27 protein-coding genes and 5 pseudogenes (2 of these 32 only partly in view) are annotated in these 57,671 nt (G+C 58.9%); 18 read left to right on the forward strand and 14 right to left on the reverse strand.

Annotation, left to right across the window (positions count from 1 at the left end; genetic code table 11):
• From PI739_RS19140 to PI739_RS19160, 6 genes and pseudogenes are all read left to right on the forward strand, one after another.
• Positions 1 to 245 carry the final stretch of an IucA/IucC family C-terminal-domain containing protein gene (locus tag PI739_RS19140; RefSeq protein ID WP_054081414.1) on the forward strand. 535 nt of this gene lie to the left of the window's left edge, so only the last 245 of its 780 coding nucleotides appear in the window; its start codon lies beyond the left edge, outside the window; it ends in the stop codon at positions 243 to 245.
• A complete protein-coding gene (locus tag PI739_RS19145; protein ID WP_003433962.1) occupies positions 236 to 886 on the forward strand; it encodes an RraA family protein in 651 nt (216 codons plus the stop codon). Before PI739_RS19140 ends, PI739_RS19145 begins: the two co-directional genes overlap by 10 nt.
• A 196-nt stretch (positions 887 to 1,082) precedes the next feature.
• Positions 1,083 to 1,805, forward strand: a pseudogene (locus PI739_RS24945) (PAS domain-containing protein); the annotation flags it as partial.
• 111 nt (positions 1,806 to 1,916) lie between these two features.
• Positions 1,917 to 2,345 (forward strand): annotated as a pseudogene (locus PI739_RS24950) (methyl-accepting chemotaxis protein); the annotation flags it as partial.
• A gap of 273 nt (positions 2,346 to 2,618) precedes the next feature.
• The gene (locus tag PI739_RS19155) at positions 2,619 to 4,223 is read left to right on the forward strand and encodes a putative bifunctional diguanylate cyclase/phosphodiesterase (RefSeq protein ID WP_271352101.1); all 1,605 of its coding nucleotides are present in this window, start codon (positions 2,619 to 2,621) and stop codon (positions 4,221 to 4,223) included.
• Positions 4,224 to 4,529: 306 nt separating this feature from the next.
• On the forward strand, positions 4,530 to 9,731 hold the full coding sequence (locus tag PI739_RS19160) for an anti-phage protein ProA (RefSeq protein WP_271352102.1): 5,202 nt from the start codon (positions 4,530 to 4,532) through the stop codon (positions 9,729 to 9,731).
• 7 nt (positions 9,732 to 9,738) lie between these two features.
• Here the strand turns inward: PI739_RS19160 and PI739_RS19165 are convergent, their stop codons facing one another.
• The 3 genes and pseudogenes from PI739_RS19165 to PI739_RS19175 all read right to left on the reverse strand — a co-directional run bounded on the left by PI739_RS19165 (position 9,739) and on the right by PI739_RS19175 (position 12,382).
• A complete protein-coding gene (locus PI739_RS19165; RefSeq protein WP_003372883.1) occupies positions 9,739 to 10,857 on the reverse strand; it encodes a metallophosphoesterase in 1,119 nt (372 codons plus the stop codon).
• Positions 10,858 to 11,126: 269 nt separating this feature from the next.
• Positions 11,127 to 11,342 (reverse strand): annotated as a pseudogene (locus PI739_RS19170) (helix-turn-helix domain-containing protein); the annotation flags it as partial.
• Between the two features lie 50 nt (positions 11,343 to 11,392).
• Positions 11,393 to 12,382 (reverse strand): annotated as a pseudogene (locus tag PI739_RS19175) (SphA family protein).
• A gap of 256 nt (positions 12,383 to 12,638) precedes the next feature.
• On the opposite strand from PI739_RS19175, the gene PI739_RS19180 reads away from it, so the two are divergent.
• The 4 genes from PI739_RS19180 to PI739_RS19195 are packed head-to-tail and all read left to right on the forward strand — an operon-like array spanning position 12,639 to position 16,665.
• Positions 12,639 to 13,631: a TRAP transporter substrate-binding protein gene (locus tag PI739_RS19180; protein WP_103736297.1), complete on the forward strand. Its 993-nt coding sequence runs from the start codon at positions 12,639 to 12,641 to the stop codon at positions 13,629 to 13,631.
• Positions 13,632 to 13,635: 4 nt separating this feature from the next.
• Positions 13,636 to 14,130 (forward strand): TRAP transporter small permease, encoded by a 495-nt coding sequence (locus tag PI739_RS19185; protein WP_096136384.1) that lies wholly within the window; start codon positions 13,636 to 13,638, stop codon positions 14,128 to 14,130.
• Positions 14,127 to 15,413: a TRAP transporter large permease gene (locus PI739_RS19190; protein WP_003433946.1), complete on the forward strand. Its 1,287-nt coding sequence runs from the start codon at positions 14,127 to 14,129 to the stop codon at positions 15,411 to 15,413. Before PI739_RS19185 ends, PI739_RS19190 begins: the two co-directional genes overlap by 4 nt.
• 25 nt (positions 15,414 to 15,438) lie before the next feature.
• Complete coding sequence (locus PI739_RS19195) at positions 15,439 to 16,665, forward strand: aminotransferase class III-fold pyridoxal phosphate-dependent enzyme (protein ID WP_161428915.1); 1,227 nt, start codon at positions 15,439 to 15,441, stop codon at positions 16,663 to 16,665.
• On the opposite strand, the gene PI739_RS19200 is transcribed toward PI739_RS19195, so the two are convergent.
• The 3 genes from PI739_RS19200 to PI739_RS19210 all read right to left on the reverse strand — a co-directional run bounded on the left by PI739_RS19200 (position 16,638) and on the right by PI739_RS19210 (position 19,909).
• Positions 16,638 to 17,555, reverse strand: a complete 918-nt coding sequence (locus PI739_RS19200; protein WP_042931183.1) for a LysR substrate-binding domain-containing protein — start codon at positions 17,553 to 17,555, stop codon at positions 16,638 to 16,640. The genes PI739_RS19195 and PI739_RS19200 overlap by 28 nt on opposite strands.
• A 72-nt stretch (positions 17,556 to 17,627) precedes the next feature.
• Positions 17,628 to 18,695 carry an NAD-dependent epimerase/dehydratase family protein gene (locus PI739_RS19205; protein WP_248670635.1) on the reverse strand — a complete coding sequence of 356 codons (1,068 nt, stop codon included), beginning with the start codon at positions 18,693 to 18,695 and terminating at the stop codon, positions 17,628 to 17,630.
• Between the two features lie 146 nt (positions 18,696 to 18,841).
• The gene (locus PI739_RS19210) at positions 18,842 to 19,909 is read right to left on the reverse strand and encodes an AraC family transcriptional regulator (protein WP_003372903.1); all 1,068 of its coding nucleotides are present in this window, start codon (positions 19,907 to 19,909) and stop codon (positions 18,842 to 18,844) included.
• Positions 19,910 to 20,129: 220 nt separating this feature from the next.
• Here PI739_RS19210 and PI739_RS19215 point away from each other — a divergent pair, with 220 nt between their 5' ends.
• The 3 genes from PI739_RS19215 (at position 20,130) to PI739_RS19225 (ending at position 23,271) form a co-directional block, all read left to right on the forward strand.
• On the forward strand, positions 20,130 to 21,542 hold the full coding sequence (locus PI739_RS19215) for a flavin-containing monooxygenase (protein ID WP_058417187.1): 1,413 nt from the start codon (positions 20,130 to 20,132) through the stop codon (positions 21,540 to 21,542).
• Positions 21,539 to 22,390, forward strand: coding sequence for an SDR family oxidoreductase (locus PI739_RS19220; protein WP_054081402.1), 852 nt, complete (start codon positions 21,539 to 21,541; stop codon positions 22,388 to 22,390). Before PI739_RS19215 ends, PI739_RS19220 begins: the two co-directional genes overlap by 4 nt.
• Positions 22,391 to 22,530: 140 nt before the next feature.
• Entirely contained in the window at positions 22,531 to 23,271 is a 741-nt protein-coding gene (locus tag PI739_RS19225; RefSeq protein WP_042931175.1) for an IclR family transcriptional regulator, read from the forward strand.
• Between the two features lie 82 nt (positions 23,272 to 23,353).
• Here PI739_RS19225 and PI739_RS19230 read toward each other — a convergent pair whose 3' ends face one another.
• Positions 23,354 to 24,688, reverse strand: coding sequence for an MFS transporter (locus PI739_RS19230; protein WP_096120592.1), 1,335 nt, complete (start codon positions 24,686 to 24,688; stop codon positions 23,354 to 23,356).
• A gap of 78 nt (positions 24,689 to 24,766) precedes the next feature.
• Complete coding sequence (locus PI739_RS19235) at positions 24,767 to 25,744, reverse strand: hydroxyacid dehydrogenase (protein WP_003372913.1); 978 nt, start codon at positions 25,742 to 25,744, stop codon at positions 24,767 to 24,769.
• 237 nt (positions 25,745 to 25,981) lie between these two features.
• Between PI739_RS19235 and PI739_RS19240 the strand changes: the two genes are divergently transcribed.
• Both PI739_RS19240 and PI739_RS19245 read left to right on the forward strand, forming a co-directional pair.
• Positions 25,982 to 26,659 carry an RraA family protein gene (locus PI739_RS19240; protein WP_096105827.1) on the forward strand — a complete coding sequence of 226 codons (678 nt, stop codon included), beginning with the start codon at positions 25,982 to 25,984 and terminating at the stop codon, positions 26,657 to 26,659.
• A gap of 239 nt (positions 26,660 to 26,898) precedes the next feature.
• On the forward strand, positions 26,899 to 27,921 hold the full coding sequence (locus PI739_RS19245; RefSeq protein WP_044308095.1) for a zinc-dependent alcohol dehydrogenase family protein: 1,023 nt from the start codon (positions 26,899 to 26,901) through the stop codon (positions 27,919 to 27,921).
• Between the two features lie 431 nt (positions 27,922 to 28,352).
• Here PI739_RS19245 and PI739_RS19250 read toward each other — a convergent pair whose 3' ends face one another.
• Entirely contained in the window at positions 28,353 to 29,207 is an 855-nt protein-coding gene (locus PI739_RS19250; RefSeq protein WP_003372919.1) for a helix-turn-helix transcriptional regulator, read from the reverse strand.
• Positions 29,208 to 30,248: 1,041 nt separating this feature from the next.
• Positions 30,249 to 31,022: a helix-turn-helix transcriptional regulator gene (locus PI739_RS19255; protein ID WP_003433924.1), complete on the reverse strand. Its 774-nt coding sequence runs from the start codon at positions 31,020 to 31,022 to the stop codon at positions 30,249 to 30,251.
• Positions 31,023 to 31,703: 681 nt separating this feature from the next.
• Between PI739_RS19255 and PI739_RS19260 the strand changes: the two genes are divergently transcribed.
• The 3 genes and pseudogenes from PI739_RS19260 to PI739_RS19270 form a co-directional block, all read left to right on the forward strand.
• Positions 31,704 to 32,879, forward strand: a complete 1,176-nt coding sequence (locus tag PI739_RS19260; RefSeq protein WP_161428917.1) for an efflux RND transporter periplasmic adaptor subunit — start codon at positions 31,704 to 31,706, stop codon at positions 32,877 to 32,879.
• Positions 32,880 to 33,135: 256 nt separating this feature from the next.
• Positions 33,136 to 33,741 carry a LysE family translocator gene (locus tag PI739_RS19265; protein ID WP_003372924.1) on the forward strand — a complete coding sequence of 202 codons (606 nt, stop codon included), beginning with the start codon at positions 33,136 to 33,138 and terminating at the stop codon, positions 33,739 to 33,741.
• A 98-nt stretch (positions 33,742 to 33,839) separates the two neighbouring features.
• Positions 33,840 to 34,458: pseudogene (locus PI739_RS19270) on the forward strand (helix-turn-helix domain-containing protein); the annotation flags it as partial.
• A gap of 114 nt (positions 34,459 to 34,572) precedes the next feature.
• Here the strand turns inward: PI739_RS19270 and PI739_RS19275 are convergent.
• The 4 genes from PI739_RS19275 to syrE all read right to left on the reverse strand — a co-directional run.
• Positions 34,573 to 34,779 (reverse strand): hypothetical protein, encoded by a 207-nt coding sequence (locus PI739_RS19275; RefSeq protein ID WP_003372929.1) that lies wholly within the window; start codon positions 34,777 to 34,779, stop codon positions 34,573 to 34,575.
• Positions 34,780 to 34,792: 13 nt separating this feature from the next.
• On the reverse strand, positions 34,793 to 36,211 hold the full coding sequence (gene adeC, locus PI739_RS19280; protein ID WP_146050555.1) for an AdeC/AdeK/OprM family multidrug efflux complex outer membrane factor: 1,419 nt from the start codon (positions 36,209 to 36,211) through the stop codon (positions 34,793 to 34,795).
• Complete coding sequence (locus PI739_RS19285) at positions 36,208 to 37,038, reverse strand: helix-turn-helix transcriptional regulator (protein ID WP_103736353.1); 831 nt, start codon at positions 37,036 to 37,038, stop codon at positions 36,208 to 36,210. Before PI739_RS19285 ends, adeC begins: the two co-directional genes overlap by 4 nt.
• 224 nt (positions 37,039 to 37,262) lie before the next feature.
• Positions 37,263 to 57,671, reverse strand: the 3' portion of a protein-coding gene (gene syrE, locus PI739_RS19290; protein WP_271352103.1) for a syringomycin E biosynthesis non-ribosomal peptide synthetase SyrE. It continues 7,962 nt past the right edge of the window; 20,409 of the gene's 28,371 nt are visible here — the last part of the coding sequence; the start codon falls outside the window, past its right edge; its stop codon occupies positions 37,263 to 37,265.

Below are 57,671 nucleotides of genomic sequence, written 5' to 3' on the forward strand. Positions count from 1 at the left end.
TTGAAGACCTAGTGATCCGGCAGCGCTGTGAAGCCGATTTCGACTGGCTGCTGCATCAGGCCGATCCGGCGCTGTTCGGCCTGACCTACAACCCGCTCAAACACTTCCGCCGTCCACCGATTGTGCTCGAAGGCGAAGGCAAAAGCGTCCGTTTTCGGCGTACCTGCTGCTTCTATTATGACGCCAGCAACCCTGTCGAGTATTGCTCGACCTGCCCGTTACTGAGGCCCAAAAAATGTCGATGAACAAGCAGATCGCCCACCGCCAGCAACAGCTCAGCGACGCGGTCATAGAGCAATACCGTGATGTTGCCGCGTCAACCATTGGCCATCTGACCGACGTGGGTTACCTGCGTGGGATCAGGCCGCTGTTCGAGGGTGCCAGACTGGTCGGCAATGTTGTCACGGTCAAACTGCAGCTGCCGGACGGCAGCATCCTGCGCGACGCTTTGCTGAACAGCCTGCCCGGGGATGTGCTGGTGATTGAATGCGTCGGCGACGAGCATTGTGCCTGCTGGGGCGAACTGCGCACCCTGGCCGCGCTCATCAAGGGGCTTGCCGGCGTCATCATCTCGGGTACGGTTACCGACGTCGCCGCCTTGCGCGAACATCGTCTGCCCGTGTTCAGCCGGGGAGTCAGCGCAATGACGACGCGCAGTCTCGGGGAAAGCGGCGAGCTCAATGGGCTGATCAATGTAGGCGGCGTGGATGTAAAGCCGGGGGATATCGCAGTCGGGGATGATGACGGGGTGTTTATCCTGAGTCCGCAACAGGCGAACGAACTGTTACCCGAGTTGCTTGGCAAGGAGAGTGCGGACAGAAAAAGACGGGCGGAATTGCTCGACAGACTTAAGGGGCAGCAGCCGGAAATCAGAAGTCGGCAATGACAATATGTTTAATATTTGGATCCTAATATCAACAATCAGACAATAGGCAGGCCATTTACGTATTAAGTTCGCCGGCACTGCTCAAGATTGCGGTTCGATGACCGATGCAGATTGCAAACCCAAACTGTCCCGGATAGCCGCAATGTTCAATTCGCATTTGAAAAATACCAATAAGGCATTGGAGCGCCGCCTCGCCATGCTTGAGCAAGCAGGGCAAATCCTCAATCTGGAGACAGTCGCCGTCGTTCTGGATGGCACGGGCAAGGTACAGACCGTCAATGCGTTGTTCGAGACGGAGATGAGCTACGCCCAAGCAGAGCTTGTCGGACGCAACCTGTCTGAACTGAGCCCGCCGGAACTGAGCGGTGACGTTCACCAGAAACGCGCGTTGACCGCGATTCGCGACGGCAAGCATTTCAGCGGCACGTTGCGCCTGGTCAGCAAGGCCGGATCGAGGGTGTGGCTGAGAACCATTGTCGTTCCTTATAAAAATGAAACCGGCGGCGTCGAGCAGATCACCCTGTACTCGAGTGTTCTGACGCGAACCATTGAAGCCTCGCGTGAGAACGAGGCCCTGGTCAACGCACTGCAGCGCTCCACCGCCGTTATCGATTTCACCCTCGATGGCATTGTCATAGGCGCCAATGACAATTTTCTGAAGGCGATGGGTTACGAACTCAATCAGATAAAGGGCAAACATCACAAGATTTTCTGCCTGCCTGAAGAATCCGCTTCTGACGCGTATACCCAGTTCTGGGAAAGACTGCGCCGAGGTGAGTTTATCGTCGATCGTTTTCGTCGAGTTGACAAAGGTGGTCGTGATGTATGGCTGGAGGCGTCTTACAACCCGATTACCGACGCCAACGGCAAACTCTATAAAATTGCCAAGTTCGCGACGGTCATCACTGAACAGGTCGAGCGCGAGAAGGCCGTCGCCGAAGCATCGGAAATGGCTTATCAAACATCTATCGATACTGACAGCAGCGCGCAGCAAGGCCGAAAAGTCATCAAGGACACGCTGCATATGCTCGGCCAGCTGACCATTTCGATGGCAGAGGCTACACGAGGTATCGAAGCACTGGATTCGCAAAGTCAGGTGATTGGGACAATCATTAAAACCATCAGCGGCATTGCCGAACAAACCAACTTGCTCGCGCTGAACGCAGCGATTGAAGCCGCCAGGGCTGGCGAACAGGGCAGGGGGTTTGCCGTAGTAGCCGATGAGGTGCGCCAGCTGGCCTCCCGCACGACAAAAGCCGCGGAAGAAATCGTAAACGTCGTGAAGACCAACCAAAGCCTGGCTTCAGACGCGGTAGGCGTCATTGTGCGCAGCACCGAACAGGCTTCCGAGGCGCTGGTATTGGCCAACGACGCAGACCGTGTGATCCAGGAAATCCAGCAAGGCGCCAACACGGTAGTGCGGGCAGTCAGCCGGTTTGTGGACCAGCGCTCCAGTTAAGTGTGAACAGTCGGGTCGACTCAGGGGACACTAAAGGTGTGCTGCCCTGAGTCACTCACTGCGCAGTTAAACAGGAAAGGAAGTGTACTGATCTGTGCAGAGCCACCTGCGTATAAAAGTTTTAAATGAGTGTGTTTTATTAAATCGATGGGACAGCACTCGCGCAAGGCGCCCACTATCGGAATCACTGTGCTACTGCCTCAAGACTGATAGCCGGCTACCGATACCCTGCTTATAACCGTTGCACCCGCCGTCATTTCGAGCATCGTTACTATGACTTTCCTGCGCAGCCCACACATGGTTCGTAAGTACCTTTACACCTTGTTGTGGTTTTACGTGTTCTCTATTTTTCTGTTGGCCATCGCGTGGGAATTCGAACTTGAATCCGTCGCCATGGTCGCAATGGGCTTACCCTACGACCAGGACTTCGAAAACGCCGAGCGTTGGCGTTTTGTATTGACCTCGACAGGCTTTGCAGTGTTATCGATGGTTATACCGTTCATTCTTCTGAAACGCCTGATGCAACGGCTCCATAGCAGCTACAACGATTTGCTCGAGTCACAGGCGCTCAGCGAATCTCTGGCCCGCCACGATCCTTTGTCCGGCTTGCTCAATCGGCGTGTGTTTCACGAGCAACTGGTTGCACGCTTACGGCAGCCAGCGACACAAACTGCGGTTTTTCTGATCGACCTGGATAAATTCAAGCTCATCAACGATACCCACGGGCATGCGGCGGGAGACGCGGCGATCTGCGCCGTTGCCGAAAGCCTGCGCGACGCCACTGTCGGGTGGCAGGCTTCCGTTGCGCGACTGGGTGGCGACGAGTTTGGCCTGGCGGTCAGCGGTGACTTCAGCCATGCCGAACTGGGGCCGCTCGCTGAAAACATTCTGGCCAAAATCGCGGCATCCAGCGTTGGCCTGCCGCGTGTGGTCCTGAGTGCAACCCTCGGCATTGCCATTGCGCCAATGGACGGCTCAGACGCCGACCTCTTGCTGCAACGTGCTGACAGCGCCATGTACCGCGGCAAGACCGGTGGCCGAGCCACATTTCATTTCTATGAAGTCAGCTTCGAGCGCGAGCAGCGCCTGCAGGAGCAGTTCGCGCGGGAACTCACCCTGGCTATCGAAGAGAAGGATATTCAACCGTTCTATCAGCCCATTGTCAGCCTTCCCGAGCAGCGCCTGTCCGGGTTCGAACTGTTGGCGCGATGGCTGCATCCGGAGCGCGGAATCATTCTGCCGCTTGACTTCATACCCGTAGCAGAACAGTTGGGGCTGATCAAGCCACTCACCGCGACCCTTTTGCTTCAGGCCTTCGATCAGGCACGCGCTTGGCCAAGCGACTTCACGCTGGCAATCAATGTCACCTCACTGATGATCGAAAGTCCCGACTTTCCGGACTGGCTGGAACAGTTGGCCAGCGAAGGAAAATTCCCGCTGAGTCGGCTGGAAGTGGAAGTGACGGAAAACGCTCTCGTCGCCAATGTCGACAGTGCCCGCCTGAATCTCGAACGTCTGCGCGCGATGGGCGTGAGCGTCGCCCTGGACGATTTCGGGACCGGCTATTCAGGGCTTTACCACCTGACCAAACTTGCCATCGACAAGATCAAGATCGACAGATCGTTCTTCGACACGACGCTCGAGAACCAGAACGAGATGGTCAAGGCCATCCTCGCTCTGGGGAAAAGCCTGCGGATGAAAATCACCGCCGAGGGTGTTGAGCACGAGCGACTGGCTGACTGGCTGGCCACTCATGAGTGCGACTTTGCCCAAGGTTACCTGTTCGGACGGCCCTTACCGTTGGCTCAGGTAACAGAGCTGCTGACAATGAGTGAGACTAAAGGGCCGGTCAGGGCGTTGGCGGTTCCTGGAAAATAAGGGGGATGTGCTTCAAGTCAGGCGCTTTCGAACTTCAATGCGGAACTTTGGATTCACCAGAGACGATGAGAGTTCTCTAGTGCTTGGCGCTCAATAAACCCTGCGGCTTTCTGCCAGTACAGCGAGCTGCGGCACCCTCTTGGAACTGTGATCGGGATTGGCGCCGATCGCGTCAACGTGAGGTGCTGCTGCGAATAAGGCGTTCCATTCACATATAAGCATTCCTTATTGTCGATGACTCATGGAGTATATGCGCATTTTGGCTGCCTCTATGAGGCAAGCGCTCGCAGCTTCAGGAGCCCGTGAATGAACATCGAGATTGAGGCGCTGATCGCCCGGAAGATCGGTTTCGCCTCTCACCAGAACGCCGTACCGCTGGTACGTGAACTAAGTATCTGGAACCAGGACGAAACCGGTTTTGAAAACCTGACCCTGAGTTTAAGCACCGACCCCGATTTCGTAGAAAGCCGGACTTGGCATATAGACCGCATCCATGCAGGTGATCGCCTCAACATCTCCGAGCGCGATATCAAGCTTAATGCGGGTTATTTGGCCGGGCTGACTGAAAGCCTCAGCGCAGACGTGGTGATGCGCTTGTCCCAGGGCGACAACGTGCTCGTCGAGCAGCGCTTCCCTATAGAACTCCTGGCGCGAACAGAATGGGGCGGCTTGAGCGCAATGCCGGAGTTGCTTGCAGCTTTCTGCATGCCCAATGATCCCGCGGTAGATCGCGTACTCAAGGCCGCTTCACAGGTATTACGGCGCGCAGGCAAGAAAGATGGCATTGACGGCTATGAAAGCAAGTCGCGTACGCGAACCTGGGAGCTTGCCTCTGCCATTTGGTCAGGAGTGTGCAGCTTTCAGTTGAGCTATGCATTACCCCCGGCCAGTTTTGAGCAGCAGGGCCAAAAAGTCAGGCCTCCGAGTGTGGTTCTGGAAAACGGCGTGGCGACCTGTCTGGACACTGCATTGCTGTTTGCTGCGGCGTTGGAGCAGGCGGGCTTGAATGCTCTGCTGATCATGACCAAGGGACATGCATTTGCAGGCGTATGGTTGCAGCCTCAAGAGTTTTCCCAATTGTTGACCGATGAGGCGTCGGCAGTACGCAAACGCCTGGATCTGAAGGAAATGGTGGTCTTCGAAACCACCCTTTCTACCCAGACACCTGCGCCGGGGTTCTCCCAGGCCATTGCAGCTGCCGAGCGGCAACTCGATGATGAGCAGTTCATCATGGCCATCGATTTGCACCGTGCCCGGATGCAGAAGATTCGTCCGATGGCGCTCATATCAGTAACAGAAGGATCTGATGCGACAGCCGATGCTCCGCCCACTATTGAAGGACTGGAGGAGGCGCCGGCACTCCCGGGGTTCGATGTCGAAATAAATACCGACAGCGAAGGTCCTGCCGGCAAACTGACGCTGTGGCAACGCAAACTCCTCGATCTGACGACCCGCAACCGTCTCCTGCATCTCCCGGACAGCGCAAAAGGCGTACGCCTGTTGTGCCCCGATCCGGCAGCGCTTGAAGACCTTCTCTCCAGTGGTCAGCGAATTCGCGTGCTGCCGGTGCCTGACCTGAAAAGCAGTGGCCGGGATGTGGCGCTGTACGAACAGCAGAATAATGAAAACCTGGTCGACGAAGTTGCTCGTCAGGCTCTTGCTCGTGGTGAAGTGCTCGCCGGGCTGGAAAACGTCAAACTTGAAGCCACCCTGATTGATCTGTTCCGAAAGGCGCGTAGCGATCTGGAAGAGGGCGGTGCAAACACACTGTTTCTGGCCATCGGCTTTCTCAAATGGAAGAAGAGTGCCGACGACCCGAAAACTTACTCCGCGCCCCTGATCTTGCTGCCAGTAAAACTTGAACGTAAAAGTGCCTTGTCCGGGGTAACGCTAAGCCTTCTTGATGAGGAACCACGTTTCAATCTGACGCTGCTTGAACTGCTGCGCCATGACTTCGAGTTGGTAATTCCCGGACTGGACGGCGAACTGCCCAGCGATGAAAGTGGCATTGATGTGACGGGTATCTGGAACATGGTGCGGCGAGCAGTGCGTGACGTGCCGGGTTTCGAGGTGAGTACCGAACTTGTGTTGGGAACCTTCTCATTTGCCAAATACCTGATGTGGAAAGACCTGAATGCCAACGCAGCACAGCTGCTGCAAAGCCCTTTGGTCAAACATTTGCTGGACCCCGCTGAGGGAGATGAGGGCTTCTCCGGTTCAGACGAGTTTCCCAGACCAGAGCATCTGGACTCGTCAGTAACGCCCGCCACGCTTTTCGCCCCGTTGCCGGCCGACTCTTCACAGTTATCTGCCGTGGTGGCATCTGCCGGTACTCATAGTTTCGTCATGGATGGGCCTCCGGGAACCGGCAAGTCGCAAACCATTGCCAACATGATTGCCCACAATCTGGCCTTGGGCCGCCGCGTACTGTTCGTGGCAGAGAAGCGCGCGGCACTGGACGTGGTTTACCGTCGCCTAGCAGAACAGGGGCTGGGCGAGTTTTGCCTGGAACTGCATTCAAGCAAGACCTCTAAAGTTGAAGTACTCAAACAACTGGACCGCGCCTGGGACGTCAGCGACGCATTGAGCGCCGACGAATGGGAGCGTGAAGCCACTCGTTTGCAGGCACTGCGTTCGCGACTCAACGATCTGGTCGCGGTACTGCACCGACGCTGGAGCAACGGGCTCTCCCTGCATCAGGCGATTGGTCGTGTGGTTCGTGATCATGGCCCTCAAACACCCAGGCTGACCTGGCCATCAGACACGCAGCATGATGCTGCCGAGTACAGCCAGTTGCTGGATCTGTCGCGCCGGTTAGGCCTGAACGGTGATGCCGCACGTAATTTGTCAGGCAAATTCGGCGCTCTGGCGCAGACTCAGTGGTCGAACGCCTGGCAGGCACACATTGCAAATGCCGCACGTGAGCTGCCGCAGGCCCTTGACGCGTTGAATACCGCGAGTGAACGGCTTCTTGGCCTGACGCACCTTGACTTGCCTGTAGCCGAAGCGGCGCAGGTTCAGCACCTTGGCGAACTGGCGACTCTGGTCGTGGAGTCCTATGGACTGAACCTCTCATTCGCTTTTGCACCCGACGCCGTCGCGCGTATTGAAGCCGCCCGGCACGCGTGCCAGTTAATCGAAAGCTATCGAGAGCTTGAGGAAGGTCTGTCGCTGGATTATGCGGACGAAGCCTGCCGTCGCATTCCCGTTGAGGCGATGCGCAGCGAATGGCGAGATGCCGAAGGAAAGTTCTGGTTCCTGGCGACTTTCGCCAAGAAAAAGGTCGCGAAGAAACTGGCCTCTTCAGGTGGCGCAGCAGGCCTGCCGGACACGCTTGGCGACCTGGCGATTTTCGAGCGCCTGCACGCGCAACTGAACGAACTGGATACATTGGCCGGCAGCCTGCAATCGATCCCGGGCTGGCAGGGCCTGACCAGTGACGTGTCACAGATATTTCGTGCAGCCTCAATGGCTGAACGTCTACGCGGGCTGATAAGCGGTCTGGCCCAATCACCGGACCACATCGTTTCGCTACGCGGTGCCGTCGCGCGGCTGGTCGTTGAGGCGAACGAAATGTTGGCGCCGGGCGGGCAAATCGGCGTAGCGTTATCAGCCTTGCAACAGGCGTTGTCTCGCTATGAAGACGCCGCTCGACTGTTTGCCGAATTATCTGCAGCCGGTACAGATACACAACCGAGCGTTGGCGTGTTGAGGGCTACTTCGCTCTCAATCCAGCAACAAGAAGAGCAGCTCAAGGCATGGTGCGATTGGTGCCGGGTTCGCGAGCAGGCTGGTGAGGCTGGGTTAGCCAGTCTGGCGCGTGCGCTCGAGGCAGGGAGTCTGTCACCTGCAGCAAGCGAGGAAACCTTCATCACGGCCTATGCCCATTGGTTCGCTACGCAGGGTATAGACGGCGAACCTCTGTTGCGGAATTTTGTGGCTGCCGAGCACATGAGTGATATTGCGGCTTTCGTTCGTCTGGACGACGAAATGGCGAAACTGACGGTGCGTTACATCCGGGCCAAACTGTGTGGCTTGATCCCCTCCAAAAATGACATACCCAAGAGCAGCGGCTTTGCCATTCTCAAACATGAATTGCAGAAGTCTCGCCGGCACAAACCTGTCAGGCAACTGGCTGTCGAAATGGGCGACGCGCTGAATCGCCTGGCGCCTTGCATGCTGATGAGCCCGCTGTCGATTGCGCAATTCCTGCCCGCCGATCAACCGCCTTTCGATCTGGTCATTTTCGACGAGGCTTCGCAGATTGCTCCATGGGACGCAATCGGTTCGATAGCTCGCGGCAGGCAAGTGGTTATCGCGGGTGACCCGCGTCAAATGCCGCCGACGAACTTTTTCAACCGTGGCCCGAATGCCAGCGACGACGATACCGCGGAAGACATGGAAAGCATTCTGGACGAATGCCTGGGAGCAGGGGTGCCGAGCCACAGTCTGAGCTGGCACTACCGGAGTCGCCATGAAAGCCTGATTGCCTTCTCCAATCATCGTTACTACGACAGTAATCTCATTACCTTTCCGGCAGCAGAGACTCGCGCGAGTGCCGTCGAGTGGCGCAGGGTTGACGGTGTTTATGCAAAAGGCAAAGGGCGCTACAACCAGGCTGAAGCCGAAGCCATTGTCAGCGAGACAGTCAAGCGCCTTACCGATCCCGCGTTCGTGGCTGCTGGCCATTCGATCGGTATTATCACGCTCAACTCCGATCAGCAAAAACTGATCAATGATCTGTTGGACAATGCCCGCAAGCAGTACCCGCAGATCGAGCCGTTTTTTCAGGACACACAGACCGAGCCGGTTGTCGTCAAGAATCTGGAGACAGTCCAGGGCGATGAGCGCGACCTGATTATGCTCGGGATAGGCTACGGTCCTACCGAGCCCGGCGCGCAGGTCATGTCCATGAACTTCGGTCCCCTCAACAAGGACGGCGGCTGGCGCAGGCTTAACGTGGCGATCACCCGGTCTCGCCCACAAATGTTGGTGTTCTCATCCTTTGATCCTTCAATGATTGACCTGAACCGCACCAATGCCCGCGCAGTCCGTGATTTGAAGCATTTCATCGAGTTTGCCCAGCGCGGACCAAAAGCTTTGGCCGAGGCGGTACAAGGCTCGGTCGGTGGTTACGACTCGCCGTTCGAGGAGGCAGTCGCTCAGGGCCTGAGGCGTCTTGGGTGGCAAGTGATTCCGCAGATCGGAGTCTCTCGTTTCCGCATTGATCTGGGAATTGTTCATCCCGATCGTCCGGGTGACTATCTGGCTGGCGTCGAATGCGATGGCGCTACCTATCACAGCGCTGCCACTGCTCGGGATCGGGACAAGGTCCGCGGAGCAATTCTCAGCGGTCTGGGCTGGAATCTGGTGCGGCTATGGTCCACGGAATGGTGGGTAGACAAAGAGGGAGCATTGCAGAGGCTGAACGCAGCGTTGAACGATCTTTTGGCTCAATCCCGGGAGGGGACAGCAGACCCACTAAACGAACAGCCTACGCCCCACTGATGGGGCGCTAGAGCGCCCGCCGAAGCGTAATCCGGGTCAATTCCGAAGGTTTGCCAAGACGAATGGCAAACCCGGGCCAGAGTGCGGTGCCGTTGTTGACGTACAGTTGCATCCCGCCCACATCATAAAGCCCGGATACGAATCCGCCGTTGGCCAGGGCCAGCAGCCGGTGTAGACCGAAAATCATGCCGCCATGGGTATGCCCGGAGAGTTGCAGCGCTATGCCGTGAGTCGCTGTTTCCTCGGCGTTTCTGGGTTGGTGGTCGAGCAGGATGATCGGTGTGTCTTTCGCGATGCCTGCTATGGCTTTCTGCAGGTCTGGCGCAGGGAAGCCGGTTTTCGGCGCCGTGACATCGGTGACGCCGGCCAGAGCGATGCGTGCACCGTCGTGCTCGATCAGCGTGTGGCTGTTGGCGAGAGGGATCATGCCCAGCGAGACGAAGTGCTGCATCCACGCCTGGTTATCGAAAAAGTACTCATGGTTGCCGGGGATGACGTACACGCCATCCGGCGCACGCAAATCGCGCAGCGCCTCGATATCCTGCTTCCGGTCGTTGAGCGAGCCGTCGATGAGATCGCCGGTGATGACGATCAGGTCAACCCCCAGCGCATTGGACTGCTGCACCACAGCCCGGGTCCAGGGCGCATCGAACAGGCGGCTGATGTGCATGTCCGTCAGTTGCAATACCTTGTAGCCCTCGAATTGCGGAGGCAGGTTTTTAATCGCGATCTGGATGTCTTTCACTGGCGGCACGCGCACGGCCTGCTGGACGCCGATTGCCGCCAGCACCAGGGCCGCCATACCTATGAAATAACGCAGATTGGCCGGAATGCTCAGCGTCTGCCGGCGCACCAGCATCGTCAGCAATGTGCCGATGTCGACGATGATTTGCAGTACCGCAAGCAACAGGATCGCGCCGAACGCCCAGTTGAACAGCATCACGATGTAGCGTGGAAATTCCGGCGAGAACACGCTGCCGGAGGAAAACCGGCAATACAGATGATATTGCGAGGCAAGGACAAGCAGCACCGCAACGGCGATTTTCGCCGATAACGCCCAGGGCATCGGCCATAGGAATCGGGCGATGACGTACAGGCAGGGCATGCTGAACATGACATGAAACATTAACGTGCTCCGTTGGCGATATCGATGAAGTGGATAACTGCGTCAACGGCACGGGCAGTAATGAGGTCGATCTGGTCCTGCCGAACGCCGCCCGTTGCAGCGTATTGGGGAGCAGGGATGCTGGAGGTCATGGTGCCGAGGCGGAATGCCGATACGAGCAGACCGTGCTGCCAAGTTTCTTGCAACGCGTGCCGATTGTCGAGCTGACGTGCTTTTGCCGGCACTGCACGGCTCGAAACCGGTCTGAAACCGTCGCTTGATTGCAGCTGTCAGGCCGCACTCGACGGCTTATCCCTGCCGCGAGCCATCTCTCGAAACAGCCGGGGCGACATACCGAATGTCGATTTGAACTGCCTGCTGAAATGCGAACTGCTGCCATAGCCCCAGGCATAGGCGATATCGGTCAGTGAACGATGGGCATGCTCATTGCTGCGCAACTCTTCGGCGCAACGCGACAGGCGTCGTTGCCAGATATATTCACTCATTACCTCTACAAAGGGGCCGCCCACCGTGCACGGGCGGACACAGACATCGGTCAGAACGTGTGAACGTAACGAACCTGCACCATGTAATCCGCGCGTGAGCGGTTCTCGACGCCGGTTTCTTTGTAGGTGTTCAGTCAGAACGCCTGCGGTTCGCTTATTTTCCAGAACAGGCCAGGTCCGATGCCGAGTACTTTTTCCCGGGAGTCACTCAAGCGGCTGCCATTGACCTGATCATCCGATATCTGCCTGAAGTAGTAGCCGTTGATGCCGACGGAAACCTTGGGGAACACTTCATACGATGCGGTGAAGTTGGCCCACGCCGACTGGCCGGATTGGGTGTTGCGCACTGACTGTCCGTCGAAAAACTGTTGCGAACTGCTCGCCGGGTCGTCGTTCTTGAAGTTGTACAGGTAGTTGAGGCGCCAACTCATTTCCCAGCGCGGCGCAGGCATCCAGGTGGCCGCCCAGTAGGGGTTCAGCGAGAAATGATTAGAGCCAGGGTTCAGGTCTTTGTGCTTGTCGTATTTGCCCGTGGGCACGATGGTATCGAAAGCCACACGCTGGACGAAAACCGGCCTTCCCTGGGCGTTGATTATTGGGTCGAACTGCGCCTGAGGCCCGACCGTAACGTCGCCCAGCCCAGCGCCGTTGTCTTTGAGTGTGGCACCGTTGTCACCGAAGTCACCGTCCAGAGAGACCACCGGCACCAGCAGACTCCAGCCCAGGTGCGCACCACCAATGCTCTCTGGCGAGTAATAGCTCAACTGATTGATCATCGTGACAACATTGATCTTCGGGTCGTCGAAGGCGCTGTTGTCTTTGCCGCCGTTGGTTCTGATGCTGCTTGCCGTGCTGAACTTCAGATAGGTCTGATGCGTCAGGCCAGGCGGTCCGGCAAAACCGTCGTAAAAGCTCGTGCCGCCCAGATTGATACCACTGGGCTGGCTGACCGAGGGCGGAGGAGGGCCATCTGCTGCGTGGGCAACGAACGGCATGAAGCTAAGCACCAGGCAGGCTGGCAAGGATATTTTCAGTGTCATCGGCGCGGCTCTATTTTTGGAATTGTGAGCAGAAGGCTTCGCTTGGCACCTCGACTGTAATCACCGGGTTATCGCAATACTTGAGTGGGGCGGCCAGAGTTGACTGAGAGCGCCAGGATGGCGGAGAGGGTGCCCATGAATAAATATATGTATGGATGTATTACGCATCTTAATCGCAAAAAGCCATCTCTCAATTGACGCTGCAGCAGCGGCTCATGGTTAATAGCTTCAACGCTATCAACGAGAGTTCGCCGCCATGCTCAGATCCCTGTCTCGTAAAACCGTAGTACTTCAGGCCATCGCCGGTCTGGCGTTTCTCGTGGGTACCAACCTGGCAACGGCCGGGCAGACCTTGCGTCTGGCCCATGCCTCCAGCTCCGACAGTCTGATCAACCAGGCGATGACGCGTTTTGCCGCCGAGGTCAGCGCCGAGACGAAAGGTGAATTGAACGTACAGGTCTATCCGGACGGCCAACTGGGCGACGAAGCGCCTATCGTCGACTCGGTCGGCGCCGGTGCCATCGACATTGGCCTGGGCGGCTCGACCGACGGCATCGATCCACGCCTGAATGCATTGTCACTGCCATTTCTGTTCGAAGATTCTGTCGCCGTGCATGCCTACCTCGATAGCGAAGCCGGCAAGAAATTTCTGAGCATGGGCCAGGACCATGGCTTCGTCATGCTCTCGGCACTGGACTCGGGTTTTCGTCAGTTCGCCAACAGCAAACACCCGATATTGCAACCAGCGGACCTCAGCGGCCTGAAAATACGCACGCCGCCCAACCCGGTCATTCTGGCAACCATCAAGCAATTGGGCGGGCTGGGGCAGTCGATTCCGTTTGGCGAGGTCTATACCTCGCTACAATCGGGTGTAGTGGACGGGGTAGAGCCTGAACTGCGCGATTTTCATGATCAGAAGTGGTACGAGGTCGCCAAGTATGTCTCGCTCTCGAACTACGTGTGGTCGGCAAACTTCTGGTTCATCAACAAGGACAAGTATGAAAGCCTGAGCACAACGGAGCGGGCGGCTCTCGACAAGGCGGTGGTAGACACCACCGCCTGGTATCGCTCACAGCTGGAAGCGGTGTACAGCAAAATCCAGCAGGAAATGCAGAGCAAGGGCGTGAAGTTCAACGACGTCAACCCTCGGCCGTTTCGCGAGCTGAGCAATCCGGTCTATACGCAGTTCGGCAAGGTCTGGGGCGAAGATTTCGTCAGCCAGCTGCGACACGACGCGCAAGGCGAGTGACGCCATGTCTATCAGCCCGCATCCCGACCAACCACCCAGCAGCCTGGCTGAACGCTGCCTTGCTGTATTCGGCGCGTTGATGTTCGCCGTCACCTTTCTGTCCATTCTGGCGGGCGTCTTCTCCCGCTACCTGAACCTGCATGGCTTCGAATGGTCGTTCGAGATCGCCACCATCGGGTTTATCTGGGTGACGTTTACTGGCGCGGTGATCGCTGAAATGAGGCAGGAGAACGTGCGATTCCAAGGCTTGGCAGGCATGCTGCCGGCCGCTCTGCAAAAGGCCCTGGATGCCTTTGCGAGCGTGGCTTTGCTGGGAATCAGCGCGTGGCTGCTGAGCAGCGGTGTGGCGTTTATTTCACGCACAGGCTGGATGCCGACCCCGGTGCTGCGCTGGCCGGCAGGACTGAGTTCACTGGCGCTGCTCAGCGCTGCCGCAATGCTCGCGATACTGGCCGTTGTGCGCCTGGCACGCCTGATTCGCAACGGAGTACGCCCATGACCGTGCTGATTCTCTTTCTGGCGTTTTTCTGTTTGTTGATGGCTGGCCTGCCCGTCGTCTGGGCGATGGCCGGTGGCAGTATCGCGGCTTTGCTATGGGGCGATCTGCACATGCCGCTGGCCTGGCTCGCCCAGCAGACACTGCGCGGTGCGGACTCATCCACCCTGGCCTCGATTCCGTTGTTTCTGCTGGCCGGAGAGTTGATGAACCGTGGTGGCCTCACGCTGCGCATTATGCGTGTGGCAGAGCACTGTTTTGGACGTCTGCGTGGCGGACTCGGGCTGGTGAACGTGGCCACTGCGTTCGTTTATGGCGGCCTGACCGGCTCGGCCACGGCCGATACCGGCACCGTTGCCAAGGTCATGATTCCGGTGATGGAAGCGCGAGGCTACCCTCGTGCCTTCGCCGCGGCAGTCACCGCTGCTTCCGGAACGCTGGGTATTATCGTGCCACCGAGTGTCATCCTGATCATGTTCGGCGTGCTGACCAATACGTCTATCGGCGGTCTGTTCATGGCCGGCGTGATCCCCGGCCTGATGCTCGCCGCAGTCTTCATGCTGACCGCTTATATAGTAGGGGTTCGCGAGGGCTTTCCAAAAGCCGAAGGCAAGATGGACTGGGGCCTGTTCCTGCGTGATACCGCCGGCGCGCTACCAGCATTGCTGATGCCGTTCATGGTGTTGGGAACGATAGTGACCGGCTTTGCCACGGCCACTGAAGCAGCCTCTTTGTCGGTTCTTTACGCGCTGTTCGTCGGCACCATCGTCTACCGCCAATTGCGCTGGCGTGACCTGTTCCCGGCCGTGACCGAAGCGGTCACCACAACTGGCTCGGTAATGATCATCATGGCCGTGGCGATGCCGTTCGGCTGGATTCTGACCTTCGAACTGGTACCGCATACCGTGGCGACCTGGATCGTCGGCCTGCATACCGGCCCGCTGATCACCATATTGCTGGTAATTCTGGTGCTCAAGGTCGTTGGCTTCTGGCTGGACCTGGGCCCGGCGATGATCATCCTGGCCCCCATTCTGGTTCCGGTTGCCAAGGCGGCAGGTTTCGAGCCCTACCAGATCGGTCTGATCTTCACCATGACCCTGGGCTGGGGGCTGTTCACTCCGCCTATCGGAACCAACATCTTTGTGGTGTGCAATGTCGGGCGTATTGATATCGGCTCCGTCTCACGACGATTGATACCGTTCTGGATCGCTACGGCATTTGCCATCGCCTTGCTCGTGTTATTCCCGAATCTGACCCAATGGTTGCCCCGCGTCATGGGCTATTGATCCCTCCCATTTCCTGAGAAAAAAGATGAAACATTTGATCGGTGGAATTTCCAGCGGCGGCCGCGCTTTGCCTGAAATCGATGGCCAGGTCTTCAATGTCACGCGTTCCAGTGGCCCATGGCTGTGGGACAGCGAGGGGATTCGCTACGTGGACACGGCAATGGGCTTCGGTGCAACCATGCTCGGTCATGCCCAGACGCAGGTCATGGCTGCAGCCAGTGCTGCGATGATCAATGGCCCGATGCCGTCCTTCGCCCACGCAGACGAGGAGGCTGCGGCGGCGGCGTTGGCAGCGTTCACCGGCGATCTCAGCCAGGTGATATTCGTCAATACCGGAAGCGAAGCGGTGCACCTGGCCTGCCGGACTGCCCGCGTCGCGACGGGCCGCCAGCGTATCGTCAAGTTCGCTGCCGGCTATGACGGCTGGTACGACTCGGTCGCCTTTGGCAACGCCGGACAGGCATCGGCCCTGATGGCCGATACGCAGCGTCCGGAAAGGGACGGTGTACTGCTGCTGCGCTACAACGATTTTGCCGACGCCGAGCAGTTGTTTCGCGACTACCACGACATTGCCGCTCTGGTGCTGGAACCGGTGCTGGCCAATGCGGGTTGCATCGAACCTGCAGCCGGGTACTTGAAGTACCTCAGCGATCTGGCCCACCGCAACGGGGCGCTCATTATTCTGGATGAAGTGCTGATGGGGCTGCGCCTGTGCCCGGGGCTGACCGGCACGTTGCTGGGTGCCGAGGCCGACCTCGCCACGGTCGGCAAGGCCATCGGCAGTGGTATTCCAGTCGCTGCACTGGTCGGAAAGCCCGAATACATGGGTTTGTTCGAACAGGGGAAAATCGTCCGTGCCGGTACTTACAGCGGAGCGCCGCCGGCCTGCGCCGCAGTACTGGCAACCCTCAAGCAGCTGGCCACTGCGGACTATCCCGCACTGCTGAGACGCGGCGATCAGTTGCGCGCGCAACTGGTGGCAGCCTTTGCCGACAAGGGCATGGCGGTAAGCAGCACGGGTTACGGGTCGGTGTTCACCTTATGGCCGTCGGCAGTCCCGCCCAAAGACTACGCTGATGCAGCGCAAATGGCTGACAGTCGCTGGACGCTGGCATTGCACAAGGCGCTGCGTCGGCAAAGGGTCATGAGCATGCCGTTTGCTTTCGGCCGCACCTACCTGACCTTTGCCCATCAGGAGCAGGCATTACAGGCCTTGCTGGAAGGCTACAAGGCGGCCATCGCCTCGCTTTGAATCGTGCCTTTAGAAGTGACTTGTGAGCTGTTTTCCGAGAGGCTTTCGGCCTTGAAGCAGTCGCGAACGAAATGTGCCAGGCGGCGCGTGTTCAGCAGGGCATGTTCGGGCACTACAAGCTCCAGCTCGATGCTCGGCAGCTCGGGCAATTGCTCGCAGTGCAGAATGCGCCAGCCGGACGGCACGACCGAAGCGGGTAATACCGTCACCGAGGTGCCCAATCGAACCGAATGCATGACGCCCGGGAGATGGGATGACGAACTGACCACTCGCCAGGGCGTGCCTAGCAGATCCAGCGCCTCGATGATCTGCGGACGCGCCCGGCAGCTGTCGGTAAACAATGACAGCGGCACAACCTTCTGTTGCTCGGGAAAATGCCCCGGCGCTGCGCACCACAACATCGGCTCGCACCGGAGTAACTCACCCTGTACCTTGGTGTTGGCGCGGGTGATGATCGCCAGGTCGATGCTACCTTCCGTAATCATCGCCTCGAGGCGAGAAGAAAAATCACAGATGATTTCCACCTGCAGATGCGGGTGGCGCAGGGCGAACGCCTGCATCAGCTCGCACCCCAGTGACTCCAGGTAGTCATCCGGCATGCCGATACGGACGCGGGCAGCCTCCTGCCCGCAATCCAGTGCGGCAAGCGCTTCATCCTCAAGCATCTGGATGCGCCGGGCATAGCCGATCAGCCTTTCGCCATGCTCCGTCAACGTGACGCCACGGCGAGAGCGCTCCAGCAGCTTGCGCCCGACCCTGGCTTCCAGTCGTCCCAGCATCAGACTTACCGCTGCCTGGGTCTTGCCGATACGCTCACCGGCGTTGGTAAACCCGCCGCAGTCGATGACAGCAACAAAAGCGGCAAGGCAATCGGTATCGAGATGGCGCATGGGAAGACCTCGGGTGAAACGTGATGGCAGATAACCATGCATGTTCCATTCCGTTTACACAGACGGGGCAACCTAACGGTTTCGGGCCGCCTGACCTTTCAGCTGGCGCTGCGCTTCCCAGCACTGATAGTGGTCGGTCAGCGTTTCGGTGATCGAGCGATACCTGACTCCCAGATCATTCACGCTGCGCTGGTTATCCACGCTGAAACGGATGCCCAGATGCTTGCTCAGGTAAGCCTGAGTGAGCCCGAACATCGGACCGATCAAGCGCACGAGCACATTGGGGATCTGATAGCGGGGCAGCAGCCAGGGACGTCGATGCAGACTTCGCACAATGCCGGCGATCTCCACGAAAGAGATCATTCGTTGTTCGGCAAGGATGTAACGTCCATGAGCGTCAGCCTTGTTGGCCGCGGTGATATGGGCTGTCGCCACATCCCGGACGTCGACCGTCGTCAGGCTCAGGTCGGGCATCCCGTAAAAGAAGTAGCCACGGAACATCTCATCCAGCAGGAAGAGGCTTCCGGACTCCGAGGCGGGTGTCAGAGACGGGCCCAGAATCATGCCGGGATTGATCGTCACCAGGCTCCAGCGGCTCTGCGCTTCGCAGATTCGCCACGCCTCTTTCTCGGCTTCGACCTTGGCGTAATGGTAGGGATTGGTCTCGAGTGTGCTGCTGGTATTGAAATACTCCTCGGTGAGGGTCTTGTTGCTCATCTGCAGCACATCGATGTAGTCACCAAAGATTGCTCCGACCGTGGAGGTCATGACCACGCGCATCACGCTGGGGGTTTTATCGACACTCTGCAGAACATTCCGGGTGCCCTGCAGTGCGGGCTCAAGCATCTCCCGGCGACCGTCTTTTATTTTCTCGGGCAACAGAAAAGGTGACGCCACATGATGGACCACGTTGCAGTCGCGCATGGGCGCATCAAATGCGCCTTCTGCCAGAAGGTCCGCCTCGAACAGATAAAGCCTGCCCGGATACTGCTTTTGCAGCGTCCGCAAAGGCAGCACTTTTGCCTCGTTGGCGAGATTGCGCACGGTGGTATTGACGGTAATACCGCTGGCGAGCAATTGCTGAATAAGGTGGCAGGCAACGAACCCGCCACCTCCGGTAACAAGAACTCGATCGGTCATGGCAGCCCATCTCTTGTTTGATTGGTTATGCAGAGCAGGGCTACGTTAAACAATCGTTTACAGAACGATCAGGGCTGAACCGGACGCGAAAGGGGGCGGCGATGGACTTCCGTCAATACGCTGTAGACTGCGGATCACGCGAAACATCAGGGCGATGTCGGGCGCTGGATATCTTTGCGGAACTGCTGCATCTCGTGCCTGGCCTCTCGCGGCGTTACCCCGGTCCAGCGCTTGAATGCCCGGCGAAAATCACGAATATCACTGAAGCCGGTTTCGCTGGCCACGTCGATCAGCTTCGTTTCGCGGTGACTCAGCAGTGACAGTGCCTTTGCCCGGCGCAGTGAATCGATGACGCCCTGATAAGACTGTCCGGCTTCATCCAGACGCCGCCTCAAGGTGCGCTCGCCTATATTGAGTTGCTGCGCGAGTTCATTGAGTGACGGCGGCGCGCAGAGCCGCTTGCGTATTTCCCGTTGCACGGTTTCGACAAGATCAGACGTGCCTTTATCTTCCCAGTTTGCGCTGTCCAACAACTCGGCCACTTCGGCCGCGACGAAATCGTCACGCGTGACTAATGGCGTTTCCAGCCAACGGGCGTCGAACTCGATCAGATTATGCGTACCGGCGAATACCACCGGGCAGCGGAACACTTCCTTGTACCGATGCGCGTGCTCGGGCTCCGGGTATTCAAGTTCCACACGACTGGGAACCAGATCATGACGGCCACTCAGGTGCCGAACGATCGCCATCGCGCTGGCGAACGCCTCTTCCAGATAGAAACCGATTACATCGGGGTCGAAGAACTGCGGCACGATATACGTCAGGCAACGCCCCTCGTGAAACTCCATACGGTGGGAGAGCAGGGCGCCGGCGTGTTTCTGATAGCGGATGGCCAGATTGAGCGCATCGCCCAGCGTCGGGCTGGCCTGCATGCCCAATCCGACGATACCCCAGGACACGGCCGTCTGGCGCTGGCCGACCGACAACCCCAAGCCATCATCGCCCAACTCCGAAAGGGTCCGGCGCACCAGCAGGTTGCTTTGCCGGTGCGACAGTAAATAACCCGATTTCTTCAGGTCATCAGGAGCGAAACCCAGGCCACGGCACAGCCACTGGGTATTGACGCCACGATCGGTCGCGTACTGCAGAAGCATGCGCGATACCTGTGGCGGGGCAGAGGCTTCGGAGAACAGTGGGTCGGCAATGAGCTTCATATTGATCCAGACCTTTCACGTGCAGGTATTTTTGTCCCATCGAATCACAGCATGCCTGAAAAAACAGCTGAAACATCCGTGTAAACGTTCATTTTTATCGGCTTGAAGTGCCTGTCGGACAAGTCCGTTACCACCCCCTTTAACGTCCATAACCCCCCTGCTAGCGCTACGGCTCCTTGGCTAACTTAGGGTTCTCGCTGTAGAACCCGAGGAATACAAAGTGAGCAACGACAACAAGATTCACGATTGCGCCGACGCGGTATGCATTATCGGAAGCGGGCCTGGCGGGCTTTGCATGGCCAGGGCGCTGAAGCGCCAGGGACTCGATTACGAACAATTCGAGCGACACAGTGAAGTGGGTGGTGTCTGGGATATCAATAACCCCGGAACGCCGATGTACCATTCGGCGCACTTTATCTCTTCGCGCGATCAGTCTGGCTTCATTGATTACCCGATGCCCGCGCACTTTCCCGACTACCCGAGCAATCGGCAGATTTTCGAGTACGTTCGCTCCTTTGCAATGGCGTTCGACCTGTACGGCAAAATCCGCTTCAACACCGCCGTCGACAATGTCGAAAAGGAAGAAAACGGCCGCTGGCTGGTGACACTGGCCAACGGTGAACGACGCCGCTATCGCGCGGTTGTGTGCGCCACAGGGTGCAACTGGGACCCGAACATGCCCGAGGTGAAAGGTCAGTTCGAAGGCACCATCAGGCATTCGGTAACCTACAAGCATGCCGACGAATTCAAGGGCAAACGGGTAATGGTCATCGGTGCGGGCAACTCCGGTGCAGATATTGCCTGTGACGCCGCCAGGCATGCGGATAAAGCCTTTATCAGCATGCGCCGCGGCTATCACTTCATCCCCAAGCATCTGTTCGGAATGCCGGTTGATGAGTTCGGCGAAAAGGGGCCGCAACTGCCAATATGGCTGGCGCGGCCGATATTTCAGGCGATTCTGCGCGTGATCAATGGCGACACGCGCCGTTTTGGCTTGCCCAGACCTGACCACAAGCTGTTTGAAAGCCACCCGTTGCTCAATACCCAGTTGCTGCACTGTTTGCAGCACGGTGATATTCAGGTCAAAGCGGATGTCTCGCACTATGAGGGGCAGTACGTGGTGTTCAAGGATGGCACACGCGAGGCGCTGGATCTGGTGCTTTACGCCACCGGTTATAAATGGAGCTGCAAATACGCCGCAAACTATTTCGAGTGGAAGGGCGGTCGGCCCCGGTTATACCTGTCGATTTTCAGCCGGGAGCACCACAACCTGTTTGGCATCGGTTACGTTGAAACCAACTCCAGCGCCTACAAGCTGTTCGACAGCGAGGCCCACGCGGTGGCCTGTTACTTGCGCGACCAATTGCAGCAAAAAGCCAGAGCTCGTCAATTTGATCGGTTGATTGCGTCTGACGATCCGGATCTTTCCGGGGGGATCACGTTCGTCAAATCCCAACGCCATGAGGTGTACCTGGAGGCTCATACGCTCAAGAAATACCTGCGCAAGTTGTCTCATGGGCTGGGCTGGCCAATGGTCGAGGAAGGCTACTACAAGAACCTGCGCAGAGGTGCCGGCTATGTGGCTGCGCCGCTGCTCCAGGAAACAGCCGCCATTCAGGAGACGTGCTCATGAAAACGGTGGTCCTGATTACCGGTGCGGCCGGTGGCATAGGCCAGGCCATCTGTGCCCAGCTGATCCGTCGGGGGATGCAACTGGTCCTGGCTGATATCGACGAAAAACAATTGTGTTCGCTGGCAGAAAAACTGGGGGAAGGCGCTTATCCCTATGTGATTGATCTGACCGATCAGCAAGCCCTGGCTGATTTGATGGCCTATATAGAAGCAGAGTTTGGCCGACTGGACGTGCTGATCAATAATGCCGCCATCGCGGTGGTCGAGGCGTTCGATACACGCTCGGTGGACAGCATCAGCCGAGAGCTCAATATCAATCTCGTTGCACCCCTGATTCTTACGCGCCTCGCCATCCCATTGCTCAAGCGCTCGGCTGACGCCCGGATCATCTCCACGGTTTCGCTGGGCGGTGTATTTCCCACGCCGGAATCACCCATCTATTGCGCCAGCAAGTTCGGCCTGCGTGGCGCCATGCTGTCGATCGGGCTGGATCTGGCAGAGAAGGGCATCAAGGTCGGCTCGATCCTGCCCACTGCGACAGACACACAAATGTTGCGCAAGGAAGCGATTGAGGGCGGCAACGCCTTGCAGTTCATCGCGCCGCCGCAATCGCCGGATGACGTCGCACATCAGGTAATGCTCATGCTCGACAAGCCCTGCCTGGAGCGATCACCGAAACCGAGTGAATCCTGGGCGTCCAGTCTGGCCATGTTGTTCCCCAATCTATTGCCGCGTGCCATCCGCCTGCTACAAAAACGTGGCGAAAAGGGCATGCAGAAATATATCGAATCATTGGGCGAGCGAGGTCTGGCGCACCAGGTGGAAGGTGTCTGGCGTTTGAAGCAGTAAGCCCGACATTGGGCTGGCGGCGTTTTTTTGACCTTTGCAGCGCGGCTGATACCAAGGGTTTCATGGCTATCCGTTTTCAGCTAACGGATAATGCTGCGAGTTCGAGGTTCATGCTGCAATCTGCCGCACAGGAGATAATGATGGTCAAAACGCGTCCACGTCCCGCCGTGAATGGAGTCGCATCAGCGGATAGAGTGCTCACCGTTCTGTCTTCGTTTCAGATCGGAGACTCGGCCTTGAGCCTTGTGGAACTGGTCGAGCGCACCGGACTGATCAAAAGCACGATCATGCGTTTGATGGTTTCCCTGGAAACCTATGGCTTCGTCAATCGCCTTGCAGACGGTCGCTATATGCTCGCGAGCGAGGTCATGCGCCTCAATGCGGTGTACCAGGATGCTCTGGATCTTGAGCGGCATGTGTTGCCAAGACTGCACAAGTTGACCGGTGAAACCGGCGAGACGGCCTCTTTTTATGTGAAACACGGCGCCTATCGGTTGTGCCAGTACCGGGTCAACTCTCCTCACCGGCTGCGATTGCATATGCAGCCTGGAGACATGCGCCCCATGGACGGTGCGGCGAGTGCCGAAGCATTGCGTACCCCGTATGCCCGTGCGAAGGATGGACTGGAGCCTTTTTACTCCAGCGGTGCGACTGACCCGCATGCTGCCTCGATGGCTTTGCCCATTTTTGGCCCGCTGCATGAAAACATCGGAGCACTGGTACTTTCGGGCCCGTCCATGCGACTGACCGCTGACTACGCAAAAGCGATCCGGTCGATCTTCATCGAGGTGGCTGACGACCTGACGCGCAGCCTCGGAGGGAAAAGCTTCGGCGAGGAGAAGGTCACACACCGCGCGACGGCGGTAGACGAAGCGGTCTGACGCCGGCGTCAGTAGCCACTTCCATAAACAGCCGACTTGAAGCGCTGCGTCAGGCAGCGTTTCAAATCGTTATTGCCGCGCCTCAACTGACCTCTACGGATTTGGCATCCTCAAGCGCTTCACGCTTGCGGCTTCTGCCCATCACAAGCACGGCGATTGCACCGGCTGTGCACAGCGCGGCCAGAGGCAACAGAGCGATCGCATAACTTCCCGTGGCCTGATGGATAGCGCCATAAGCGTTGACCATGATCCCGCCTCCGATCAGATTCGCCAGAGCGCCGATGGCCGCCAGTCCGGCAGCTGCCGTGCTGCTCGAAAGCCAGTTGGACACCAGTGCCCAGAACGGACCTTTCATCGAGTAGGCGCCGATGAGCACCATGGTCAGCATCATCACAGTGGCGGGTAGAGAGGATGTGACCAGCGCCAGCAGCAGACCTGCCGTGATCAAAAACAACGTGGCGGAGGTGTGCCAGCGACGTTCATTGCTGCGGTCCGAGCTGCGCCCCCAGACGATCATGGCAACCGATGCAATACCGTAGGGAATGGCATTGACTAAGCCGATCTCCAGATTGCTCAGGCCAAAGCTTTTCAACAGTTGCGGTGCCCATACGCTCATGGTGCTGCCTGCTGCAGACGCGCCTGAATAGATAAGCGCCATGACCCATATGTCCTTGTGCTTGAGCAGCTTCCACAGCGAGATATGGCCGATATTGGTCTTGAGCTTGCGCTCTTCGTCCAGCTTGTTGACCAGCCAGGTGCGCTGCGCGTCATTCAGCCAGCGAGCCTGAGCGGGACGATCCGTGAGAATGAAAAGGCAGGCAATTCCCAGCAGTACCGCGGGGATCCCCTCAAGAATGAACAGCCAGTGCCAGCCCCTCATGCCCATCCAGCCGTCCAGTGTCAGCAGGTAGCCCGAAAGCGGCGAGCCCAGAAAGTTTGCACCTGGAATAGCGACCATGAAGATCGCCACCATGCGTGCTCGATAGGCTGACGGCAACCAGTAAGTCATGTACAGCAGCACCCCCGGGAAAAAACCTGCCTCGGCAGCGCCCAGCAGAAAGCGCATGACGTATAGCGAGTTGGCGCCCTGTACAAAAGCCGTACCTGCGGAAATCAGCCCCCAGGTGATCATGATGCGTGCAATCCAGATGCGCGCGCCGAATTTCTGCAGTGCCAGGTTGCTCGGCACCTCGACCAGAAAGTAGGAGACAAAGAACAGGCTGCTCGCGAAACCGAAGATCGCCGGGCTGAGGCCCAGGTCATGATTCATCTGCAGCGATGCCATGCCGATGTTGCCGCGGTCGATGATCGCAATCAGGTAACAGAGGATAAGGAATGGAAGCAGTCGCCATGCAACTTTGCGCATGGTAGTGCGCTCGAGTTCGGTGACCGGTTGAGTCGCTTGGGGGCGGGCCATGGTGCTCTCCTGTGTTTATTTTTGTGGAGAAACGGTAGATGTTCGCCCCGCCGGCCAGGCAGCGGGGCGCAAGCCGGATCAGCTATCGAGCAATTGGCGATTCACGACGCAGCGAGGATCAAGCGCGTCGCCTTCCCACACTTTCACGATCTGTTGAACGGCCAGCAGTCCCACGCGATCAAGGGATTCGGTGGTATTGGCACCCGTATGCGGTGTGGCAACGAGATTTGGCAGCTGCCACAGCGCGCTGTCGGCAGACGGTGGCTCCGGATTGAACGTATCCAGCCCCGCACCTGCGATTCTGTTGGCTTGCAGCGCCTGGATAAGCGCCTGGGTGTCGACCAGTTCACCACGGGCAGTATTGATCAGGATGCAGTTGGAGCGCATGCGGTTCAGTTGCGCGGTACTGATCAGGTTGCGATTTTCGTCAGTCAGCGGGCAATGCAGGCTGATGATATCGCTGGATTCGATCAGGCGGTCAAAGTCGGTTTCACGCTCGACGTTTGAACGTTCGGGTAGCGTTTTGAGGTAAGGGTCGAACACCTTGACCTTCATCTGCAAGGGCGCAACCAGATCCATCAGGATGCTGCCGATCGCCCCAAGGCCAACCAACCCCAATGTCTTGCCGGACAACTCGATGCCGTTGGCGGTGGCCTTATCCCAATGCCCCTGACGTGTACGGGCATCCAGCCAGGCAATTTGCCGAGCCACGCTGAACATGAGCGCAAAGGCATGTTCGGCCACGGATTGCGCGTTCGCCCCGAGGGCGATCATGACAGGGACACCTTTCTCTGCCGCCGCCTGAATATCGATGGTGTCGTAGCCGACCCCATGCTTGGCGACCGCCTTGAGCCTGGGGGACGCTTCGATCATTTCTCGCGTGAGCTTGCCTTGCCTGACGATGATCGCGTCGGGCTGCACGTCGCGGATGAGCGAAGTGAGCTCTTCAGCCGGCAGATAGGGGGTGGTGGGGAAAATCTGAATGCCCAGATCATTCGCATAGCTCATCGCGTTGTGTGCCAGGGCGGGGCCCGTCAGCAAAATCTTGCGGGTCATGGATGCGTACCTTGTTCTTGTTTGCGTCGCGTTTGGTGTGCGACCGGGCAGCGACTTCAACCCGATATCCAAACCCTACCATAATGAAATGACATTTCACTATCCTGATTTTTATCAGACTAAAAAAGTTTATTAATTATTTTTTACCGCTTGATTGATTCAAAATGAAATGTGATTCTGAAAATTCTTCTCCCAGCCTTTCGGCGGCAACCCATAATTTCAAGAGAGCCATGCCCCATGACGATTGGATTCCGAGTCCTCGAAGCAGCCCGCAAAGTCAGCGCCGAGTGGGTATCACGTTATCGCGACGTACCCGTCGCAAATGTCAGCGATTCGATGAATAGAATGACCGCAGGCGGCGCTCGCCTGCGTCCGATGCACCGCGAAGGCGTGCTGGCCGGACCTGCTCTGACCGTGAAAGCCCGGCCCGGTGACAACCTCATGTTGCATTACGCCATTGATATCGCCGAACCGGGCGATGTGATCGTGGTGGATGCGGGGGGAGACCTGAGCAACGCGCTCATCGGCGAGATGATGGTGGCCTATGCGGTGAAGCGTGGCGTGGCGGGCATCGTCATCAACGGCGCGATTCGGGACGCAGGGAGCATTGCTGCAGGGACATTCCCGATGTTTGCAGCAGGCATTTCCCACCGGGGCCCCTACAAGGACGGACCGGGTGAGATCAACGTGGCCATTGCGATCGACGGTATGGTGATCGAACCGGGTGATCTGGTCATAGGCGATGAGGATGGCTTGCTGTGCGTACCGTACGAGCATGTCGCCGACGTCTATGATCGAGCCGCGGCCAAGCACCATGCCGAACAAAAGCAACTGGAACAGATCGCCAGGGGAGAAAACGATCGCTCCTGGGTCCTGGAATCCTTGAAGAAAAAGGGCTGCCAGCTACCACAATAACTCGGCACATCAGGCGTAAGCACGGCCGTGGCGCAACGCTGCGCCGTGCCGTGCCGTTACGCCACGCCAGGCAGCAGACCAAGGCGGCCGGGATGCGAGTGCCGGACTTGATGCTCAGCGCTGAGCAGGTATCGTGTAGGCGACACGTTGAAAAAACCGCGGCCCTGAACCGGGCGACACGATATTTTCAAGGCGCGATGCAGAGACCTCATGGCGCTGACGGCACAAGGATTATGTTCATGAAAGCTTTTCAGATCGGATCTCAACAAGGCCTGGACGCGCTGACCGCGACCACTCGGCCCGAGCCGATCGCCGGGCCGGGGCAGGCCATCGTGGCGCCTCGCCTGGTGAGCCTTATCAGCCGGGATGTTCAAATCCTGCGTGGTACATACGGCCCCCGACAATTACCAGAGCGCATTCCCATGTCCGAAGGCGTGGGTGAAGTCATCGCCGTAGGCGAGGGCGTCAGCCAGGTCAAACCGGGCGACCGGGTCATCTGCGGTCACTTTCCCGGCTGGCTGCAGGGCGAATTTCGCACCAGCGTGTTCGCCCACGATGTCGGTGTAACCCATGACGGCTGGCTGGCTGAAAAAGTCGTATTGCCCGCCGCTGCCTTGATTCACGTACCGGACGCGTTGGCTGACAAGGACGTTGCCGCACTGGCATCTGCCGGTCTGACCGCCTGGAACGCGCTGATGGAGGTCTGCAAGGTCAAACCGGGTGAACTCGTCCTGTGTCTGGGGACCGGCGGAGTGGCGCTGGCCGCGTTGAAACTGGCCAGGCTTCACGGCGCACGCGTGGCGATCACCTCATCGAGTGACGAGAAGCTGGACATCGCGCGTCAGCTTGGCGCCGACATCACGATCAATTACCGCACGCACCCGGACTGGGCGGCTCAAGTCATGGCGCTCAGTGATAACGCCGGTGCCGACATCATTATCGAGACAGGAGGGCAGGACACCTTGGGACAATCGATCGCGGCGGCTGCCGTCAACGGCCGTATTGCCGTGATAGGCGTGACGCCAGGTCAGCACTCGCCGATTCCCGACTACCTGTCGCTGATCCTCAAAAACGTCACAATCAGAGGCATCGCCAACGGCAGCCGCGAGATGTTTGTCGACCTTATTCGAGCCATCGAGGCCAATGGAATTGAAACGGTAGTCGCCAGGACATTCAAATTCGCCGATGCCCCCGAAGCCTACGCATATTTCGCCGCCGCGCGGCACATTGGCAAGGTACTGATCGAGTTTGAACAGGGCTGAGGTTACCGCGCCTTAGCTGAACATATAGCGAAAGGCTTACACACGCCGAGGTGAATCAGCCCTGTACGACATGTTCGCGAAGTAGCAATCTATACCCATCAACCGTTGCGCAGGAGGCGCTTCGGAGGTCAGGGATGATCACCATTGCCGGGATGGCTACTGACAGGATGTTGGAATGGTATTGATAGAAAAACGACCCGCTTCGGCGGGTTTTTTTATGGGCGCAAGAAATGGCGCAATGCGCACATCGTCTGAACCGGTTGGTCGTTTACCCTCGACGTTGATCAGTCGAGCGCCGCGCTGGGGATGTACGACGTATGCCGGATGGCGCGGCGGTAGCGGTCTGGACGGACATCAACCGATCCACAGACCGCACCGCTGCATGGCGGGAAAATCCCTGAATATGGAACAACAATGAAACTGCCCTCGGCTCAGACTGCCGCCTGAAACATTTCTACAGGGGTGGGGTGCTGCACGCTATGCTCGGCATGCAACCAGCGAAGTAGCGCACTGCGACCCGCGATGCCCATTTTTACTGCCGCGCGCTTGAAGTAGCTTTCCACCGTGCTGACTTTCAGATCAAGCCTGTCCGCCAGTTGAGGCACAGTGAGACCGGCCAGCAGCCCGACGCACACTTCGGTCTCGCGCGAAGACAGGCTCAGTGCCGAGGCTTCCAGGCGACCCAGGAAACGCTGGCGCAGGCCTTCCATGGCATCTTTGTTTTTAAGGCTTTTTGTGACAGGCGAGGGGATTGTAGAAACAAGGGTAGGCGTCACAGTCGCAATATGCTGCTTTACGATGGGCAACACCACCCAGGACAGATCCTTGAGCCGGGCGCGCTCCTGACTGGTGAATGCCTTGGCAGAAGGGGATCGATAAACCGACAGCACATACTCCCCCTTGCCTGGGTAAGCGAGGTGTACCTGGGGGAAAGACGCGTGAGGAAGCAGATGACCTGGCTTTTCCTGTGCGTTGTAGGAGGGCGACTCAAACCTGATGGATCTGTCGACGCGAGTGTCTGCCAGTTCTGTCGGGCTCAACAGAACAGGCTCCAGACGTCTGCTGTCGATCCCCGGGTTGAGCACCTGGTGCAGATGTCCACCAAAGGCACCAACGGCGTGAGTGCCGGTTACTTCATTCGTGGATCGACTGAGTCCCTGAATGACATGAGTCGCATCCACGGGCAGCGAAGCGGTGATCATCTCGTGGAGCAAGCGGGCGAACTGGCGGCTTCCGATACCGGAGATCACTTTGCCGAGATGCGGAAAGAGCTGTTGCATGTTCATCGGGGTTCCTTTTTCCGTTTATAGAGAGACACGCCAAGGCGCAGCCTTGATTCAGCAATTAAGTAAGTCTTCTGTTTCTTCGATTCCTGCGGTCAGACAGGTTATATGTAGACCGCAATACAACATTCAAGCGGGCTGAACAGGAGTTTGAAAGTTAGGCGACAACGACGCCCGAGAGCTTGCAGTAGTAAAAAGTCAATCGTGTTACGAGAAGCGAGAACGCTAACCCTAAGCAAGGCACTCTTTAATAGCAGCAACTTTTTTATCGATGTTTATTGAGTCTGACGCTCCCTGTGGGACAGGGGGTAAATGCGAATCACTCTGAATACTTGAAAGGCCGGCAGACGATCGTCTTACCACAGCGCAGCAGCGCCTGGCCTGTGTTGAAAGTGCAGAGGTATCCAGTAACGTTGGCATGACGTTCAACTCCTGTCCCTATCCATGTTGTTAACGCATACGCACAGGGCGTGGCGATACGGGTCGTGCAGCACTGGCGTGTTTATATTAAGGTGATCATATACATTGCAAAGAGCTTTAATAAACTCCAACTGACCGGTGTGACCGAAAACTAACCATATAGTTCATGTTTCACGCTCCAATTGCAATAAAAAAAGTTTAATCAACACGCGATAGATTTCACACTATGCACAGCGACATCGCTGGGACGGGGGCATTCGACGCAGTATTACCGGATACGCTGCGCAGCGGGAAGAAGCGCATGACGCTTCGGCCAGCCGCTTTACTATTTATCGGGCTTGATAGCAAGTGAAGGAGTACTCATCGGTACGTTAGTGCACAGCAAATGCGCCTAACAACACCCCTCATCAGGGCACGCTTATTTTTATTTTACGTTCTGCTGGTTGCTCGACAGGCATTTTATAATTCTATTCGCCGCACAACAGTAGGTTCGCTCGGTTTAGCCGATGGATGGCTGGTTGACCGTGCAGCACGGACAGCCTCGTCGAGCGCATGATGCCGGTTAGCTTCGGCCGCCCGCCGGGTGAGACGAGCAAACAGGTAACCTTCTGCAGCACAGGGTGGTCACCCTGTCTGGGATACGCCCGTCATCCACTTGACCAGACCGTGTCGCCCCTTCACGCCAAGCTTCGCTCCGGCCCGCTTCAGATAGGTCTCGATGGAGCTGTTCTTGACGTGAAGCTTGTCGGCCAGCTCTGGAACCGTCGCGCCAGCCAATATGCCAAGGCATATTTCTTTTTCCCGCAACGACAGCCGGACCTCGGATCGACTCAGCTTCTCGTTGAATTCACGTTGAAGCTGGTGGCCGCCCTGTGTAACGGCTTCGTTGTCAGCATGCGCAGTGCACAAGGTACGGGTCGTCTGGGCATGTCGCTCCAGCAGGGGCAACAGGGCCTCTGAAAAGTTTTTCAAGAACGATAATTCGTGAAGTGAAAAGTCACGTTGGTGATGATCGCGGTGCAAGGAAATGACGCAGCGCCTGTTCGACTTGCGCGACACGAGATTGCAGTGATAGGTCCCGGAAGAACCCATGCTGCAGGGTGGCTTGAGATGAACGAGCAGAAAATCGTCCACATTGAGCATTCGAGCGAGCAGCATCTCCTGGTTCTGCGAGACACTCAGACTGAACGGCTTCTGGTCCGCATTCTCTTGCCCGAGGGGCTGAATGCTGATCACGTTTCCTTCGTTCTCGTCGATCGTCCATTCACTCAGGTCAAGTAAATCGATGGGGACGGTGGCCGCGATGATCTGGTACATATTCGCGGCAAATCCTGTATCACCCACGCTTGCGATTAACTTTCCCAATTCCAGAAAATACGCTGACTGATTTCCCGTCATTTGTAGATTGGCTTCCATTACACATTTGCCCCCATGGCGTTAGTCTCCAGCCCAACCAAAAGCAACCTCGCATACAGGGCAGCCCTCTCGATGCCTAGTAATGAGCATAATGTCTGATTGTAGGACAATATTACTGGCGCATTAAAGAATGTACACATAGGGGCTATTCCCAGTCTGTCGGGGAAAAGGGGGACAAACGTCTCGCTACACGCCAGTGCACCAGGGCTGACAGTGTCCGATAGCACCGGATAATCCTATAAGGGCCAACCCAGTGTGATGTCTCGGAATAAAGGATCCTTTAGCGGCTCACCGTTTCGGAAAATCGCCGTGTTGTAACTAACCAGGAATAAGGCTTATAGCGAAAACCGGCTGGCCAGTTGTCTCGAAAATAAGGTTCTTCATACCGCCGAGTGCATGGCCTGACGCCGTCGCTTTAGGGTGCTCAAACTATATTTCCGTTTTGCGCTCCAGACGCGGTGAGGTCTCCGCGAAAATGTCCCTGAATGCGGGGACAGACGCACACGGGTCCTGATGTTTCCATTACTACATGGCTGCAGGATGAATACCTGCCTCGCAGGATCGTCGTCGTGGAGAAGTAGAGATTCTCATGCACGCCCTTTATTTCAGTGTTGAGCCGCTGATTCATCCGAGATCCGTGACGCCCATTGAGCGGGGAATACAGTGAGCATTGTCGGCTTTTTCCGGAAATTGAATATCCGCAAAATCCTGTTGAGGATCGTATTGATCGATCTGGCGGTGTCGCTGGCTGGCTATGCCTTGTATAGGGGCGCCAGCGGGGAAGAAGAGACGGTCTTTCTCTCAGCCGCAGCAGAAGTGACGGACATTGAGTACGCCGTATCGGCACAGGGCGTGCTTCAGGGCCGCAATCAAGTGGACGTGGGAGCCCAGGTTTCCGGGCAATTGCAGTCCCTGAAAGTCAAACCAGGTGACAAGGTCAAAAGAAACCAGCTATTGGCAGAGATCGATCCACTGCCCGCCAAAAACGCTTTGCGCCAGGCGGTTGTCAAAGTCGAACAACTCAATGCGGAGCGAGACGCGACGCTGCATAAATTGAAACTTGCCGAGTCGAATGATCGCAGATATCAGGAGCTTGGCTCCACGGAGGCGGTTTCCAAAGCGGATCAGGACAAGGCCCGGTTCGAACTGGAGACCCAACGCGCCAACCTGGTATCGCTTACCGCACAATTACACACGGCCCATGTGAAGGAAGAAGCTGCGCGCATCAAGCTCGATTACACACGAATCTTCGCACCAATGGACGGTCAGGTCCTCGCCATCGTTACTCAGGAGGGCCAGACGGTCATCGCAGACCAAATGGCACCTGTCATTCTGAAGATGGCACAACTCGACACCATGATCGTGAAAGCACAGATTTCCGAAGCCGATGTGCTCAAGATCCAATCCGGTCTTCCGGTTTACTTCACTATCCCGGGCGAGCCTGACAGGCACCATGACGCCACCCTCAAGGCGATCGAGCCGGGCCCTGTGGACGCCGCAAGCCCGTCTGGCACCACAGGCGAAAACAGCAAAGCCGTCTTCTACAACGCTCTTTTCGATGTCCCCAACCTTGAAAACCGCTTCTACATCAACATGACCGCTAACGTGCGAATTGTGCTCGAGGCAAAGAAAGGCGTGTTGACGATTCCTGTTGCCGCACTGGGTGATCGGCGGGAAGACGGCACCTACAGCGTAAGAGTGCTGGGCGAAGGTACCGAGGTCAGAACAGCGTACGTAGAGCCGGGTATCAATAATAAAGTCAGGGTCGAAATACGTTCGGGGCTTCAAGCAGGCGACAGGGTTGTCATCGGAGAGCGGGGCGGTGTGGAAGGTGTTTGAGCGTATGACCAGGAGGTGCTGGATAATAAGAACATCCAGCACAGTTGTAAGCCGACGTTAAATCGATAACGGGCACGTTGCAGGCGTCTGATTGATGAATTGGGCGTGTGTTTCAAAAGTCAGGTCAACAGTGGATTAACAGGCGACGCCGGCGTCAGGACTTTCCTGACGCCGTCAGCGTTTGCTCATTCGCCAGTCGTTTTCATTCCTGGAAACCAGGCGGGCTTGAAAATAAACCTATTCTGGAGTGTTAGGTATGGCCATGTATTACGTTGCAATTGCAATGCTCACCGTGCTGCTGGTGCCAGGGCCGACCAATTCGCTGTTGCTACAGTCAGGGATCAGTCGCGGGCTGAGCCTGTATTCGCTGAAGCTGGTCGCGGCCGAATGGGCGGCTTATGTGATTCAGATCAGCGCGTGGGGCTTATCCATTGATGCGCTGATCGAACACTATGGTTGGGTGGTGGTGACGACCAAGGTTCTGGCCGTGATGTTCCTGTTTTACATTTCTCTGAAACTGTGGTTTTCGATTCACCAGGACCCCGACGGAAAGCCATCGCCGATTTCGGTCTCCGCGTTGTTTTTGGCAACACTCAATAATCCGAAAGGGCTGTTTTTCGCCACACTCGTAGCCCCCGCCGGGACGTTTTTGCACGTGGAAAGCTATCTTTCATTCATGACGGTTTTTTCCCTGGTCGTTCTTCCTGTCGGTATGACATGGGTTGCGCTGGGTGCCGTATTTGGTCGAAAACTACCGTCGATAATATCGGGCAATCGAGTCAACCGATTAGTGTCATTGGTGATAGGACTGTTCGCGATTATTGCGTTGTATAACGTCGCTGCTACAACGATGTTCACCTGAACTTCCCACCCCGGTGGTGCTCCGTCACTGCGCCATCTCTTAACGATGTATCTAACGTTGATTGTGCTTATGTGCTTAGTAAATGTTGGAGTAGTCAGGTGAGCTATCGAGACATCGTGCTCAGCGACGAGGAAGAAATCGAGTTGAGGCAACGTGTGAGTTCAGCGACGATCAGCCCTCGCGAAAGCCGCCGGGCGCAGGTGATTTTGCTCGCTGCACAAGGCTGTTCTCGTAACGAGATTGCCAGGTTGACCGGGCTATCGGTTGTTTCAGTCACACGCTGGTGCAAGCGTTTTCGAGAACTGCGTCTGCCAGGCCTGGTGGATCTTCCTGGACGAGGTCGCAAGGCATCCCTGCCAGCCGAGGCGTTGAAACAAATCCTTGATCAAGTCACCCAGCCATGTATCGGCCACGCCCGATGGAGCTGTCGAAGCATGGCGAAACTCGTCGGTATATCGCCGGCCAGCGTCCAGCGCATCTGGGCCGCCCATGACATAAAGCCGCACCTGACACACGCGTCAAAACTATCCAGCGATTCGGGTATTGAAGATGAATCCGGGGAGACTGGCGGAGGTATATCCGAAACGTCCGAATAAGGCGTTGGTGTTCCGTTGTGATGAGCAACGCCAGGTACAGGCTTTGGAGCACACCCGACCAGGGCTCTCGAGGGAGCACCTGTCCGATCCGGTACCGCATGGCAAACTGAATTACCTGCAGGACGCTGGATCAGATCAAGTGAAAGCCGGTATCCGCCTTGGCTGAAATGCCTGAACTGAATACCGGCGCGCACAGGATTACTGATGAGACGCAGCCCGCTGCGCCGGGTTGCTTTCAGCCATGATTGGCCATTGGCTCGCGGCGCGCATGTATCAGATCACGCGGCGAATAAAAACCCTGCACCAGGCGATTCTTTGACCGGTACTCGCACATCACAAGCAGAGTGTCCGGGAGAGGGATAATCGCGGGTTCATGCTTGACCACCATGATTTTGCCGCCCGAGCGAAGGCGTACATGTGCTCCAGGTTCGAATGTGCCCATCTTCAGTTCCTCCTCACAAGGGTTTTGATGTCCGCTCCGTCCAGCCGCCGCCCAACGCCTTGTAGAGATTGACTTCGGCGGTCAGTTGCGACAATCGGTCGGTGATCAGGTTTTGTTGAGCGCTGAATAAAGAGCGTTGGGCGTCGAGAAATGTCAGGCTGTTGTCGACGCCGATACGGTAACGACGTTCGGCAAGGCGGTAGTACTCCTGGTTTGCCTGTACAAGGTCGCTCTGCGCCTTCAACTGACGCTTGTAGGTCTGACGCGCAGCCAGGCCATCGGAGACCTCCTGAAAGGCGGTCTGTATCGATTTTTCGTACTTTGAAACGCTTATATCCTTCTGGATCTTCGAGTAATCCAGGCTTGCCCGCAGACTGCCGGCGTTGAAAATCGGGATATCGATCTGCGGCGAAAACACCCAGCCTCCAGAGCCGGCTTTAAACAGGCCGGACAGCTCGGTGCTGGATGTACCGGCGTTTGCCGTCAGGGTAATGCTCGGGAAGAATGCCGCTCGCGCAGCACCGATGCTGGCGTTGGCCGACTGCAACTGGTATTCGGCCTCGAGAATGTCAGGGCGTCGTTGCAGCAGGTCAGAAGGCAGCCCCGCAGGCACTTCGGCGAGCCATTCCGAAGACAGCGGTCGGTCGGGCGCGCTGTCCGCAACCGTGGTGCCCACCAGCAAGGTCAGGTTGTTGAGATCCTGCGCGACCTGGCGCTGGAACGTCGCCAGACTTGCCCGTGCGCTCTCCACCGACGTGCGCGACTGGGCCAGGTCCAGTGACGAAGAAGCGCCCACTTGCTGGCTGCGAGTGGTCAGCTTCAGGCTCTTTTCGTAGGACATCAGCGTGTCCTGAGTCAAGGCCAACAGTTCCTGGTCGGCACGCCAGGTCAGGTAGGCAGTTGCGACACTCGCCACCAGGCTCAGTTGAGTGCTGCGCCGGGCCTCTTCGCTGGACAAATAGGTGAGCGAGGCCTGATCGCTGAGGCTGCGTATGCGTCCGAACAAATCCAGCTCGTAGGAGCTGATACCCAACGTCGCCGAATAACTACCACTGGTCACCGGGGCGCCGGTCTGCGTGATACTGGCCGGCTGGCGCTGCCGGGTACCGCTGCCCGTGGCGCTGATCGCGGGGAACAAATCGGCGCGCTGAATGCGATATTGCGCCTGATAGGCCTCGACGTTGAGCGCTGCCACACGCAAGTCACGATTGTTGAGCAGGGCGCTTTCGATAAGCTGTTGCAGCGTCGGGTCGCGGAACAGGTCACGCCATCCCATATCCGCCGCCAGCGGTCCTGAGAGTGCTGGCGCGTAGCTGGAAGATTGTGGGTAGTGTGCGGGAACCGGTGCTGCCGGGCGCTGATAATCAGGAATCAACGAGCAGCCGCTCAGGGACAGCGCAGCAAACAGCCAGGGGCCAAGAAATCTGTTCATTCTGCGCCTACCATCCACTTGGCCAACCCATGTCGACCGCTGATACCCAGCTTGGCGGCGGAACGTTTGAGGTAGGTTTCGACAGAACTGCTCTTGACGCAAAGTTTCTCTGCGATCTCGGGAACTGTGCCGCCCGCGAGGAACTCCAGGCAGGCCTCTTTCTCCCGTGCGGAGAGCGAAACGTCGCAGGCACGCAAGCGTTCGTTAAACTCGCTTTGCAGGTGCTTGTACTCATCGGAAAGCGGGCCGTGCAACAGTGTGCGTCCAGCACTTTTCATACCGGATTGGCGATGGGCACGTGCGTGTCGCTCCGATAAAGGCAGCAGGGTCTCCGAGAGGTATTTCAAAAAAGACAGCTCTTGCAACGAGTAATCTTTGTCGGCTTGCGGGCGGTGCAACGAGATCACACAACAGCGATTGGCCTTGCGCGAGATCATGCTGCACTGGTGCGAGGTACCGACAAAGTCATTGCCTTTTTCGTTTTTCATCCGGGCATTCAGGTGAATCAGCAGGTCGTCCTCCACCTCCAGCACCCGCTTGACCAACGGGTGGTCGTGGCGGTGCCTGGCGTGTGTGGGACACAACGTCTGCAACTGCGGATTCAACTCAGTGCCCGCATAGCCCAACAACTGCACATCTGTCACCGCCGACTGATTGTCGTCAACGGTCCACTCGCTCAATTCGACACGGCTGACGGCCAGCGATGTATTGATGAACTGGTGCATGTTGCTCAGAAACATGTCATTTCCGACGCTGGCCACCAACTTCCCGAGTTCCAGATAAATGTGCGGTTTCACTTCATCTTTGGCATTCGCTTGTCGGTTCATATGTCTATTCCTGCAGATCAGAAGTTGCGTGCAATGCTGTCGATCAGACTGTGAGTTCCGTCCTCCGCACGCTCAAATCCTTTGCGCCTTGACATCAATCGAATCCGGTATCACGCGTGAATGTCTTCACAAAAAACGATTCAGCTCGAGGTTCCCATTAAGCTGAGTTGCGCAGGAAAAGTCTGTCACGGGATACCGGGACATCCTGCGCAACCGAGCGGTTACTACTCAGCTGACGCTGTTATCGAACGTGAAACCTCGGCTTTGAAGGTCTTGTGGGCCGGCTCCTTGTTCAGCGCCCGGGAGATCGCCTGGCCCAGTGCGCTGACATGAGGCGCCCGGACCAGGGTCTCGTGGGTCCCGGGAAGCGCTGTCATGCTCACCGGGGTCTCTAGCAACTCACTCCACCCCAGCAGCGGATCGTTGCGCTCCTGCCCGCTGGCCGTAAACAGCGTCACCGAGAGCGGAGCGGGTGGGCTGACATAGGCGTCGATTGCCCTATTGGTTGCATAGGCCACCGCGAGATGGCTGCGTAACAAGGTGGCATCGACGTCCTGTGGCAGCTCCTCCGGAAGCAGGCGGTGTGCAATGCACAGTGCGAGCATTTCATCGACGGCATCCGTGCTGGCCAGCTCGGTGAGTTGCCGGAACACCTCGGGGTCGAACTGCTCGGGTAGCCAGCTCATCAGGAATTGACCTTCGCTCAATGCCTGAGGCGTTTGCTGCTCAAGACGCGCGGAGGTGTCGATGATGCCGAGGAACTCCAGCTGTTCACCATTGGATTGCAGCTGGCGGGCCATTTCATAAGCAATAAGACCACCTGCAGACCAGCCGCCGATCCGGTAAGGCCCTTTTGGTTGTACCTGGCGAATCGCTGCCAGGTAACGCGCGGCCATGGCCGGCACGTCAGACAACGGCTTCTCTCCAGCTGCCAGGCCGCTGGCGGCCAAGCCGTAGAGCGGCACCTGTGGGTCGATTGCCGCGGCCAGATCGCGCACGTATTGCACTTCGCCGCCCAGCGGGTGGACCAGGAACAACGGGGTTTGCGAGCCAGTGCGACGGACAGGCACCAGATTGCTGTGCTTGCCGGGACGTGCCTGGCCGTCCAGGGTTCTGGCAAAACCGGCAATGGTCGGTTCGATGAACAGATCGCGGACCGCGATCGGTTTGCCGAGCACCTTGCGCAGGCGCGAGGCCATCTGCACCGCCATCAGCGAAATACCACCCAACTTGAAGAAGTCGTCATGGCGACTGACCTTGTCCAGCTTGAGCAACTCCTTCCAGAGGTTGGCGAGGGCGATCTCGGTGTCGCCTTCGGGCGCTTCGTACGGCAGGTCTTCAGGCTGTTCGCTTTCGGCCGTCGCAGTGATAGTCGCGGTATGCGCCGAGCGCGGCAGCGCCGGCGTGTTGTCCAGCACCTGACCGATCGACTGCTGTGCGTCAGTCACCATGTTCTCCAGAACTGTGGCAAACAACTGCATGATGGCCTGCACAGTGGTTTTGTCGAACAGGTCGCTGGAGTATTGCAGGCCGCCGCTCAGGCTTTCGCCGGTATCGGTGAGTGACAAAGACAGGTCAAACTGAGTGGTGATATGAGCGCTGTCCAGCGACTCGATTTCCAGACCGGGCAGTTGCAACAGCGAAGGGGGCGTGTTGTCCAGGCTCAGCATCACCTGGAACAACGGGCTGTGGCTCATGCTGCGGGTTGGCTGCAAGGCGCTTACCACTTGCTCGAACGGTAGATCCTGATGACTGTAGGCAGACAGCGTGATGTCTTTGATCCGACCGAGTACATCACTCACTCGGGTCTCTCGGCAGGTTGCCACACGCAATGCCAGTGTATTGGCGAAGAAGCCGATCAATGGCTCCAGTTCCGGGCGTTGACGGTTGGCGACAGGCGTACCGACCACCACATCATTCTGCTCGCTGAGGTGACTCATGAGCATCGACCAGCCTGCCAGCAGAACCATGAACAGTGTGCTGCCCTGAGCCTGGCTGAACGCGCGCACGTCGGCACTCAGCGCTGGCGAGAACACATACTCGATCATCCCGCCGGTATAGCTCTGGATAGCCGGACGCGGACGGTCCAGTGGCAGGTTCAGCAGGCTTGGCGCGCCTTCCAGATGCGTACGCCAGAAGTCGACCTGAGCTTGCAGCGCAGGACCGTCAAGGGATTTCCGTTGCCAGGCGGCGTAGTCCACGTATTGAAGCGGCAGCGCTGGCAGCGGGTCCTTTTGGCCTTGACTGAAAGCGCTGTAAAGCACACTCACTTCCTGGGCCAGAACACTGTTGGACCAGCCGTCGGAGACGATGTGATGCAACGTAATCAACAGCACATGCTCGGCATCCGCCACCTTCAGCAGATGCCCGCGCAGCATAGGCCCCTGAGTCAGGTCGAACAGTTGCGTAGCATTTTCCTGCCCCAGACGGGCCAGGGTCGCCGTGCGCTCCTCACTGGAAAGTCCGCGCAGATCCTGTTGCAACAGAGGAAAGCAGGTATCGGCCGGGGCGATCTTCTGCACTGGTTCACCGTCAACCAACTCAAAGCGCGTGCGCAGGGTTTCGTGGCGTGCAACCAGACGATCAAGCGTCGCCTGCAAGGCAGCCGTGTCCAGCGCCCCTGTCAGACGCAAGGCCATCGGCAGGTGATAGGCCGCACCGGCAGCATGATCCAGATGATCGAGGAACCACAGGCGTTGCTGGGAGAATGACAGTGGTAGACGGCCCGAGCGATCCGCCCTTGGAATTGATTGCGCTTCACTTGGCGCCGTGGCGTTGACCAATGAGGCCAGGCCACGCACGGTCGGTGCGTCGAACAGTTCACGCAAGGTGATTCGTGTACCGAGCTTGCGTCGCAGTCGCGACAGCAATTGCACAGCGAGCAATGAATGGCCGCCCAGTTCAAGGAAGCCGTCGTTGCGGCCGACCTGATCCAGATGCAGCAGGGCTTTCCATATTTCGGCGATGGCCTCTTCAGTTTCGCCTTGCGGCGCCTCGTAAGCCTTGCTGGCCAACGCATCCTGACCGGGTGCCGGCAGCGCTCGGCGGTCGAGCTTGCCGTTTGAAGTCAGCGGCAGGGCATCCAGATGGACGAAGGCACTGGGCACCATGTATTCCGGCAGATGCTTGAGCAGCTCGCTACGCAAATGCTCGGCCGCAACCGATTCACCACAGACATAGGCGACCAGGCGCTGGCTGTCCGAATCACCCTGGCTGTCGTTGCGGGCAATCACCACCGCCTCGCGGATGCCTGGTACGGCCAGCAGAACGTTTTCGATTTCACCCAGCTCGATACGGAAACCGCGAACCTTCACTTGGAAGTCGTTACGGCCCATGTATTCCAGCGTGCCGTCCGCCAGCCAGCGACCCAGATCGCCGGTTTTGTAAAGGCGGGCGTTGGCGTTACTGGAGAACCTGTCAGCAATGAAACGTTCGGCACTCAGCTCGTCACGGTTGAGGTAGCCACGAGCCACACCGCTACCGCCGATGTGAATTTCCCCGGCGACGCCCAGCGGTGCGGGCTCGCCACGCGCGTCCAGAACATGCACCTGAACGTTGGCGATGGGTCGGCCGATGCTTGGTTTTTCACCCAGGTCGCGGATCAGGTCAATGGTCGCGTCCACTGTGCATTCGGTCGGGCCATACATGTTGTAGAAGCGGATGGTCTGGCAGTTGCGCAGCTTTTCCCAGGTGCTGGCGTTGATCGCCTCGCCACCCAACAGCACGCTGACCGGCTGGTAACTGCTGCGTTCCAGAAAACCGGCGGAAAGCAGGGTGTCGAGCTGCGATGGTGTTGAGTCGAAGGCATGAACCTGATGGGCTTCGAGGAAGTCCAGCAGTTCGCTGCCGTTGGCACGAATGAGTTGCGGGATGATCACCAGCGTGTGGCCGGAGAACAATTGCGAGATGCCTTTGATCGACATGTCGAAGAAGAAGCCGGCGTTCAGCGCCACGGTGGCCGGTGTCGGACAATGCTGATGAGTGGTGCGGGTCAGCACGTTCCAGAAGTTGAACACCGAGCGGTGCTCGACCATGACACCTTTTGACTGGCCAGTGGAGCCTGACGTATAGATCACGTAGGCCAGGTTTTCCGCCGTCAGGCCGTCGACCACTGGATTGGCGTCGAACGCCTGATCGTCCGCTGCCAGCAGCGATTCAGCGCTGTCGAGCAACATCGGCGGTATGTCGCCAGCCGGCAGACTGAGTGCGCTCTGGGTCAGCAGCGCACGCGGCTGGCTGTCCTGCAACATGAAGGCCATGCGGTCAGCCGGGTGGGCAGGATCGATCGGCACGTAAGCAGCGCCGGACTTGAGCACGCCCAGCAGGCCGACAATCATGTCCAGACTGCGTTCGGCGCAGATGGCCACGCGCTCGTCCGGCTGCACACCGAGTTGCAGCAGCTGCCGGGCCACGTGGTTCGCACGGCGGTTGAGCTGGCGATAGCTCAGTTGGCGGTCTTCGTAGACCAGCGCTACAGCCTCGGGGTTGCAGCGGACCTGGTGTTCGAACAAGGCATGGATCGGCACTGCCGGAGCGAATTCACTGGCGGTGTCGTTGAATTCGTTGAACAGCCGTTGCCGCTCGTCCTCCGGGACCACTTCCAGGCTGCTTGCCAGACGTTGCGGATCCTGCTCGAGGGCATTGACCAGCTCGGCGACCGCCTGACCGAGGTAGGCGGCAATCCGGTGCGGGTCGATGCCATCTATAGACTGCGCAGTCAGCGAAAAGCCATTGGCCTCATTGGCTACGGCAATTTCGATCGGGTAGTTGGTACGGGTTTCGGAGCCCAGGAAATGAACCCCTTCCTGCTCCTCGCCCATGTCCTCGATGTTTTCCCCGGCAGTGTTCACCAGATCACCGTGACGGCAGTTGAGGATCACGGTGAACATCGGCAGCGATGCATCCACTGCACTGCAGCGCTGCGCCAGGGCCAGAGGCGCCTGCTCGTGGGTCAGCAGGCCGCTGAGCTGTTGGTAGGCGTCCTGAACGATATCGCGCACGCTGTTTTGTTGCAGGCGAATACGCATCGGCAAGGTATTGATGAACATCCCCAGCGCATGGTTGGCGCCGGATGTGCCCTGGGAGCGTCCCGAAAGCACGGTACCGAAAATCCCGTCGTCGCGGCCGCTGGTGGCGGCCACCACCAAGCCCCATGCGGCGTGGAACAGCACCGAGGTTGGTACGCCCTGGGCCCGAGCGGTGCTGTGGATCCGCGCGCTGAGATCGTCGCTCAGATCCTGCACCGAACGCAGGATTGTTGCATCGCCGCCACGCACATCGAGCACGCCATAGGGCGCAGTGGTGGTATCGACATCCCCCAGCAGTTGACGGAAGTAGGCTTCATGTTCGGCCTGGGAGACACACGCGGCCTGAGCGATGAAGTTGCGGTACGGCTGGGATGGCGGCAGGGCGTCGGCGCGTCCGTCCATCACTGCCTGGATCTCGCCCATGATCAGGCGCAGGGTGACGTTGTCGCTGATGAGGTGATGGTCCAGCAACGCCATCAGCCACTTTTCCTGCCGGGTATCGTACGTGATATACGCGGCTATCAGCGGTGCCTGTTGCAGGTCCAGGCGCATATGGTAGGTATTGGTGCGGTCGCGCAGCATCTGCAAGGCGTCTTCACCCGGCGCGGTGTCGAGTTCAATGACTGGCAACGTTGCCTGGCGATGCACCACCTGTACCGGTTGCGGCAGACCTTGCCAGCGCAGGGAGCTGCGCATGATGTCGTGGCGGTTGATGACCACTTGCAGCGCGCCGAGGAACTTGTCGAGCAACGCACGGCTGTCGAAGGTCGCTATGGTGCGCATCAGGTAGGCATCACCTTCTGACTGCAACAGATGGTGAAACAGGATGCCTTCCTGCAACGACGACAGTGGGTAGATATCCTGAACATTGGCGACGCCGCCTGGCACATCGGCAACGATATGCTCCAGTTCCTGCCGGGTCAGTTTCACCAACGGCAGCATGTCCGGGGTCAACGCCGTGCAATCGACGGGAATCAGGTTCGCCGGGGCGACCCGTTCCGCCGCAGTACCGCCCGCCAGGACCGCGGCCATGGCTTGTAGGGTTGGCGCCGAGAACACCGTGCTCACATCCAGTACCAAGCCGATCTGACGCAAGCGCTCTATCAGGTTAATCACGAGGAAAGAGTGACCACCCAGTTCGAAGAAGTGATCCTGGCGACCGACACGTTCGACCCCGAGCAATTCCTGCCAGGCAGCGGCCAGGGTCGTTTCGATAGCGCCTAGCGGTGCTTCGTAGTCACGACTCACCGTCGCGAACTGGTCCGGCGCGGGCAGGGCGGCACGGTCCAGCTTGCCGTTGGTGGTCAACGGCCAGCTTTCGAGGGTCACAAAGGCACTGGGCAGCATGTGTTCGGCCAGCACGCTGGCCAGTTGGTTGCGCAGGAGCGCTGACTCGGGAGCGGCGCCTTCCTCGGCAATCAGGTAGGCGACCAGGCGTTTGTCGCCGGGGCGATCCTCACGCACGATGACCATCGCTTCACGGACATCGGGGCAGGCGAGCAATTGCGCCTCGATCTCGCCCAACTCGATACGAAAGCCGCGAATCTTGATTTGCGAGTCATTGCGGCCGACGTAGACCACGCCGCCGTCGCTGCGGTAGTGCGCAACGTCGCCGGTGCGATAGAGCCGTGCGCCGCTTTGCAACGCATAGGGGTCGGCAATAAAACGTTCGGCATTCAGTTCCGTGCGGTTCAGGTAATGCCGGGCAACACCGGCACCGCCGATGTAAATCTCGCCATTGACGCCCACCGGCACCGGCTGCTGATAGTCGTCGAGGATACGCAGGCACAGGTCATCAAGTGCCGGACCGATCAGACTTGGCATGGCTGTGTCGATTTCTGCCTGGCTGATCGGGTAGTAAGTGGCATGCACAGTGATTTCCGTGATCCCGTACATGTTCACCAGACGGGTACGCGACAGCGGTGTGCGTGCGGTCCAGGGCTGCAGGCTGCGGAAGTCCAAAGCCTCACCCCCGAATACCACTTCACGCAGCGCATGCTCCTGTGGGCTGCGTTCGCGGGCCTGGATGAACTGGCGGAAAGCGCTTGGCGTCTGGTTCAGAACGGTGACCTGCTGCTCGCAGACCAGCGCATAGAAGTCATCCGGCGAACGCGCCACCTCACTCGGGACGATGACCAGTTTGCCGCCGTAGCACAGCGCGCCCCAGATTTCCCAGACCGAGAAGTCGAAGGCAAAGGAGTGGAACAGCGTCCAGACATCCTCACGGCCGAAGTTGAATTGCCTGGCGGTGGCGTCGAACAGGCGTGCAACGTTGCCGTGCTCCACCAGTACACCTTTGGGCAGGCCTGTAGACCCTGAGGTGTAAATGACATAAGCCAAGTGCTCGCGAGACAGACCCAGAGCAGCAGGCTCAGGGTTGCAGTCCAGCGATTCATCTGCCAAATCGGCACTGTCGTTGTCCGCGCCGAGGGTCAGTACCGGCACGCTGTGTACCGGCAGCACGTCGAGGCAGGCCGACTGGGCCAGCAACGCTACCGGCGCACTGTCTGCCAGCAGGTAGCCGAGACGCTCGGTGGGGTAAGTCGGATCCAGCGGTACATAGGCTGCACCGGCCTTGAGCACGGCCAGCACCGCGCAGACCATCTGTGTGCCTCGCTCTGCGAGGATCGCTACCCGGTCATCTGGGCGCACGCCTTGGGCGAGCAGTTCATGGGCCAGACGGTTGGCTCGGCGATTGAGCGCCTGGTAACTCACCTCATGCCCGCCAAAGACCAGTGCGATGTCCTGCGGGTGGGCGGCGGCGAACTGTTCGAAGCGCTGATGCACCATCAGACCCGATGCGAATACCGCCTTGGGCTGCAATAGCGCTGGCGAGGCCAGGCGCTGCGCCTGGCTGAGCAACGGCAGGCTGAGCACAGGTTGCGCGACATCCTCGACCATCGCCTCCAGTAGCGTGTGGAAATGCTCGGCAAAACGCTCGACGGTCGCGTGGTCGAACAGGTCGCTGGCGTATTCGATCATCCCGGTCAGCCTGCCGTTTTCGCTACCCAGCATCAGCATCAGATCGAATTGCGCGGTTTCATGGGCCTGCAACATCGGATGCAGGCTAAGGCCCGGCAGGCTCAACTCGCCACCAACGCTGGTGTTATCCAGCGACAGGGCGACCTGACACAGCGGGCTATGGCTCATCGAGCGTGGCGGCTGCAAGGCTTCGATCACTTGCTCGAACGGAATGTCCTGATGCTCATGGGCCGCCAGCGTGGTCTGGCGGACCTGTTCCAGCAGCTGCGCCACGCTCGGGTTCTGCGCCAGATCGACGCGCAGCGCCAGGGTGTTGACGAAGAAACCGATCAGATTCTCGGTTTCGGTGCGGCCACGGTTGGCGCTCGGCACGCCTATCACCACATCGCGCTCGTTGCTTAGCCGCGCCATAAGGACCGACCAGGCGCTGAGCAGCCCCATGAACAGGGTGACGTTGTGGGTCTGGCAGAAGCGCTCCAGACGTTGATGAAGCGCTGCATCGATTGTCAATGGCACAGCGCCGCCGCGGTAGCTTTGCACCGCCGGACGTGGCCGATCAGTAGGCAGCGACAGCAGCGTCGGTGCACCACCCAGGTGCTCACGCCAGAAGTCGGCCTGCTCGGCAAGGCGCTCGCCGGTAAAGGTGCGGCGTTGCCAGGCGGCGTAGTCGGCGTACTGGATTGACAGGGCAGGTAACGGGTCAGGCCGATGCTGACTGAAGGCCTGGTAGAGGGCGGCGAACTCGTTGACCAGTACACCCACCGACCAGCCGTCGGAGATGATGTGGTGCTGGGTGATCAACAGCATGTGCTCGTTATCGGTCAGGCGCAGCAGATGCCCGCGAATCAGCGGGCCCTGGCGCAGGTCAAACGGTGCAGCGGCCTCGCTGTCGGCGATGCGTGAAGCGCTGAGGCTGGCCTGTTCATAAGGCTGCGAGCGCAAGTCCTGTTCTGCCAGGGCGAAACCGCTATCCGCCGCTGCGATGACCTGCACCGGCTGTTCGCCGTGCAACTCGAACGTAGTGCGCAGGCTTTCATGACGCGCGACCAGACGGTCGAGCGCAGCCTTGAGCGCACTGTGATCAAGCTCGCCGCGCAGCAGCAGCGACATCGGCATGTGGTAGGCGCTGCTGGCGCCAGGGTCGAGCCTGTCGAGAAACCACAGGCGCTGCTGGGAAAAGGACAGTGCCAGCGGCGCGTTACGCCCGATGAGTTCGATGCTATCGGAATCGACCGCTTGCAGGCCATCGACCACCTTCGCCAGTTCGGCCACGGTCGGATGACTGAACAGCTGGCGCAGCGCCATGTCGCCGTTCAGTTGCTGACGCACCCGGGAAACCAGTTGCGCAGCCAGCAGCGAGTGGCCGCCAAGCTCGAAGAAGCCGTCATGGCGACCCACACGTTCGAGGCTCAGCAATTCCTGGAATATCTCCGCGAGGGCCTGTTCGGTGGCGCTCTCCGGCGCAACGTAGATTCGCTCGGACATGGCATTCAGGTCCGGTGCCGGCAGTGCTTTCAGGTCGACCTTGCCATTGAGTGTCAGCGGCAAGGTATCCAGACGCATGAACACACTCGGCACCATGTATTCCGCCAAACCGCCACTCAATTGCGTACGCAGATCCTCCGGGTCAGGTGCTTCAACGCCCGCATGCACGGTGTAATAGGCGACCAGACGGGTGTCACCCGGGCTGGCTTCGTGCGCCACCACCACGGAGTTGCGCACGCCGTCGCACAAGTGCAGGACGCTTTCGATTTCGCCCAGCTCGACGCGGAAGCCGCGGACCTTGACCTGCCCATCGTTACGCGCCACGTATTCAAGGTTACCGTCCGGCAACCAGCGCGCGAGATCGCCGGTGCGATAGAGTCTCGCGCCAGGCTGCCGAGTGAACGAGTCGTCACTGAAGCGTTCGGCGGTCAGCTCGGGACGGTTCAGGTAGCCGAGTGCAACGCCAGTACCACCGATGTAGATCTCGCCGACCACCCCCATCGGCACCGGTTCGCGCCGGGCATCAAGCACATAGACCCGCACGTTGGCATTGGGCTTGCCAATCGGCAGACTCAGGGTGTCAGGCAGTACCTCGAAAATTTCGTAGCTGGTGGCACAGGTGGTGCCCTCGGTCGGGCCGTAGCCGTTGAACAGGCGTATCTGAGCGGAATGTTCACGGACCCGACGGAACGAGGCCGGATCAGCGCGCTCGCCACCACACATGATCATGCGCAAGCCTGCCAGGGCCTCTGGAATCAACCCGGCATACAGGTTGAAGAGGGCGGTCGAGCTGATCATGGCTGTTACACCATGGCGTTTCAGCAGGGCGGCGAACGCCACCGGCTCGAGCAGCACATGGGGCTCGATAATCACCGACTGGCCACCATTGAGCAACGCACCCCAGATTTCCGGAGTACTGGCGTCAAATGCCGGGTTGGACGAAAACGCCACACGGTCTTCAGCCGAGAAGTCGTAGTAACCGTTGTCCTGAACCAGACGCACAATGCCGTTGTGGGTCACGATCACGCCCTTGGGCTGACCGGTGGAGCCAGAGGTGTAAATGATGCACGCGGGGGTCTCGCCTGCGACGTCATCTGCAAGCACGACTGGCCCTTGGCTCAGCGCTGACAGATCCAGCCTGTCCAGATCCAGTCTTGGCGTCATTTCAGGTGCCGTCAGGTCGCTGCGGCTCAGCAGCATGATGGCTTCGCTGTCCTCGAGCATGAAGCGCAGGCGTTCTTCAGGGGCCAGGCGGTCCAGCGCCAGATACGCCGCACCGCACTTGAGAATGGCCAGCATGCTGACCAGCAACTCCACCGAACGATCCAGCAGGATCGCCACCCGGGTTCCAGACACCACGCCGTGCTGGCGAAGTTGCTGAGCCAAGGCGTTGGCGCGGCTGTCGAGCTCGGCGTAGGTCAGTGTCTGCTCACCCTGGCGGACTGCAATTGCCTGCGGTGCAGCTTCGGCATGGGCCTCGAACAAGCGATGCATCAACTGACCGAGCGGGTAGGCGCGCTCTGTGGCATTGATATCCGTCAGCAGGTACTCGCGCTCCGCCGTGTCGAGCAACGGCACCTGCTCCAGCACTTGCCGATCGTCGGCCACCATGGCTTCCAGCACACGCTGGAAGTAGCCCAGATAACGTCGCATGGTGCTTTCGTCGAACAGCGCCGTAGCGTACTCCAGCGTGCCGATCAGTTGTCCGTCTACCTCACCGATGTCCAGCGCCAGGTCGAATTTTGATGCATCACCGGGCACTGCAACGCCTTGCAGGCTTATGTCGCCGAGCACCAGGGCGTCGTCCTCATTGTCTCGCCATGACAGCATCGCCTGAAAAATCGGGCTGTGAGACAGGCTGCGTTGTGGTCGAACCACTTCAACCACTTGTTCGAACGGCAGGTCCTGATTTGCCTGAGCAGCCAGGGTCTGCTGTTTGACCTGCAGCATAAGCGCTTCGACGCTTGGCGCCCCCGAGAGGTCGATCCGTACAGCAAGGGTGTTGACGAAGAACCCGATCAGGTTCTCCACCTCGGCGCTCATTCGGTTGGCAACCGGCGTACCGATCACCACGTCGTCCTGACCGGACAGCCGTCCCAACAGCGCGGCCCAGGCACCCATCACGGTCATGAACAGGCTGCTGCCATATCGTTGGCCCAAAGCCTTGAGGCCATGGGTCAATTGCGTATCCAGCACCAGCTCCAGCGTCTGCCCGCTGTAGTCCTGTTGCGCCGGACGTGGCCGATCGGTCGGCAGGGTCAGCAAGGCTGGCGCACCGGCCAGTGCCTGCTGCCAGTACTGACGCTGTTGTTGCAGCACGTCGCCACTCAACCAGTCACGTTGCCACAGTGCGTAGTCGACGTACTGCACCGGCAACGCCGGCAGCGGATCCTCCGCCCCCTCACTGAAGGCTGCATAGAGCGCGCCCAGCTCGCGGTTCAACACCCCGGTTGACCAGCCATCGGAGACGATGTGGTGCATGGTCACCAGCAACACGTGGTCGTCATCGGCCATGCGCACCAGACGCCCGCGCACCAACGGGCCATTGACGAGGTCGAAGTGCTCGCTGGCCTCTTGTGCAGCGATGGCGAGCAGCTTGTCTTCGGCATCGGTCTGCCCGGCCAGTACCTGCAGTTGCAGTCTGAAGCCTGTTTCAGTGGCAGAGATACGCTGCTCCGCAGGCTGTCCCTGCTCTTGTACAAAGGTCGTGCGCAGCGCCTCATGGCGGGCCACGATACGGTCCAGTGCGCGTTGCAGCGACGCCTGATCAAGGCTGCCGCGCAGACGTAACCCAACTGGAATATGGTAAGCGGCGCTGCCACCTTCCAGTTGCGCGAGGAACCACAGGCGCTGTTGGGCAAACGACAACGGTAGCGCACCCGAACGTTGCACAGGCGTGATCGCCAGGCGAGCGTTGCCCTGCGTGTTGCTCAGCCGCTCTGCGAACTGCCGCAGAACCGGCGCTGCGAAAAACGCTGACGGTGAAACCTCCAGATTCAATTGCTGACGAACCTGGGCCAGCACACGCATGACCAGCAATGAATGACCGCCGAGCGCGAAAAAGTCATCATGCCGACCGACTTGCGCGACGCCCAGCACATCGGCCCAGATTGCGGCGACTGCCGTCTCCAGCGGGCCATCGGCTGCTTCGAAATCATGCTGATCGAAGGCTTCGGCGTCCGGTTCGGGCAACGCTCTGCGATCCAGCTTGCCATTGGCACTCAGCGGCAATGCGTCCATGCGCACGAACGCTGCCGGGATCATGTATTCCGGCAGGTTGAGTTGCAGGTGCTGGCGAAGCGCGCGCGGGGTAAGGGCAGGGCCGGCAGGTTCGCGGGTGGCATATTCCACGAAATACGCAACCAGTTTCGGCGTGCCGCTGCTGTCCTCGCGAATTACGACCAGGCTTTCGCGTATACCCGCGACCTCGGCCAGACGTGCTTCGATTTCGCCCAGCTCCAGACGCAGCCCACGCAGCTTGGCCTGGGAGTCGTTGCGGCCGAGGAATTCAATATTGCCATCAGCCCGGTAGCGCGCCATATCGCCGCTGCGGTAAAGCCGTTCGCCCGCCACGAAGGGGCTGTCCATGAAGCGTTCGGCGGTGAGTTGCGGCAAGTTCAGATAGCCGCGTGCAATACCTGCGCCGCCGATATACAGCTCGCCCGCAACGCCCGGTGGAACTGGCTGGCCAAGCTCATCGAGCAGATAAATCCGTGTGTTGGCCAATGCACGGCCAATCGGCAAGACCCCGTCGACCTGGCTGCTTGCCTCGAACTCGAAACAGGTGCTGTCGATGCTGGCTTCAGTGACACCGTAAGCCTGGACGATCTGCACGTGATCGCCACAAAGCTTGCGCAGTTGCCGGGCGCTGTGCGCGGTCCAGATATCCGAACCACAGACCACGGTGCGCATGAACGACAGGTCGCGACCCGTCTCTTCCACCCAGGCCAGCAACGCATTGAGCACGGCCGGCACGAAATCCGCAAAACCGATCGACCCCTCGCTCAGCAGGCGGTAAAGCGCAGGCGGGTCCATCAGGGTCTCGCGTGGGCACAGCACCAGTGTGCCGCCGAAACCCAGTGAGCGGATCAGGTCGGCGCTGAACACATCGAAGGAAAACCCGGCCATCTGCAAGTGATTGAGTGGCGCGTGTAACGGATACAATTGCTTCCACGCCGCGCTGACGGCGAGCAATCCGCGATGCTCGACCATTACGCCTTTCGGCACGCCGGTTGAGCCCGAGGTGTAGATGACATACGCCAGATTGTGCCCGCCGAGGGTTTCCACAACCGGGTTGTCGTCACGCTCGGAGAAGGTATCGCGTTGATCGTCATCGAGTAGCACCAGCGGCACGTCAAGCGTCGGCAGACGCTCCTGCACACCACGCTGGGTCAGCAGTGCCGACGGCGTACTGTCTTCGATCATGTAGGCCAGACGCTCAGCAGGGTAGGCCGGGTCCAGTGGTACATAGGCGGCACCAGCCTTGAGTACACCGAGCACGCCGATGATCATTTCCACGCCGCGTTCTACGCAGATCGCCACTCGATCATCCGGGCTGATGCCCAGGCTGATGAGATGATGCGCCAGACCGTTGGCCTGGCGGTTCAACTCCGCATAACTCAAGCGCTGCGCCCCGCAGGCCACGGCGATGGCGTCGGGCTGCGCCTGAACCCTTTCCTCAAACAGCTGATGAATCGCGCAGTCCTGCGGGTAGGGCGCCTCTGTTGCGTTGAGGCCTGCCAGCAGATGTTCACGTTCATCGCCCCCCAACAAGGTCACGTGTTCCAGCACCTGTTGATCGTCGGCGACCATGGCCTCCAGCACACGCTGGAAGTAGCCCAGATACCGCCGCATGGTGCTCTCGTCGAACAACGCTGTGGCGTACTCCAGCGTGCCGACCAGTTGCTCATCCACCTCGGCCATGTCCAGCGTCAGGTCGAATTGAGCGGTATCAGCGGCCAATTCGACGCTTTTCAGCGTCATGTCGCCGAGCGTCAGATCAGACGCATCGTTGTTCTCCCACGACAACATGGCCTGGAAAATCGGGCTGTGGGAGAGGCTGCGTAGCGGATTGATGGCTTCCACGACTTGTTCGAACGGCAAGTCCTGATGCGCCTGTGCATCGAGAGTCTGCCGTTTGACCCGCGCCAGCAGAGTCTCTGCGGTAGGCTTGCCACTGAGGTCAACGCGGATGGCCAGGGTGTTGACGAACAGGCCCACCAGCCCTTCGACTTCACTGCGTGTGCGGTTGGCCACTGGCGTACCGATGACCACATCTTGCTGACCCGCCAAGCGTCCCAGCAGCCCGGCCCAAGCGGCCATGACCGTCATGAACAGGGTACTGTCGCGACGTTGGCTCAACGCCTTGAGGCTATGGGTAAGGTCTTTGTCGAAAATGACAGGCAGTGCTGCGCCGGCGTAATCCTGCAACGCCGGACGCGCACGATCGGTGGGCAACATCAACAGCGCCGGAGCGTCTGCAAGGGTTTGTTGCCAGTAGTCGCTTTGCTGTTGCAGCAGATCGCCACTCAGCCAGCGACGTTGCCACACGGCGTAGTCCAGGTATTGCAGCTCCAGTGGCGCCAGCGGGTCGTCCTGGCCCTGACTGAATGCTGCATAGAGAGCAGACAATTCGCGGGTCAACACATCAACCGACCACCCATCGGACACGATATGGTGCATGGTCAGCAACAGGACGTGATGGTCCTCGGCCATGCGAATCAGGCGGCCACGAATCATCGGGCCCTGTTGCAGGTCGAAGCTTTGCAGCGACTCTTCGCTGGCCAGCGCCTGAAGTTGTTCCTCGGCATCCGCCAGCCCTTGCAGGTCGTGCAGTTGCAGGTTGAAAGCGGCATCAGCCGGGCTGATGCGTTGTACCGGCTGTCCGTCATCACCCTGAATGAATGTGGTGCGTAAGCCTTCGTGGCGTGCAACCAGGCGCTCCAGCGCCCGTTGCATTGCCTTGAGGTCCAGTTCGCCATGCAGGCTCAGACCGGCAGGTATGTGGTAGGCCGCGCTGGCGCCTTCCATCTGAGCGAGGAACCACAGACGTTGCTGGCCGAATGACAATGGCCACGCCTGATCGCGTGCCACCGGCACGATGTCCGGCAAGTTGCTGCGCCCGGCCTGAGCGATGGCTACGGCCAGGGTACTCAGTTCGGGGTGGGCGAACAGGGCGGCCAGACCCAGTTCGACGCCCAATTGATGGCGCACCTGGGAAATCAGACGCATCGCCAGCAAGGAGTGGCCACCCAGTTCAAAGAACTGATCATGACGGCCCACTTGTTCCAGATCGAGCAGGTTTTGCCAGATCTGCGCCAGCGCAATCTCGGTTTCACCTTGCGGCTCCACGTGTTCGCGGCTGGCAAAGGCATTGGCTTCCGGAGCTGGCAAGGCGTTGCGATCCAGCTTGCGGTTCGGCGTCAACGGCAAGGCGTCGAGGATCACGAATGCGCTCGGCAGCATGTACTCGGCCAGTTGCGGTGCCAGTTCGGCACGCAGTTCAGCGGTTGTAAGCTGGCTTTGCGGCTGGGCAACCACATAGGCCACCAGGCGTTTATCTCCCGGGTTATCTTCCCGAGCGACCACCACCGCTTCCTTGACCCCTTTGCAAGTACCCAGACGGGCTTCGATTTCGCCCAGTTCGATACGGAAACCGCGCACCTTGACCTGGAAGTCATTACGGCCCAGGTATTCGATACGGCCGTCGGCCATGTAGCGCGCCAGGTCGCCGGTCTTGTACATCCGGGCATCAGGGCTGTTGCTGAACGGATCAGCGAGAAAGCGCTCGGCGTTGACCGCTTCAAGGTTCAGGTAACCGCGTGCCACGCCGTCGCCACCGATGAAAATCTCACCGGCCACGCCATAGGGCACTGGCTGCTGATGATCGTCGAGCAGGTAAATGCGCGTGTTGGCCATCGGTTTGCCGATGGTCGCGTTGCCACTGCCTTCGCTGCCAGCCACGGCGTCATGGCTGACATACGCGGCGGTGCAGGACACTGTCGCTTCGGTAGGGCCGTAGGTGTTGACCAGGCGAGTGTGCGCCGGGCGCATCTCGTCCCAGAGCTTGAGCTTCTGTGCTGATAGCGCATCGCCAGTGACGTTGATCAAACGCACCTGTTGCAGGCGCTGAGCCGCCACCTGCGGTTGCTTGTGCCATTCGGCCACCAGCGTATGCCAGTGCGCGGCAGTGAGGTGCAGGACAGTCGGATGAATGCCGTAATCTTCAGTCCCTTCGCTACCGAAGATCTCGCGGCTCGGGGCCAGAGTGGCACCCGCCAGCAAGGCCGGGAAGATTTCCTCCACAGACAGGTCGAAATTCAGGGTGTTCTGCTGCAGCACGGTGTCGGTGGGGGACAAGTCAAACAGCCGCGCCGCATCGACGCTGTAGTTGACCAGGCCGCGATGTTCGATCATCACGCCCTTCGGATTGCCCGTGGAGCCCGAGGTGTAGATCACATACGCCAGGTTGCGCACGCCGAGGGTCGGTACCACCGGGTTGTCATCACACTCGGTGAGGTCCTGGCAATGATCGGCATCGAGCAATACCAGCGGCATCGACAGTGTGGGCAAACGCTCCTGCACGCCGCGCTGAGTGAGCAGCGCCGCTGGCTGGCTGTCATTGATCATGTAAGCAAGACGCTCGACCGGATACGCCGGGTCCAGTGGCATATAAGCAGCACCGGCCTTGAGCACACCGAGCAGACCGACCACCATTTCCACACCGCGTTCGACGCAGATCGCCACCCGGTCATCCGGACTAATGCCCAGGCCGATCAGATGATGAGCCAGACGGTTGGCCTGACGATTCAGGTCGGCATAGCTCAGGCGCTGCCCGTGGAAAGCCACGGCGATGGCGTCAGGCTGCGTGCGTACCTGTGCCTCAAACAGGTGCTGAATGCACAGGTCCGCCGGGTAGTCCTGGCGGGTCTGGTTGAGGGTCTCCAGCAGCAGGTTGCGCTCGACGGCGGGCAACACATCCAGCTGCGTAACGGCGATCTGCGGTGTGTGCGCCAGCGCATCGGTCAATTGCTCCAGCGCGCACTGCATCATGGCGCCCAGGCGTTGCGGATCCGCGGGCTGCACGCTGTGTATCATCAGGCTAAGGTCATTGCCGTAGTCGTCGACCGACAGGCACAACGGGTAGTTGGTGCGCTCGGAGCTGTCGAGCAGGCGCAGGCCCGGCCATTGCAACTGACTGTCCTGGCCCTGGTGCCGATAGTTGAGCAGGCTGGAGAACAACGGCAGCGCCGTGGCCACACTACTGCAACGTTGGGCCAGAGCCAATGACGCCTGCTCGTGGCTCAGTAATTCGCTGAGATCACGGTGGGTGTCCATGACCAGCTCGTGGATGCCTTGCGTGGCCAGTTGCACGCGAACCGGCAGGGTGTTCATGAACATGCCCATGGCCCGCTCGGCGCCGACCGTACCTTGCAGGCGGCCGGTGACCACGGTGCCGAAGACCACATCATCGCGACCGGTACAACGGGCCAGCACCTGGGCCCAGGCGACATGGAACAGCACCGCCGGGGACATACCGCGTTCCCGGGCCTGAGTCCGGATACGTGCGCAGAGGTCACTGCTCAATGCCAGTTCGGCCTCTTCGACGTCATTGCCGTTGCCCTGAACTTCCAGCAGGTCGAACGGAACGGTGGGTGAATCAACATCAGCCAAGCGGCGGGTGAAGTAGGCTTCGTGGGCACTTGAAGGGCTGGCGAGGGTCTGCGCGACAAAATCCCGGTAAGGCTGCGGTGGCAGCAGGTCTGCGCCCTGGCCTTGCATCAGCAGGCGAATTTCTTCGAGTATGAGCTCCAGAGTGACGTGGTCGCTGACCATGTGGTGATCAAGCAGCGCCAGTAGCCAACGATCCGAGTTGGGGTCACCAGCAATGTAGGCGAGCAGCAGCGGGGCCTGTCGCAGGTCCAGGCTCAGACGATTGGGATCAGTGAGACGATCCACCTGGCTGAGTGCGTCTTCATCCGGTGTCAGGGTGAGGGTATGTACCGGGAATTGCGCCTGGCGATGCACCACTTGCACCGCTTGCGGCAGGCCGAGCCAATGCACCGAAGTGCGCAGGACATCATGGCGGTCGATAACCGTTTGCAGGCCCCCAAGAAAGGCGTCAAGACGCGCGCGGCTGTCGAACTCGATCATCGAGCGCATCAGGTAGGCGTCGCGCTCAAGATTCAGCAGGTGATGGAACAGGATGCCTTCCTGAAGCGGTGCCAGCGGGTAGATGTCCTGGATATTGGCGGCTCCGCCGGGAACGGCCGAGGTGATCAGTTCAATCTGATCGACGCTCAGTTCTACCAGCGACAACATGTCCGGCGTTAATTGCGTGCAGTGGGCCGGAATACGGTTGGCCGGTGCCTGGAACAGGGCTTGTTTGTCCTGGCTGATAGCCAGGGCCATTTCACGCACGCTGGGGGCAGTGAATACAGTCTTTACGTTGAGATTCAGGCCCTGCTTGCGCAGACGTTCGATCAGCGAGACGGCCAGCAGTGAGTGGCCACCCAGTTCGAAGAAATGGTCGTGACGCCCGACCTGCTCGATGCCCAGCAGGTCTTGCCAGATAGCCACGATCCGCTCTTCGGTTTCGCCTTGTGGGGCTTCATAGCCACGGCTGATCAGTGCATCAGCGTCCGGGGCTGGCAAGGCCTTGCGGTCGAGCTTGCGGTTCGGCGTCAACGGCAAGGCGTCGAGGATCATGAATGCGCTCGGCAGCATGTACTCGGCCAGTTGCGGCGCCAGTTCGGCACGCAGTTCAGCGGCTGTAAGCTGGCTTTGCGGCTGGCCAACCACATAGGCCACCAGGCGTTTGTCTCCCGGATTATCTTCCCGGGCGACCACCACCGCTTCCTTGACCCCGGTGCAATTGCCCAGGCGGGCTTCGATTTCGCCCAGTTCGATACGGAAACCGCGTACTTTGACCTGGAAGTCATTACGGCCCAGGTATTCAATACGGCCTTCAGCCATGTAACGTGCCAGGTCTCCGGTTTTGTACATCCTGGCATCAGGGCTGCTGCTGAACGGATCCGCCAGGAAGCGTTCGGCGTTGACCTCTGCAAGGTTCAGGTAACCGCGGGCCACGCCGTCGCCACCGACGAAAATCTCACCGGCCACGCCATACGGAACCGGTTGTTGACGGGCATCAAGCAGGTAGATGCGGGTGTTGGCCATCGGCTTGCCGATGGTCGCGTTGCCGCTGCCTTCGCTGCCAGCCACGGCGTCATGGCTGACATAAGCGGCGGTGCAGGACACTGTCGCTTCGGTAGGGCCATAGGTATTGATCAGGCGAGTGTGCGCCGGGCGCATCTCGTCCCAGAGCTTGAGCTTCTGTGCTGATAGCGCATCGCCAGTAACGTTGATCAGACGCACCTGTTGCAGGCGCTGAGCCGCCACCTGCGGTTGCTTGTGCCACTCGGCCACCAGCGTGTGCCAGTGCGCGGCGGTGAGGTGCAGGACAGTCGGATGAATGCCGTAATCTTCAGTGCCTTCGCTGCCGAAGATCTCGCGGCTCGGGGCCAGAGTGGCACCCGCCAGCAAGGCCGGGAAGATTTCCTCCACCGACAGGTCGAAATTCAGGGTGTTCTGCTGCAGCACGGTGTCGGTGGGGGACAAGTCAAACAGCCGCGCCGCATCGACGCTGTAGTTGACCAGGCCGCGATGCTCGATCATCACGCCCTTCGGATTACCGGTGGAGCCCGAGGTGTAGATCACATAGGCCAGATTGCGCACGTCGAGGGCTTCAACCACCGGGTTGTCGTCACGCTCGGTAAACGTGCTGTGCTGATCGTCGTCGAGCAATACCAGTGGCAAGGTCAGAGTCGGCAGATACTCCTGCAAGTGGCTCTGTGTCAGCAACGCCGACGGCGTACTGTCTTCGATCATGTAGGCCAGGCGCTCAGCCGGGTAGGCCGGGTCAAGAGGTACATAAGCAGCACCGGCCTTGAGCACACCGAGCAGGCCGACCATCATTTCCACACCGCGCTCGACGCAGATCGCTACCCGGTCATCCGGGCCGATACCCAGGCCGATCAGGTGATGAGCCAGGCGGTTGGCCTGACGGTTCAATTCGTCATAGCTCAGGCGCTGACCCTTGGAAGCCACGGCGATGGCGTCAGGTTGCGTGCGTACCTG

The sequence above is a fragment of the Pseudomonas cerasi genome (assembly GCF_027983475.1).
In the GTDB taxonomy this organism is placed as follows: Bacteria; Pseudomonadota; Gammaproteobacteria; order Pseudomonadales; family Pseudomonadaceae; genus Aquipseudomonas; species Aquipseudomonas cerasi.

Bases quoted from the DNA above. Each gene is read 5' to 3' on its own strand.
- PI739_RS19145 (WP_003433962.1), top strand. From the start codon at position 236: ATGTCGATGAACAAGCAGATCGCCCACCGCCAGCAACAGCTCAGCGAC.
- PI739_RS19155 (WP_271352101.1), top strand. From the start codon at position 2,619: ATGACTTTCCTGCGCAGCCCACACATGGTTCGTAAGTACCTTTACACC.
- PI739_RS19160 (WP_271352102.1), top strand. From the start codon at position 4,530: ATGAACATCGAGATTGAGGCGCTGATCGCCCGGAAGATCGGTTTCGCC.
- PI739_RS19165 (WP_003372883.1), bottom strand. From the start codon at position 10,857: ATGTTTCATGTCATGTTCAGCATGCCCTGCCTGTACGTCATCGCCCGA.
- PI739_RS19180 (WP_103736297.1), top strand. From the start codon at position 12,639: ATGCTCAGATCCCTGTCTCGTAAAACCGTAGTACTTCAGGCCATCGCC.
- PI739_RS19185 (WP_096136384.1), top strand. From the start codon at position 13,636: ATGTCTATCAGCCCGCATCCCGACCAACCACCCAGCAGCCTGGCTGAA.
- PI739_RS19190 (WP_003433946.1), top strand. From the start codon at position 14,127: ATGACCGTGCTGATTCTCTTTCTGGCGTTTTTCTGTTTGTTGATGGCT.
- PI739_RS19195 (WP_161428915.1), top strand. From the start codon at position 15,439: ATGAAACATTTGATCGGTGGAATTTCCAGCGGCGGCCGCGCTTTGCCT.
- PI739_RS19200 (WP_042931183.1), bottom strand. From the start codon at position 17,555: ATGCGCCATCTCGATACCGATTGCCTTGCCGCTTTTGTTGCTGTCATC.
- PI739_RS19205 (WP_248670635.1), bottom strand. From the start codon at position 18,695: ATGACCGATCGAGTTCTTGTTACCGGAGGTGGCGGGTTCGTTGCCTGC.
- PI739_RS19210 (WP_003372903.1), bottom strand. From the start codon at position 19,909: ATGAAGCTCATTGCCGACCCACTGTTCTCCGAAGCCTCTGCCCCGCCA.
- PI739_RS19220 (WP_054081402.1), top strand. From the start codon at position 21,539: ATGAAAACGGTGGTCCTGATTACCGGTGCGGCCGGTGGCATAGGCCAG.
- PI739_RS19225 (WP_042931175.1), top strand. From the start codon at position 22,531: ATGGTCAAAACGCGTCCACGTCCCGCCGTGAATGGAGTCGCATCAGCG.
- PI739_RS19230 (WP_096120592.1), bottom strand. From the start codon at position 24,688: ATGGCCCGCCCCCAAGCGACTCAACCGGTCACCGAACTCGAGCGCACT.
- PI739_RS19235 (WP_003372913.1), bottom strand. From the start codon at position 25,744: ATGACCCGCAAGATTTTGCTGACGGGCCCCGCCCTGGCACACAACGCG.
- PI739_RS19240 (WP_096105827.1), top strand. From the start codon at position 25,982: ATGACGATTGGATTCCGAGTCCTCGAAGCAGCCCGCAAAGTCAGCGCC.
- PI739_RS19245 (WP_044308095.1), top strand. From the start codon at position 26,899: ATGAAAGCTTTTCAGATCGGATCTCAACAAGGCCTGGACGCGCTGACC.
- PI739_RS19250 (WP_003372919.1), bottom strand. From the start codon at position 29,207: ATGAACATGCAACAGCTCTTTCCGCATCTCGGCAAAGTGATCTCCGGT.
- PI739_RS19255 (WP_003433924.1), bottom strand. From the start codon at position 31,022: ATGACGGGAAATCAGTCAGCGTATTTTCTGGAATTGGGAAAGTTAATC.
- PI739_RS19265 (WP_003372924.1), top strand. From the start codon at position 33,136: ATGGCCATGTATTACGTTGCAATTGCAATGCTCACCGTGCTGCTGGTG.
- PI739_RS19275 (WP_003372929.1), bottom strand. From the start codon at position 34,779: ATGGGCACATTCGAACCTGGAGCACATGTACGCCTTCGCTCGGGCGGC.
- adeC (WP_146050555.1), bottom strand. From the start codon at position 36,211: ATGAACAGATTTCTTGGCCCCTGGCTGTTTGCTGCGCTGTCCCTGAGC.
- PI739_RS19285 (WP_103736353.1), bottom strand. From the start codon at position 37,038: ATGAACCGACAAGCGAATGCCAAAGATGAAGTGAAACCGCACATTTAT.